This window comes from Micromonospora sp. NPDC048842 (assembly GCF_040649935.1).
GTDB classification, from domain to species: Bacteria; Actinomycetota; Actinomycetes; order Mycobacteriales; family Micromonosporaceae; genus Micromonospora; species Micromonospora hortensis.
Map to the genome: position 1 here is coordinate 1 of NZ_JBEZGK010000018.1, position 55,267 is coordinate 55,267.

A 55,267-nucleotide genomic window follows, 5' to 3' on the forward strand; every position below is an offset into this window, starting at 1 on the left:
CTACCAGGCCAACCTGCAGCGGTTCGCCGATCTCGGTGTTGATGTGCAGATCACCGAGCTGGACGTGATGACCGGTGGCAACCAGGCCAACATCTACGGCGCGGTCACCCGCGCCTGCATGAACGTCTCGCGCTGCACCGGCATCACCGTGTGGGGCGTACGGGACTGCGACTCGTGGCGTGGCTCCGACAACGCTCTGTTGTTCGACTGCAACGGCAACAAGAAGGCCGCGTACACGAACGTCCTGAACGCCCTCAACGCCGGCCCCGCCATCCCGACGGACCCGCCGACCGACCCGCCGACGGATCCCCCGACCGACCCGCCGACGGATCCCCCGACGGACCCGCCGACGGTTGGTTGTTCGGCATCGGTGTCACTGAACTCGTGGACCGGTGGATTCGTGGCCTCCGTGAAGGTGACCGCCGGCTCCGCCGGCACGAGCGGGTGGAACGTCGGCTTCACGCTCCCGAGTGGTGCCAGCGTCACAAACACCTGGAGCGCGACGGCCAGTGGCTCCACCGGCACTGTGCGGTTCGCCAACGTGAACTACAACGGTCGGCTCGGCGCGGGGCAGGTCACCGAGTTCGGCTTCCAGGGCACCGGCAGCGCCTCCGGCGTGACGCCCACCTGCACCGCCTCCTGATCACCCGATGACCGACTGAACGACGAACGTCGGCCGGTGCGGAGGACCCGTCGTGGTCCTCCGCACCGGCCGACGTCATGTCGCGCCGTGCCTGTCGATCAGGAGTACGGGAGCCGCAGCACCGACTGGTTGCCGATGCCCACCGTTGTCGGGTTGTTGCCGATCGCCGACCAGACCTCCACCCGGACCGTGCCGTTGCTCAGCGCTCCCAGCGTGCCGGTGGCCGAGGACAGGCCGGCGCTCTGGGTGTAGTGCTCGTAGCCGGTGACCGGGTCGGTGGCGAAGTAGCGCAGCGTCTCCACCCGGTCCCAACTGCCGTTGCCGGTGAGGTCGTAGGAGATCCGCACCTGCACGCCGTTGCCGACCGCCGTCCCGGCGTCCACGAACAGGTCGAACGCCGTCTGCCCGCCGGCGTAGGCGAGATTGAGGCCGGTCGCCGTGAAGACCTGGGCGTTGGTGGGCGTACCGTCGTGGTTGCCGTTCGCCGCCGTGACAGTCGTCGTGGCCGCGCTACCGGCGGCGCCCAACCCGCCCCCGGGCAGCAGGTACCGCGTCGGGGTGCTCGGGGTCGTCGGCGGGTCGGTCGTCGGCGGGGGGTCCGTCGGCGTGGTCGGGGGGACTCCGCCGGCCGCGTTGCCACCACTCCAGGTGTACGCCCCGGTGGTGGCCGTCTTGCCGGCTCCCACGGTGAGCGTGGTGCCGTTGGAGAACGTCACGGTGATCGGCGTCGCCGTCGGGTTCGACGCCACGTAGGTGCGGGCCCCGTTGCGCGAGAAGACCGCCGACAGTGGATGGTTGCCGGTCACCGTCGTGTCGACGTTACCGAGGGCGGCGAGGTTGCGGATCCAGTGGAACGTGTGCGCCCGGCTCTCGCCCTCCTCCGGGGTGTAGCCCGGGTTGGCGCGGAGGTTCGCCAGCGCCGCGTCGGGGTCGCCGAGGGCCTGGAACTGCCAGAGGATGTCCTGCCACACCGTCGGTTGTCCGCCGTTGTTGCGGACGAGTTCGGCGTAGTTCGTCCGCACGTACGCCGGGTTGTTGCCCAGGTAGAGGTGACCGCCGGTGACCGGCAGCAGGTTGATGCCCTGGATCATCTCCGGCTCGCCGCTGAACCAGGTGGCGTACGCGCCGCCGTCACCCCAGACCATGCCGACCGTCGAGTGCCCGAAGGCGGCGGGGAAGTTCTGGTCGCTGACGTCGAACCAGTACTCCTGGATGGCGGCGGCCTGGGTGGTGTAAAGGAAGACACCGGCGTCACGGATGGCGGTGTTACCGGTCGTCTGCCCCCACTGGATGAGGGCGCTCGCGAAGTTCATCCCCTCCGACGAGGACTCCTGGTTGTTGCCGGAGCCGAAGGAGCCGTGCCCGGACGCCCAGTCGTGCCCGGCGTAGATGTCGAAGTCCCGCAGGTACGGGAACTGGCTGTCGCCGCGGCGGTAGTTGTTGGCGTCGCGGATCAGCAGGTCGACCATGCCGCCGTAGCGGCTGGTGGCCGCCCAGGCCGGGTCGAACTTCGCCAGCGTCGCCGCGGCGGCGATGTAGTAGCCGTAGTGGAAGTGGTGGTCGTTGAGCTCCTGGTCCGACCCGTACGACGCCGGGTAGCCGATGAGCGTGCCCCAGTTGTTGTCGTAGTAGAAGACCCGGCTGGTCTTGCCGCTGGACGCGGTGAACCAGTCGGTGAGCGTGCTGCGGATGGCGTTCAGCGCGCTGTCGCGGGTCGTGGTGTCGTTGACCTGGTCGGCGATCTCGGCGATCCGCGCGGCCCGGCCGAGCCCCTTGCCGGTCCAGTAGGTGTCGTTGCCGCGTTGGTCCATCGGGTTGGCGCGGGTGGCGGCCAGGTGCCCGGTGAGCGTCGACAGGTCACCACCGCTGCCGTCGCCGACCGCAGGCAGCTCCGGCAGGATGCCCTGGAACTTCATCGCGGTGCGGAACTGGTTGACTCCCGTGAGCACCTTCATCCGGCCGCGCGCCGACGGGTAGGTCGGCGTGATCGCCGTGGACCCGCTCAGCGACTTCCACTGGTGCGGGTAGAGGCTGACCACTGTCTGCGTGGCGGTGCCCTCCCGGGCGGTGGTGGTGAACGCGTACGTGGTGGTCAGGCCGCTGGTCGCGGGGTTGTAGGCGTACGAGACCTGGGTGCCGGTCACGTGGGCGTGCGCGTACTGACCGTAGGTCGCGGCCAGCGCGGCGCGCTCCGTCGCGCTGGAGGTGGGCGGCAGCAGGGCGACCGAGAAGTAGCCGCGGCCGGCCAGGGTGGACGAGATCCGGCCGGACGCGACGGTCCAGCTGGCGCCGCTGGGCGCGAACCCGACGTAGTCGTGGCCGTTCACCCGGAAGCCGATGGTGGCGCCGCTGTTGGACCAGACGTCGGGGGTGCCGGCGGTGCTGATCTGCGCGTTCCCGCCGGTGGTCTGGAAGTACGCGAAGGGCAGACCGTGGCCGATGGTCGCGCGCATGGTGCGCGTGCCGTCGCTCCAGTGCGGGCTGACCGTCCAGTCCGTCCAGCCGTCGACCTTCACCAGGGGTGCGGCGAGCCCGGCCACACCGACCCGGATGTCCTGCACGTACGGGTAGTGGAACTCACCGACACCGGTGGCGGTGCCGCTGATGGCGGGCGTGGAGTTGGCGGAGAAGCCGAGCCCGTCGCCGAAGGTGTCGTACGAGATCGGGTGGGCGTGCAGTGGCTCACTGAACGAGCAGTCGGTGCGCTTCCACAGCAGCGAGGACCACCAGTCGTTGGTGGGGATCGGCCCGGCGGGCGCGTTGGCGGTGGCGAACTGCCGGGGGTTGCTGGACATCGCGCCGCAGCCACTGGGGAGCGGGCCGACCGGGGTGGTGGTGTAGCTGCCGGCGCCGACGGGTGCGGCTTCGGCCGCGCGGGTGACGGGGATGGCGAGGCCGCCGACGACCAGGGCCAGCGCTGTGGCGGCGGCCAGGGCCCATCGGCGGTGGGGGACGGGAGGTTTCATCGTGCCTCCATCGCGCGCCGGGTGCGGCCCTTGCCGGGTCCAGCGCTTTGCGTCTGAATTGGGGGGAAGGTCAGGTGAGAGAGCGCTCTCTCGGCCACGGTAGTGGAGTACCGAGATCCCCGTCAATGTGTCCAACCCGTTGCGTGCTGATGTCGCTATTTGCCGGCACCCGCACGGTCGCCCAGCGGTTCGCCTTCACTGTCGTTCGACAGCGCGTCCGGCACGCGCATCCGCCACGCGTCGGTCACCAGCTCGGTCAACCGGTCCAGGTCGACCGCCGCCAGACGCAGCAACACCAGAGGCAGGCCGTCGTAACCGGGCGCGGTGAAGAAGACCTCGGGTTCCCCGAGCAGGAGAGCCTGCTTCTCGGCCTCGTCGCCGACGAACAGCACCGCGATGTCGAGCCGGATCACCCGAGGCTTGCCCGGTGTCCGCTCGGGATAGGACCAGACGAAGCCCTTGTCGGCCACCCGGAAGTCGAAGCCGTCACTGGCGATCTCCACAGTGTGCGGCAGGGCCAGCGCCACTCGGCGTACGTCGTCCGCGTCAGCCACCGAACCGCCTCGCACCCCGCACCATCCGCATGGGCTGAGATTACGCGGTGGACAGCTCGATGGCCGTGGCGCCGACGATCGCCCGTTCGCCGTTCTCCTGGACATAGCCGACCACGCTGGCGCTCCGCGGATCGAGACCAGGCGGTGTCGCCAGCTCCACCTGCCCGCGCTCGGCGTCCAGGCTCACCGACCTGAAGGCGCGTACGACGTTGTCCTGCCGCAGCGTCCGCCCGGCGTTCTCCCCCCGGGCGATGTCGCTGGTCAGCTCCCGTTCCACGACCGCCACGTGCAACACCGCGCGCTCCGGCGGCTGTTCGGTCCGGTAGTCCACCATCACCCGGTCATTGCCCAGGTTGGCGATGGAGAGCGCCAGTGGTGTGGCGGCGGTCGAGGCCACGGCGGACATGATCGCGGCGGCCGCGCGGCGGCGATCGGAACCGACGAACTCGACGGTGCCGTTGACGACCATCTGCGGCGTGTACAGACCACGGGTGCCGAGCGCGCGGGCGTAGGCCTCCTGCCGCGCGGTGTACGCCGCGTCCGCGAACTGGTCGGGCCAGCCCAGGTCGTCCCAGTAGTCGACGTGGAACCCGAGGGCGAAGACGTTCTGGCCCCGGTCCCGGGCGTCGCGCTCGATCTCGCTCAGCAACTCCTCAGCGGGAGGGCAACTGTTGCAGCCCTGGGACGTGAACATCTCGACGACGGCGAAGCCGCCGTCCGTCGATGGATTCGTCATGGTGGCGTGTCTCCTCCCACGGTCTGCCCGGCGGTGTCGCGTTCCCGGTGCCCGGCCGCGTTGCGTTTCCCGTTTCGGCCGAGACAATGCGCGTGGGGTCGCGAGCCCTGCCGGTCCGCAGCGAGCGCCGCCGGGTCGGGTGGTTGGATGGTCGGGTGCAGTTCACAGTGACAGACGCGCCGGCGCGGGAGCGTTTCGAGGCGCGCGACGAGGCGGGCGCGGTCGTCGGGTTCGTCACCTATCAGCTCACCGGCTCGATCATCGCCTACACCCACACCGAGGTCGATCCGGCGTACGAGGGCAAGGGCGTCGGGTCGACGCTGGCGCGGGCCGTGCTGGACGACGCCCGGGGCAAGGGCCGGACCGTCGTGCCGATCTGCCCGTTCATCGCCGACTGGCTGGTCAAGCACCCGGAGTACGAGAGCATCGTGGTCCGGTCCACCCGCAAGATCAAATAGCCGCGCTCCCGGCCGGCTGGTGTCAGGCGTCCGGTAGGAGCTTGGCGGCGAGGGTGCGGGCCGTGGCGGTCAGGGTGTCGATGTCCAGCCCCGTCCGCCCCATGAACACCAGGCCCTGCTGTGCGGCGAGCAGCGCGCGCGCCGTCTCGACCGGGTCGACGTCGCGCGGCAGGTCGCCCTCGTCCTGGGCCCGCCCGACGCTCTCGGTGACCAGGGCGGTCGTCGCCTCGTAGGTGCGCCGCGCCTCGGCGAGGACGTCGGGGTCGCTGGTGGCGAGTTCGTACGTGCTGTTGGCCATCAGGCAGCCGCGCCGGGCGGCAGCACCGCCCGGGTCGTTCACCGGCGCCATGACGAACGCGCGCAGCGCGTCCAGGGCGCGGGGAGCGGCGCTGAGCATCTCGCGCAGGTAGCCGCCGCTGGTGTCGGTGTATTCCCGCAGCGCCCGCAGGAACAGTCGGTGTTTGTCGCCGAAGGCGCCGTAGAGGCTGCCCTTGCCCAGCCCGCTGACGCGCACCAGGTCCTCCAGTGAGGTGGCCGCGTAGCCGGCGTCCCAGAACTGGTCTCGGACGGCGCGGATCACCTGCTCCTCGTCGAACTGCCGTGGCCTGGCCATCCGACCAGCGTAGCAATTATTGACCATGTGGTCCACCATGCGGGCGGTGGACCGATCCGCGTGCATCACCGGCGCCGTGCTTGACTCCAACGGCGGACACACCGCCCGAGCCCCGCCCTCCGCAGCCCTGTCGGGAGACCACAACGATGACAGCCTCCACCTTCCGTGCTCTGCACCACGACCGCGCCGCCGGCGACCCGCTCGTCCTGCCCGGCCCCTGGGACGCGGCCAGCGCCCGGGTGCTGGCCGACGCCGGTTACCCGGCGCTCGCGACCCCGAGCGCGGGTGTCGCCGCCTCGCTCGGCTACGAGGACGGCGCGACCCCGCCGGACGAGATGTTCGCGGCGATCGCGCGTATCGTCCGCGCCGTGTCCGTTCCGGTGTCGGCCGACGTCGAGGGCGGTTACGGCCTCGCCCCCCGCGAGCTGGTCGGACGGCTGTTGGAGGCCGGTGCCGTCGGCTGCAACCTGGAGGACTCGGAGCGGAACGCCACCCTCAAGGACCCCCGGCGGCACGCCGACTGGCTGGCCGAGGTGCGCGCGGAGGCGGGCGACGCGCTCGTCATCAACGCGCGCGTCGACACCTTCCTTGTCGGAACGGGTGACCCGGCCGACGCGGTGGAACGCGCCCGCCTCTACGTGGCCGCCGGCGCCGACTGCGTCTACCCGATCCTGGCGCCGCCGCAGGTGCTCCCGCAGCTGCGGGCGGGCATCTCCGGACCGATCAACATGGCCGCCGGACCGGACCGGGAGTCAGTGGCCGAGCTGGGCCGGCAGGGTGCCACACGCATCACCTTCGGTCCAGGAATGCAGCGGTACGCGATGGCGTCGATCGGCGACCTGGCGGCCGAGCTGCGCGCCTGAGGGCGGGGCCGATCACCGGTGATCGACCCGGCTTCCTGAAAGTCGGGGTGTTCCAGTCGGGCGGTTGGCGCGGTTTCCTGAAAGCCGAGTGGATCTTCGTGGCGGACGTGGTCGCTCTGTGGCTGACCGAACGTGGCGCTAGACGACGGGAAGTTCGCCGCCGTCGACCGTCAGGCTTACTCCGGTGACCCACTGAGCCCGGTCCGACACGAGGTAGGCGACGGCTTCGGCGATGTCGCGCGGGTCCCCGGGACGACCCAGAGGGATGCCCGCTGTGGTGGCGGCGAGCGCGACGTTCATCGCGTCGGCGAAGTTCTGCGGATCGCGTCGGCACCCGGGGTGAGGACGTTGCCGGGAATGATCGTGGCGACCCGGATTCCGGCGGGCGCGAGCTCGGAAGCGAGCGCTTTGCCGTAGGTGTTGAGGGCGGCCTTGGCGGCCCTGTAATGAGCCAGTGGCGGCGCCGGCGTGAGGGCCGCTCCCGATGAGATGTTGACGATCGCGCCGCCCGCTCCGGCCTCGCGCAGCGCCGGCAGCAGCGCGTTGTTGACCCGCACGGCGGACAGATAGTTGAGGTCGAGGGCGTCGATCCATTCCTCATCGGGGATGGACGCCACACCCCCGAGGTGAGCGCGTGCCGCCGCCGCGTTGTTGACCACGATGTCGACGCCGCCGAGTTCGTCGAGCGCTGCCGCGGCGAATGCCTGCACACCTGCGAGCGTGCCGATGTCGCCCCGAATGAAGGTGGCGGCCTTCGGCGTCTCGTCGGAGGGGTTACGCGCCGTGGTGACCGAGGTGTTCGGCGGGCTGATCGTCACCATGCAGCGCGGACTCGAGTCGACCACCCGGGCGGTGGGCGTCGGAAATTTCGGCAGCTACGGCCGAGCCCCCGGCGAACCGTCGCGATGGACGGCTGCCGGGGGCTCGAATGCAGGCGGTCAGACCTGGTTGCCGCTCGGCAGCACCGCGGCCATCTCGTCGCCGGCGCCGGCGAGCACGCGTGCCTGCTGCGGCCAACTGGCCAGCCCAGGTGCGGCGCGCAGGCCGGCGGCCCGGATCAGGTCGCGCAGCGCCGGCTCGTCCAACTCGCCGAGCTGGCCGTACGTGCGCACGCCCGCGTCCTGCAACGCGGCCGCCATCTTCGGCCCGATCCCCTGGATCCGGCGGAAGTCGTCGGCCGGGCCCGTCGGGTCGGCGTCGACGCCGTTGATCGTCGTGTCGGCGGCCGAACGAACCGGAGGGGTCGCGGCGGCGGTCGGGCGGACCGGAGGCCCGGCCACCGCCGACCGCTCGTCGACCGCAGCGGCCACCGCAGGCTCGGAGTTCACCGAGTCGGCCTGCACCGGCTCGACGTTCACGGAATCGGCCTGCACCGGCGCGGCATCGGACGGTCCTGCGGTCGCCAACGCCTCTGCCGGCGTGGCGTCGACCGCCGTGGCCTTTGTCTCCACGTCGTCGGCCGAGCCGACGGAGGCCGGCACATCGTCGGCCGGCGTCGAGTCGATCGGCGTGGTGTCGACGGGCGCGGTCTCGACCGGCGCGTCGTCGGCGGGGGTGGTGTCGGCCGGGGTGGCCGCTACCGGCGCAGCGTCGATCGCCGCATCGTCGGCCGGCGTCGTGTCCAGCGGTGCCGCGTCGGCCGGCGGGAGATCATCCGCGGGCTGGCGGGGGGCGACCACGGCCGCCGGGGCGGGCTGGTCGTCGACAGTGACCGGCTCGGGGGTCGAGTCCACGCCCGGCTCCTGCCGCAGCTCAGCGGCGTCGGACTGCTCGGTGGCCGGCACCGGCGGCGGGTTCTCGGTCAGCGCCATGTCCGCCGGGTCGACGGCGCTCGGGGCGTCCGCCGGCACGGGCACCGGGGTGGGACCGTCCGGTTCGGTCAGCGCGGCGGGCGCGCTGACCGTGTCGACCGGCACCGGCTCGTCGGCGACCGCGGTGGGTGCCGGGTCGACGGCGGCCGCGGGCCGGGCCTCGTCGGTGGTGGCAGCCGGCGTGGGCGTGGTGATCACGGCCAGGCCGGCGACGGGGTCACCATCCACAATCGAATTGCCCTGTACGCCCCGTCGGCCGCGCAGCAGCCACCCGGCGGCCAAGCCCAGCAACAGTGCCAGTACCACTATCAGCGAGTGTCCGAAAGACCACGCCACGGCGAACCTCCCTCTCAGGTCGTTGGAAAAGTCACGAGAAAAACTCGCCGCAGCTTCGCACACGCGTATTGCCGACGACAGGCAGGATCGGCCGTCAGCGTTGCGGGTGGGACAGCCACCTCAGCCGGTGCCTGCCGGGTGACACAGCGTCGCCCGATCACCCGAAAAACCCGACCCGACGAGACCGGGTCGGGCATGGAGCGGGCAAGGCATGGATTGGTCGGGCAGAGCTCTCCGGAACGATGAGACCCGGGCCCGGCGCTGGACGCCGAGCCCGGGTCGGGCGATGCGGGGTTCAGTCCCGGTCGCCCTCGTAGGTGTGGAAGTCGTCGACGAATCGGCGACGGAGCCGTGGCACCCGGCTGGTCACTCCGAAGTAGCCGCGCGCGCCGAGCAGCGCGAGCCGACCCACCACCGGCCGGTACATCCGGTCGTCGCCGCTGGTGCCGCTGCGGTTCAGCGATTCGGCGACCCGGGCGAAGCCGTACGGCGCCATCACGGCCTCGTAGTCGGCGACCGCCTGGAGCAGCGTCTTTTCGCCGGCGGTGGCGCGGCTGAGCTGCGCGCAGAGCAGGCGGGCGTCGCGCAGCGCGGTGTTCGCGCCCACGCCCCGACCCGGGGTCATGGTGTGGATGGCGTCGCCGAGCATGGTGACGGTGCTGCTCTTCCAGGGCGGCACCGGCTCGGACGTGGACACTTTGATCGGTAGGGCGCTGGCCGGGTCCGCGTGGGCGAGCAGTTCCCGTAGGTGCGGGTGCCAGTTCGCGGTGAGGTCGAGGGCGACCTGCACCAGGTCCTCACCGCGGCGTTCCATGATGTCGGTCGGGAACCGGTCGGCCGCACTCCAGATGATCAGGTTGATGTTGTCGGTGGTGGTGTCGTGGGCCAGGCCGGGCCAGTCCCGGAGCACTGCGGCGTCGGGCTCGCTGACGCCCGGCTTGATCGCGCGTTCGGCGTCCCACTTGAACTCCATGACGTGCAGCACGCCCATCATGCCGCCGACGCCGAAGATCAGCGAGATGCCCTGCTGGACCCGCTCCGGAATGAGACCGCTGGTGTGCGGGGTCAGCGGGATCCGGGTGGCGATGTTGATCGTCCCGGCGTCGCGGGTGACGGCGTGCGGCAGGTACTGGCGGCGTACGGCGGAATGGGTGCCGTCGGCCGCCACCAGCAGGTCGCCGGTGGCGCTGGTGCCGTCGGCGAAGTGGGCGGTGACAGTGCCGTCGTCGCGCTGCTCGTACCGGGTGAAGGTCTTGTCGAAGTGCACCACGTCCTCCAGGCCGGTCAGCAGCACCTGGCGCAGCACCATCCGGGCCACCGAGTGTTCGGTGCGTACCGGGTCGGCGCTCGGCCGCAGCGCGAACGACGCGGTCTGACGGAGCCCCTGGGTGACGACGTTGAAGTAGTGCGGCGGCCGGGCGCAGGTGGCCAGGAAGGTGGCGAACAGCTCCGGAGGCAGACACTCCCGCAGCGCCCTGCTACCGGTGGGGCCGATGCCGACCCGGTAGCCGAGCAGCCCCTCGGTGCGGTCGCGGTGCCGCTCGTAGACGGCGACGCTGATCCCGGCCCGGCGCAGGCCGTGCGCCAGGCACAGCCCGCCCGTGCCCGCGCCGATGATCAGGACGTGCGGCGGCGCGGCGGACATGTCAGCCGGCCGGGTGCGCGGCGGGCGCCTCGGTGACGGCCGGGCGTGGCGCGGGTGCGTCGGTGCCGGCCGGGCGGGCCGTGGGCGCCTCGACGGCGTCCCACCGGTAGAAGCAGCCGGCGATCGCGTCCCGGGGGGAACGCCAGGTCGGCAGGTACGGCGACGTGTGCGCGGAGAGCCGCTCGTTGACCTGTCGGAAGAGCGGGTGGTTGCGGGCCGCCGCGAGCGCGTCCGGGTCGACGTCGTCCGAGGTCTCCAGCAGGTGTACGCACAGGTCGTGCAGGCAGTACAGGGATCGGTGCATGACGCCGGTCAGGCCGGGCAGGTCGGTGGCGTCGGACTCGGCGAAGATCTGCGCGACCCGCCCCTCCGCTCCCGGGATGATCCGGCTGACGATCAGTAGACGACTCATGGGACCCCTTCCGCCGGTGGCCTGTCCGACCCCGCGGGGGCCGGTGCCACGTGCTCTGTGCGCCCACCGTGCCGCAGGGCCTGTCACATCACCGTCACGTACGCCGACCGGGCGGTGACGGGCGTCGCCGTCACGTACGCCGAACGGCGGGCGACGGGCGGTCGGTGAGGGCCTCGCGGCTGGCCTGGCGGATCGGGGCGAGGGTGTCGTCGAGCAGGGCGCTCATGGCGGGGCTCGGCTCCAACCGCAGTTCCCGGCGCAACAGGTCGCGGTAGACGTAGAAGGCGTGCACGGCTTCGAAGGCGTTGCCCTCGGCCAGGTGTATGCGGACGACCAGCCGGTGTGGTGTCTCGCGTAACGGCTCGGCGGCCATCGCCTCCAACGCGGCTTCGAGGGCCTCGCCGTGCCGTCCCGCGGCCAGGTGGTGCCCCGCCACCTGTTCCAGCATGTGCAGGCGGAGTTGGCGCAGGCGTTCCCGGTCCAGCAGCACCCAGTCGTCGTACCAGCCGGGCAGGAGGTCGTGCCGCCCGGCGGCGAGCGCCCCGGCGGCGGTGCGTGGGTCGTCGCCGTCCCGGACCCGGGCCGCGGTGCCGACCAGGTCGTCCACGTCGAGCCGAACCGCCGGGCCGAGGCGTACGGTGTCGCTGGCCACTGTCATCGGGCAGCAAGGGTCCTGTCGCAGCCGCCACAGGGCGGTACGCAGGGAGGACAGCGCCCGTTCCTCTGACGCGTCGGGCCATAGCAGCCCGGCGAGCTGGCTGCGGGTGGCGCCGGGGCGGAGCCCGATCAGCGCGATCACCCGTTGCAGGCCGCGTGGCACCACCACCGGCACCGCCTCGCGGAGGAGTCGAAAACCTCCGAGCAGGTGCAGTGAGACGCCCTCCTCGGGCGGGTCTCCGGCGGTCGGCACGGACGGATCAGCGGCCACGGCGGCACCCCCTGCGGAACGCTCGTCCCGACTGTCTGCTGTGTCCCGGATCGGTTGCCCTCGACGCCACTGTCGACCCCGCCGATCGCGGCGTGGCCGGGCGCGGCCCCGCCCGCCGAGGCCGCCGGGCTGACCACGCTGAAGATTATCAATAATGGTCACGTTGCGTCAACGCCAGCGTGGACCTTCTATTAGCGACAGTCAACCCGAGATCGGTTCTGAACTGCATAAACATTAGTGCGTGGAACGCGCCGGGCACATAGCTGATGCACAGGTTGCGTCAACGCAGCGTCACCACCGCCCGTCGCTGGCCGACCCGGCACGGTGACGCCGCCGTGACGAGGATCGGCGCATCGTGTCGGCAGTCGTCCAGCGCGTCCGGGGGCCACCCGTCGCCGGCCGGACGCTGTGGGGGGAGGCCCAGTATGGACCGATCGCTGATCGTCGCGAAGGTCGATCCGACCGCCGAGGAGCGGGTCGCCGAGATCTTCGCCGAGTCGGACGCTACGGAGCTGCCGCGCCTGGTCGGTGTCCGACACCGCTCGCTGTACCGACTGCACGACCTCTACGTGCACCTTCTCGAGACCGCGCAGCCGGCGGAGGGCGCTGTGGAGGCCGCTCGTGACCACCCCGAGTTCATCCGGGTCAGCGACCGCCTACGCCCGTACGTGTCGCCGTACCTGTCGACCTGGCGCTCGCCGCGCGACGCCATGGCGCGGTGCTTCTACCGATTCGACGCCCCGGACGCCGGGCGGCGGTCGTGACGGCCACCGCGCCGCGCGAAGAGCAGCTCTGGTCCCGCTGCGCCGGCTGCGCCAGCCTGCTGTACCGCAAACGGCTGCGCCGCAACCTCGACGTCTGCCCGGAGTGCGGCGAACATGCCCGACTCGGCGCGCCGGAACGCCTGCGCCAACTGGTCGACCCGGGTTCCCTGCGCCTGCTGCCCGACCGGCTGCCGGAGGCGGACCCGCTCGACTTCGTCGACGTGCTGCCGTACCCACACCGGCTCACCGGCGCACGGGCCAGCACCGGTCTTGCCGAGGGGGTCGTCTGCGCCACGGCCACCATCGGTGGGCACCCGGTGGCCCTGGCGGTGATGGACTTCCGTTTCCTCGGTGGCAGCCTGGGCTGCGCGGTGGGCGAGCTGATCACCCGGGCGGCCGAACGGGCGCTGGACGACCGCACGCCGCTCGTCCTGATCACCGCCTCCGGCGGGGCGCGGATGCAGGAGGGCGCGCTGTCGTTGATGCAGATGGCGACCGTCAGTCAGGCCATCGCCGCGTTGCGCGAGGCGGGGTTGCTCACCGTGAGCGTCCTCACCGACCCGACCTACGGCGGGGTGGCCGCCTCGTTCGCCACCAACACCGATCTGGTGCTCGCCGAGAGTGGCGCGCGGATGGGCTTCGCCGGCCCCCGGGTGATCCGCCAGATCACCGGGCGGGCCCTGCCGGAGGGCTTCCAGACCGCCGACTTCCTGCTCCGACACGGGCAGGTCGACATGGTGGTGCAACGGCGGTCGCTGCGCGGACGGCTGACGGCGCTGCTCGCCGCGACCCGCGCCGGCCGTCCGGCGCGTCCGCCCGTACCCCGGCAGGAGCCGGCCTCGCACCGCGAGCGCCTCGCCGACGACGGCGCGGTCCTGGCGCGGCCGACGGACGCGGCGGCCGAGGGAGACGCCGGTACCCCGGCGATACGCGACGCGTGGGACACCGTCCGGATGGCGCGGCATCCGGGGCGACCCACCACACTGGACTACCTGGACTCGGTCTTCGACGGGTTCGTGGAGCTGCACGGCGATCGGCTCGGCGCGGACTGCCCGGCCATCGTGGGTGGGGTGGCCCGGTTGGCCGGCCGGTACGTCATGGTCATCGGTCACCAGAAGGGCCACACCACCGCCGAGTTGGTCGCCCGCAACTTCGGCATGGCCAGCCCGGCCGGGCACCGTAAGGCGCTGCGGCTCATGCGCCTCGCGGCCCGCCTCGGCCTGCCAGTGGTCACCCTGGTGGACACCCCCGGCGCCGACCCGGGGGTGAGCGCCGAGGAGCAGGGCCAGGCGGCGGCCATCGCCGAGAACATCCTCACCCTCACCGTGCTGCCCACCCCAGTGCTCGCGGTGATCACCGGCGAGGGCGGCAGCGGCGGCGCGTTGGCGCTGGCGGTGGCCGACCGGGTGCTGATGCTGGAGAACGCCGTCTACTCGGTGATCAGCCCCGAGGGGTGTGCGGCGATCCTCTGGCCAGACCGGTCCGCGGCCCCGCAGGCGGCTCGCGCGTTGCGACTGACAGCGCCCGACCTGCGCCGGCTCGGGGTGGTCGACGAGGTCGTGTCGGAGCCGTCGAGTGCCGCGCACGACGACCCGGCGGACACCGCCCACCGCCTACGTGCGGCCCTGCTGGCCAACCTCCTGCCGCTGCTGGACGTGCCACCGGCCATGCTGGTCCGCCTGCGCCGGCAACGCTTCCGACGGTTCGGCGCGAACCGCGTCGGCGCCCGGGCGGGCCTGCGATGACCGCCGGCGACCGGGCGCTGTCGACAGTCGACGCGTCCGACGACGTGGGGGTGGACGGCGAGGCGGCGCTGGCCGGACTGCGCCGCCAGGCGCAACACCTGATCGCCGAGCTGGCCGGGCCGGTGCGCCGGATCCGGCTGCGCAGCGGGGCGGCGGTGCTGGAGGTCGAGTGGCACCCCGAGGACGCGACCCGACCGGACGTACCAAAGCCCCGGGCCGAGGCGGCACCGGCGGCCGAGCCGGCGTCCGGCACACCACCTGCGGTCCGGCCGCCGGTGCCCGGGCGGGCCGCGGTGCGGGCACCGATCGTCGGCACCTTCTACCGGGCGCCGGAGCCCGGCGCGCGGCCGTTCGTCGCGGTGGGCGACCTGGTCCGCCCCGGCCAGCCGGTGGCCATCGTCGAGGCGATGAAGCTGATGAACGAGGTGACCGCCGACCGGGCCGGCCGGGTGGCCGCGATCCTCGTCGAGGACGGCCAGCCAGTCGAATACGACCAGCCGCTCGTCGAACTGGACCCGGCATGACGGCGCGGGGTGGTTGACCATGTTCGAGACCGTGCTGATCGCCAACCGGGGCGAGATCGCGCTGCGGGTGCTGCGTGCCTGCAAGGAGCTCGGCGTGCGAACGGCGGTGGTCTACTCCGCCGCCGACGCCGACTCGGCGGCGGTCCGCCTCGCCGACCAGGCCGTCCGGATCGGACCGGCGTCGAGTCGGCGCAGCTACCTCAACGCCGCCGCCATCGTGGAGGCGGCCCGGCAGGTGGGGGCGCAGGCCGTGCACCCCGGCTACGGCTTCCTCTCCGAGGACGCCGACTTCGCCGAGATCTGCGCCGACAACGGGCTGACGTTCATCGGCCCGCCACCGGCGGTGATGGCCGCACTGGCCGACAAGTCCTCGGCCCGGGCACTGATGAGCCGCGCCGGCCTGCCGCTGTCGCCGGGCAGTGTCGCGCCGGTGCCGACCGCCGCAGCGGCGGCCGAGGTGGCCGACACCGTCGGCTACCCGGTGATCGTGAAGGCCGCCGCCGGGGGCGGGGGCCGGGGGATGACAGTGGTGCACACACCGGGCGAGCTGCGCCGTGCGTACACCCGGACCCGGGCCGCCGCGCAGGCCGCCTTCGGCGACGACCGGGTGTACGTCGAGCGCTACCTCACCGAGGCGCGGCACGTCGAGGTGCAGGTGCTCTGCGACGCCCACGGCAACGGGGTGCACCTGGGCACCCGGGACTGCTCGGTGCAGCGCCGGCACCAGAAACTCGTCGAGGAAGCGCCCGCCCCGGCGCTGGCCGCCGCCGTTCTCGACACCATCGCCGAGACCGCCCTGCGGGGTGCGCTCCAGGTCGGCTTCGTCGGTGCCGGCACGCTGGAGTTCCTGGTCGACGCCGAGGAGAAGTTCCACTTCCTGGAGATCAACTGCCGGATCCAGGTCGAGCATCCGGTCACCGAGATGGTCACCGGCATCGACCTGGTGCACGAGCAACTCCACATCGCCGCCGGGGTACCGCTGCGGTGGCGGCAGGAGGAGATCCGCCTGCACGGCGTCGCTGTGGAGTGTCGGGTCAACACCGAGGACCCCGAGCGCGACTTCGCCCCCACCCCCGGCCGGTTGGTGCGATTCACCCCACCCGGCGGCCCGTTCACCAGGGTGGACACCCACGCCAGCGCCGGTTACCTGGTCGGCCCCTGGTACGACTCGCTGCTCGCCAAGGTGATCGTGTGGGCGCCCGACCGGGAGTTGGCCCTCAACCGGCTGGAACGTGCCCTGGACGAGTTCGACGTCGCCGGTCCTGGCGTGCACACCACCATCCCGTTCGTCCGGCGGGTCCTCGACGACGCCGCATTCCGCAAGGGCCGCTACACCACCGGCCTGGTCGACCGCCTGCTCGCCGCGCCCGCGCCGGGGCCGACGGTCACTCCCGCACCTCGCACCGCGCCCGCCGCAGATCCCGACGCAACCCACAGGAGGACCCGATGACCGTCACCCATGGTCGCCCGATGACCGCCGAGATCACCGACATCCTGGTGGCGCACTGCGGGCTGGACGCCGACGCCGCGGCCCGGGCGCCCGCCGCGTCGCTCGAGGAGCTGGGCATGGACTCGCTCGCCCTGCTGGAACTCTCGGCGGTCGTCGCCGACCGCTGGCAGGTGGCCATCCCCGAGCAGGCCGGACAGTTGAGCATCCCGGCGGTGGCCGACCTTGTCGCCCGCCGCGCCGACCCGCCCGGGCACACCGAGAACGGCGTGGTCATCGACGCGCCGCTGGGACTTGTCTGGGAGGTCACCAACGACGTGGCGAACTGGACCGAGCTGTTCACCGAGTACGCGGTGGTGGAGATCCTGCACCGCGAGGGGCACACGGTGCGGTTCCGCCTCACCATGTACCCCGACGAGAACGGGGTGTCCTGGAGCTGGGTCAGCGAGCGCACCGCCGACCCGGTGAGCAGGCAGGTCCGGGCGCACCGGGTGGAGACCGGGCCGTTCGAGTACATGCGCATCCACTGGCGCTACACCGAGGAGGCCGGTGGGACCCGGATGACCTGGACGCAGGACTTCGCCATGAAGCCGACCGCGCCGGTCGACAACGCCGCGATGACCGAGCGGATCAACACCAACAGCGTGATCCAACTCGCGGTGATCAAGGACCGGGTGGAGCGGATCGCCTGGCAGCGCGCCGACCAGGGCAGCCCGACCGCCAGCGACGCACCGACGGGAGCCGACGATGAGTGACCTGAGCACCCGCCCGATCGCCGCCCGGGACGTACCCGCCGACCGTCGGCGCGGCGGTGAGCTGCGGGTGCTGCTCGGCCCCCGCACCGTCGGCAGCACCTCAGGTTTTCTCGGGGTGGCCACGCTCGAACCGGGGGAGCGGATCGCCGAGCACTACCACCCGTACAGCGAGGAGTTCCTGTACCTGGTCCGGGGCGCGATCACCGTCGACCTGGACGACCAGCCGACGCTGCTGGCCGCCGGTGAGGGGCTGTTCGTACCGGTGAACGTGCGGCACCGGCTGCGCAACACCGGCGTCGAGCCGGCCGAGGTGGTCTTCCACCTGGGCCCGCTCGCCCCCCGGCCCGAACTGGGCCACGTCGACACCGAGCTTGTCGAACAGCGGGGCACGTCGTGAGCGCGAGGAGTGAGCCGGGTTTGCGAGCCCCGCAGTCGCGAACCGTCGGTGGCAGCGTGAGCGCGAGGAGTGAGCCGGGTTTGCGAGCCCCGCAGTCGCGAACAGAGGTGACGCGATGACCGGGCGCCGCACGGTGGTGACCGGGATCGGGGTGGTCGCCCCGGGCGGCGCCAGCCGGGACCGCTTCTGGAAGACCATCACCGAGGGGCGGACCGCCACCCGCCGGATCAGTTTCTTCGACCCGTCGGCGTTCCGGTCGCAGATCGCTGCGGAGTGCGACTTCGATCCGGTCGCGGCGGGGCTGAGCGAGGCCGAGCGACGCCGGGCCGACCGGTACGTGCAGTTCGCGCTGGCCTGTTCCGCCGAGGCGGTGGCCGACGCCCAGTTGGTGCTCACGGACGCGGAACGGGACCGGGCCGGGGTGGTGCTGGGCACGGCGGTGGGCGGCACGATGGCGTTGGAGCAGGAGTACGTCACGGTGAGCGAGCACGGTCGACGGTGGCTGGTGGACGGGACGCGCGGTGGCCCGTACCTCTATCAGGCGCTGGTGCCCAGCAGCCTCGCGGCGGACGTGGCCTGCCGGCACGGGCTGCACGGCCCGGCGCAGGTGGTCTCCACCGGCTGCACCTCCGGCATCGACGCGATCGGGTACGCCCATCAGATGATCGTGGACGGTGAGGCGGACGTGATGCTGGCCGGTGCGTCCGACTCGCCGATCTCGCCGGTCACTGTCGCCTCGTTCGACGCGATCAAGGCGACCAGCCCGGACAACGACGACCCGGCCCACGCCTCCCGCCCGTTCGACGCCGACCGGCACGGGTTCGTGCTGGCCGAGGGCGGGGCGGTGCTGGTGCTGGAGGAGGCCGGACACGCCCGGCGACGGGGAGCGCACATCTACTGCGAGGTGGCCGGGTACGCCAGCCGCAGCAACGGCTTCCACATGACCGGGTTGCGGCCGGACGGACTGGAGATGGGCCTCGCCGTCACCGACGCGCTACGGCAGGGCAGGATCCTGCCCGAGCAGGTCTCCTACATCAGCGCGCACGGCTCGGGCACCCGGCAGAACGACCGGCACGAGACTGCCGCGTTCAAGCGGGCGCTGGGTCAGGCCGCGTACCGGATACCGATCAGCTCGATCAAGTCGATGGTCGGGCACTCGCTCGGCGCGATCGGGTCGATCGAGATGGCCGCGTGTGCCCTCGCCATCGAGTTCGGTGTGGTGCCGCCCACGGCGAACTGGAGCACCCGGGACCCGGAGTGCGACCTGGACTACGTACCCAATGAGGCACGGGAGGTCCCGGTGGACGTGGCCCTGTCGGTGGGCAGCGGGTTCGGCGGTTTCCAGTCGGCGATGGTCTTCCGTCGGATGCTCGGCGCGGTGGCGGCGTGAGCGCCGCCTCGCACGGTGGCGGCACGACGGCCCGGGCGGTGGTGACCGGCATCGGGGTGGTCGCACCCAGCGGCATCGGCGCGGACGCGCACTGGCGCACGGTCCTCGCCGGCACCCGCCGGACCGGGCCGATCACATTGTTCGACCCGGCCGGCTATCCGACCCGCTTCGGTGGGGAGGTGCCCGGCTTCACCGCCGACTCCTACGCCGACAGTCGGCAGTTGGTGCAGACCGACAGGTGGACACACCTCGGCTTCGCCGCCACCCGGCTGGCGCTGGCCGACGCCGGCCTGCCCGACCGGGCCCCCGACCCGTACGGCTACGCGGTGACCCTGGCCAGCTCGTCCGGGGGCAACCTGTTCGGTCAGCGGGAACTGCAACGGCTGTGGGGCGGCACGTCGCGGACGGTCGGGGCGTACCAGTCGATCGCCTGGTTCTACGCGGCCAGCGTCGGGCAGCTCTCCATCCACCACCAGTTCAAGGGCCCGAGCGGGGTGCTGGTCGCGGAGTCGGCCGGTGGGCTGGACAGCCTGGCGCACGCCGCCCGCGCCGTACGCCGGGGCACCCCGGTCGTGATCGCCGGGGCGACCGAATGCCCGTTGAGCCCGTACGCGCTCGCCTGCCAGCTCCGCTCGGGGCTGCTCAGTGACGTCGCCGACCCGGAGCGGGCGTACCGGCCGTTCGACGCCGCGGCCAGCGGCTACCTGCCGGCCGAGGGCGGCGCGGTGTTCGTGGTGGAGGAGCTGGGGCACGCCCTGGCCCGGGGCGCCCGGGTCTACGGCGAGGTGAGCGGCTGGGGCTCCACCCACGACGCCGCGCACACCACGGCGGAGAGCAGCGGCGACCCAGCCCAGTACGCGAGGGCGATGCGGCTGGCCCTGGACCGCGCGGGCGTCGCCGCCGCCGGCATCGACGTGGTGCTGCCCGACGCTCTCGGCGTGCCCCGCTACGACCGCAGCGAGGCCGAGGCGCTGCGGGCCGTGTTCGCCGACCGGCAGCCCCCGGTGACCACGCAGAAACCGCTGACCGGTCGGGCGTACCAGGGCGGCTCGGCGTTGGACGTGGCCACCGCGCTGCTCGCCTTCGCTCACGACACGTTGCCCGCGTCGGCGGGACCGGACGAGGTGGCTGAGGGCTGCGAGTTGGACTTCCTGCGGGAGCACCGCCGACCGCGCAGCCGACTCGCCCTGATCTGCGCGCGGGGTTTCGACGGGTTCAACAGCGCGCTGGTCCTGCGTGGGGCCGCGCCGATGAGGGGAGAGGCGTCATGAGCGACGAACGGGCCCGGGTGGTCTTTCTGGTACGGGTGCCGCTGCCACGCACCGAGCAGTTCCTCGCCGCGTACGAACAGGTGCGGCACCTGGTCGCCGGCGGTGTCCCGGGGCACCTGGTCGACCAGGTGTGCCGGTCGTCGACCGACCCGGAGCAGTGGTTGATCACCAGTGAGTGGGCGAGCCTGGCCGACTTCGAAGACTGGGAACGCAGCCCGGAGCACCGGGAGTTGGTGCGCCCGATGCGGGAGTGCTTCACCGACGCCCGTTCGCTGCGCTTCCACATCCACGCCCAAACCCCAGCCTCAGCCCCAGCCTGACGCCCCCGCCCCCCGCCCCGCGCCGCCCTGCCCCCGCCCCCCGCCCCCGCGCCCGCGCCCGCGCCCGTCGATCATGGAGTTGTGGTGGGGGACAATTGCCCCTTGCCGTGACCATCCAGGCGCCACAAGTCCAAGATCGGCGGCTCTCTTTCCGACGACCGCAACTACGAGATCGGCGCGGTGGGACGGGGCTGCGCCGCGCGGGGTCGACATCGTCTCCGGAGCGCGTAGGGTCCTGGAGTCATGAAGGTGCTGATCTCGGTGGACCTGGAAGGCATCTCGGGGATCGTGCACTCCACCGAGACGAACCCGGATCGGTACGACTACGAGCGGGGCCGGGCGTTGATGACGGCCGAGGCGAACGCGGTGATCGCCGGGGTCCTCGATGCCGAACCCGACGCGGTGGTGTGGGTCGCCGACGCACACGGAACGTTTCGGAACATCCTGCCGGAGGACCTCGACCGGCGTGCTCACCTCGTGCGAGGCAAACCCCGCCCGCTGGGCATGCTCGCGGGGCTGGACGAGCAGACGGATGCCGTTCTGCTCATCGGCTATCACGCTCGGGCCGGTGCCGGGCCCGCCGTGCTGGCCCACACGATAAGTGACGCCGTTCTCGACGTACGGGTGGCCGGCCGATCGTTGGGTGAGATCGGCCTCAACGTCGCCATGGCGGGGCACCTGGACGCGCCAGTCGTCCTGCTCAGCGGAGACGACACCGCCTGCACGGAATTCAGTGAGCTGGTGCCCTCGGCTGTCACCGTCGCCGTCAAGCAGACCCTGGGGCAGGCCGCCGCGGTGGCCCTGCATCCTCAGGAGGCCCGGGAGCGGCTGCGCCATGCTGCCGCCGACGCGATCGCCCGGCGCGCCTCGATTCCCCCGGCGAAGATGGCCGGGCCGTTGGACGTCGAGGTTGACCTGTACGGCCCGTACATGGTCGACCTCGCCACTCTGGTGCCGGGCGTGACCCGCGTCGGCGGCGGTCGGACGGTCGCCTTCCACGCCGTCGACGTCGCCGAGGCGTACCGGCTGGTCCAGCTGCTGGTCCAGCTCGCCAGCATCAAACCCGGCTAGCGCCCGAGCGTCGTCCGGCTCGACCGGCGACCGCGACGCCATCGGCCGTCCGGCTGGCAGCGCGCGACGGTTGTACTAGGGGTCATGCCTCGGTGACGCTCTGCCAAGTCGCCCGCCCGATCCTGCCCGCCGAACGGGCTGTCGGCAATCCGGCTGGCCGCTGCTTTTGATCCATCCATTCGCATCTAGCAATGCCGCCGTCGGTGGTCGTATGGTTCCCCGCAGCACCCCGACAAGCGTACGTGATGGGCGGATTCGCCCTCTTTCATGCTGGGCGGTGAACGGCAGTGACGGCAGAAGATCCTACGGCGACCGACCCCGGCTGGGTGGACGAAGTCCTCTTCGCCGGCCACCCGACCGACGTTTGTCTCCGTCTGCCCGATCCCGTCGACAGGGCCACCCTGCACCGGCTGGTCACCGCCGCGCAGGACCGGTTGACCACCGCCGGACTGCGCCCCGGTGGCGCTGCGGCGCTGCGGCTGCCACCGTCGCTGGCGTACGTGGTGAACCTGCTCGCCACCTGGCGCGCCGGGGGGCAGGCGATCCTGCTCGACCACCGGCTCACCGACCACGAGGTGGACCGGGCGCTGGCCCGGTTGAGCCCGCAGGTCGTGGTCGCTCCGGTACGAACCGGTGGCGGCGCGCTGAAGATCTTCGTCGACGTCACCGAGGGCGTCACCCGGTACGCCGACCGCCCGGCGGTCAGCGGCCACGCCGTGATCCAGCTCAGCTCCGGCTCCACCGGCCCGTCCAAGGTGATCGGCCGCACCGCCGCCGACCTGGTCGCCGAGGTGCACCGCTACACCCTGATCGACGGGGTGGCGCTGCCCGGCGAGCGGATCATCCTGCTGCCCTCGATGGTGCACGTGCTCGGCCTGGTCGGTGGCCTGCTCTACGGGCTGCACGCAGGGGTCGAGCTGGTGCCGCCGGAGCGGCTCAGCGGCGATGCCGTGCTGGCCGCGATCAGCGCCGGCACCACACCGGCCACGGTGCTCGGTGTGCCATTCCACATCGGACTGCTCGCCTCCACCCGACCGACCGGGCCACTGCCACAGCTGCGGCGGATGACCACCGGGGGCGAGCTGGTGCCGGCCGCCGTCGCCCGGGCGTTCACCGACCGGTACGGGGTGCCGCTGGGCAACATGTACGGGATGACCGAGGTCGGGGTGATCGGCACCGACCTGTACGGGTCACACCGACCGTCGATCGCCCCCGTACCCGGGATCGAGGTCCGCGAGTCCGGCGGTGAGCTGTGGGTGTCCTGCCCGGCGTCGCCGTACGTCGGCCTGAGCGACCCGACCCGCTGGTCCGACGGCTGGCTGCACACCCGCGACGCCGGCACCGTCGATGAGGACTCCGGCCTGGTCACTGTGCGCGGTCGGCTCGACTCGCAGGTCTCCGTCGGCGGGATGAAGGTCGACCTGACCGAGGTGGAGGCCACCGTCGCCGAGCTGACCGGGGTTGCCGCCGCCGTGGTGGTCTGGGACGACGGCATCACCGCGTACGTCCAACCCGACGGACCGCTGTCCGAGGAGACGCTGGACGAGCTCCTCGCCGAACGGTTGGCCGGCTACAAACGGCCCCGGGCGTTGCGCCTGCTCGATCAGTTGCCTCGTACCACCACCGGCAAGCTGGTCCGCTCGACCGAGGTGCTGCGTTCGGCGGTCGCCCCGTGACCGGGCCGCTGCACCACCTCGACGTCGACCTGCGCGCTCGCCCGCGCGGCGACCGCCAGGACGACGCCCCCGCCGAGCCGCGGGTGACCGACCCGCAGGGGCTCGGCGCCGGGCACCGGCCGCAACGGCAGCCCCGGCGGTGGCATCAACCGGCGCAGCCCGCCGCCGCGCAACCCCCGCCCGAGCGCCTTGCCGACCGCCTCCTTGGCGGTCCACAGCCGCAGGAAATCCACCGTCCGGTCGGCCTCTGGCCGATCGCCCAACCAGGCCAGCTCGGCGGGCGGGAACCAGCGGCGGGCCAGCGCGAGCGCCGGCAGCGGGCGGATCCGCTCCACGTCCACCCCGACCGCGTCGGCCCGACGGGCGGCGACCACCACCAGCCCGGCGGTGCGGCTGACGCTGACCGCCAGCTCGACCGACCCGGTCACCTCGTCGACCCGGACGACCGGCCGTCCCTCGCGGTCGTGCGTCAGCACCAGCTCGGTCTCCGGGCGACCGAGCAGCAGGGCACCAGCCCGCCGCACCAGCACAGCGGCCGGATCCGGCTGACCGCCGGCGTCCCGGTCGACCCACACGTAGACGGTGTCCCGACCGGACACCGTCAGCTGAGCCACGCAGAGAGGGTATCCATGAGAGCCGAGGTCCGCGCCTTCGTCGTCGAGCAGCTCGCCGACATGAACTACGACGTCGAGGGGCTCGACGACGACACCACGCTCGGCCCGTCCGGCGTCGACCTGGAGTCTCTCGCCCTGGCCGATCTGTCCGTCCGGGTCGAGGACCGGTACGGCCTGACGTTCGCCGACGACGAGTCGGAGCAGCTCGCCCTCATGACGGTCGGCGAGTTCACCACGATGGTCGCCAACCGCGTCACCGAGGCGACGAGCGACAAAGGCTGATGAGCGGTCAGCCCGATCTGGGGCGAGCTGACCTGATGACCATGCTCGCCGAACTCACCGCGAAACCGGCTGCCGAGGTGTCCGACCGGATCGGCTCGATGGAGCTCGCCTGGCTGGTGCACCTCGTCGAGCAGCGCTACGAACGCCGGCTCGACCTCACCGACGACGAACTGGCCGGCATCCGCACCGTCGACGACGCCCTGGCGGTGTTCCGGGCGTCGCTGACCGCCTCCGCAGATGGTTGAGCCGCGCGTCGCCCAGCTCACCGGTGTGCACGCGGTCAGCGCCCTTGGGCGGGGCGCCGACGCGCAGCTCGCCGGTGTGCTGGCCGGGGTACCGGCGTTCGGACCGGTGAGCCGATTCGACACCGCCGCCCGCCGGGTCACAGTGGCGGCCACACTGCCCGAGATCGCTACCCTCACCGACGAGCTGGCCGCCGGGATCGACGCGGCCTGTCGGGCGGCCGGCCTGGACCGCGCGCAGCGCGCCGGATGCGCCCTGCTGCTCGCCGTGCACGGCGGCCCGGCCCTCGGTACGGGCCCGGCCGCCGGTGCAGGCCCGACCCTCGGTACGACGCCGGCCGTGCTCGCCGGTCAGCTTGCCGCCCGATGTGGACTCTCGGGTCACACCCGGGTCTATACCAGCGCCTGTGTGTCGGCCAGTACGGCGGTGGCCGACGCCGCAGCCCGGATCGGCCGCGGTGATGTCGAGCGGGTGGTGGTCGCGGCCGGCTACCTGGTGGAACCGGACCAGTTCGCGCTCTTCGACGCCGGCCGCGCCCTCGCTGTCGACGGGGCGGTCCGCCCGTTCAGCGCCGGCCGCCGGGGGTTGCTGCTGGGTGACGGTGTGGCCGCTGTGGTGCTGGAGTCGAGCACCGTCCGACGACGCGGTGTCGATCCGGTGGCCTCGGTGGTCGGCTGGGGGCGGGCCGGCGACGCGTTCCATCCCTGCCAGCCGGAACCCGGTGGCACCGGGCTGGCCCGCGCGATCGGCGGCGCGCTGCGCCGGGCCGGGCTGCCACCGCAGTCCGTCGGCTACGTCAACGCCAACGCCACCGGCACCGCGCAGAGCGACGCCGCCGAGGCGGCCGCCCTGCGCCGGGCCCTCGGCGGGCATGCCCCCCGGGTCCCGGTGAGCTCGACGAAGTCGGTTCACGGGCACGCGCTGGAGGCGTCCGGGCTGCTCGAACTGGTGGTCACCGCACTGGCGCTGCGTCACGGCGAACTGCCGGTCAACGCCGGCTGGCTGGGACCCGACGACTCCTGCCCCCTGAACGTGGTCAAGGACCGTCCCCACAGGACGGAAGCCACCCACGCCCTGACCCTCAACGCCGCCTTCGGCGGCGCCAACACCGCTCTCCTGGTCGGCGTCGGATGACCGCCCCCCACTCCCCGCGATCGTGCACTTTCTGCCCCGACGAATCTGACCAAGCACCCATTCCGACGACCGAAACCGCAAGATCGGCGGGGGAGAGGGCTCGGGCCTTCTGGCCCGAAGGTGGGGATATCGGGGGCAGCGCGGCGGGGGTGCCGGGGTTCGTGCACTCGGACTTCGCGCCGGTGGTGGTGGCCGTCGCCGAGCGGTGTCTGCGGCGGGGGTACGGGTCGGCGGGAATGCCCGCCGGGGTGCGGACGGGAATCGTGCTGGTCACCGCCAGCGGTGATCTCGCCAGCGCCCAGCACGTACGGGCCACCGTCGAGGCCGGCGGACGGATCGGCCCGCTGTTCTTCTTCCAGTCCGTGCCCAACAGCGTCGCCGGGCACCTCGCGGCCCGCTGGGACCTGCGTGGCCCGGTGGTCTGCCTCAGCCCGACCGGCGACCCGTACACCGACGGTGTCGCCGAGGCCGACCTGCTGCGCGACGACGGCGACGCCGACGAGGTGTTGCTGATCCTGATCGAACAGGCACCCGACGGGCCCACCGAGGCGGTCGCGGTGCTGCTGGGGGGAGGAGCACGACCATGAGGACACGGGGACTGCGCGGCGCACTGGCCGCCGACACCGAGCTGGGTGCGGGCAACGTCCTGGCCCGGGTGCTGGCGCACGGCGCCGACCCGGACGGGCTCGGCCTGACCTTCGACACCGCCGTCGACGGGCACCCCGCCGAGACGCCGCTGACGCTGGGGCGGCTCGACGAGCGGGTCGCCGCCCGCGCCGCCTGGCTGCACGAACAGGGGGTACGCCCCCGCGACCCGGTCGCCGTCTGGGCCACCGCCGCCGCCGACATGGTGCTCAGTTACCTGGCGCTGGCCCGGCTCGGGGCGATCCCGGCGCTGATGAACGGCAAACTCCGCCCGGAGATCGCCGCCGAGTACATCCGTCGGCTGCGGGGCGTCGGTGTGCTGGCCGACGACGAGCACACCGCGCTGCTGGCCGGGCACGACCTGGGCGTACCAGTGCTCGGCACCCCCGCGCAGGCAGGCACGGGCGACCCGGCCACGGCCCCTGCGCACTACCGGCACCACCCGGACGACCCGATCGTGATCACCCACACCTCCGGGACGACCGGGGTGCCGAAGGCGGTGCTGCACTCGCACGCCAGCCTCTTCGCGGCCACCCGGCACCTGCTCACCATGCCGCAGGCGCAGGGCACCACCCGGATCCTCAACGCGCTGCCCGCACCGCACACCGCCACTGTGCTGATGGTCAACCAGGCGCTGGGCAACCGCGCGCAGATGTTCCTGCTCTCCGAGCAGGGCGGCGAGCGGGTGCTGGACGCCATCCAACGCTGGCGCCCCGACGGGGTGTTCGGTTTCTCGGTCACCTGGGCGGAGCTGGCCCGCTTCGACCTGTCCGGGTACGACCTGGACTCGGTGCGGCTGTGGTTCAACACCGGCGACGCCTCGCACGAGCCGCACATCCGCCGCCTGGTCGCTGTCGGTTGGCGCGACACCATCACCCGCGACGGGGTGGCGAAGGTGCCCGGCTCGGTCTTCATCGACGGGCTGGGTTCCAGCGAGATGGGGCACTCGATGTTCCACATCACCCACCGCGCCGACACCGACCGGTACGGCCGCTGCATCGGCCGCCCGTACCGGTTCGCCACAGTCGCGGTGCTCGACGCCGACGGCGAGCCGGTGCCGGTCGGCGAGGTGGGTTTCCTGGGCATCGACTCACCGTCGCTGTTCCGGGGTTACTGGAACGACTCGGTCACCACCTACCGCTTCCGCCAGCGCGGCTGGTACCTCACCGGTGACCTGGTCCGCGCCGACGCCGACGGCCGCTACTACCACCTGGACCGGGCGGTGGACTCGGTCGACGCCGGTGACGGGCGGCGCTTCTACACAGCGCTGTCCGAGGAGCGCATTCTCGCCGCCTGCCCGGACGTCACCGACTGCACAGTGGTGATCGTCGCCGAGGCCGGCGCGGTCGTCACCGACGTGCTGCTCGAGTTGGCCGCCGGCGCCGACGAGGCCGAGGACCGCACCGAGCGGGTCCGCGCCGCCCTCGGACCGGACGTCGGCGCCACACTGCGCAGGGTCGTGCCGGTGCGCTCCGCCGACATCCCGGTCACCGTGACCGGCAAGGTCCGCAAGGTGGTCCTGCGCGAGCGCTACCTCACCGAGGCCACGTCATGAGCGAGCGAAGCGGAGCGGCGGCGTGACCGCGTTGATCACGGGGATGGGTCTGTTCACACCGGTCGGGCGGGGCGTCGAGGAAACCTTCGACGCGCTGACCACGGGCCGGTCCGGGCTGACCCGCCCGCCCGAGGGGCACCCGGCGAGCACGTCGCTGGACGTGGCCGGCCTGCTGCCCGACATCGACCCACGCACAGTCGCGTCCGGGCCGGAAACCCGGGTGCTGGACCGGATCGTCGTCCTCGCCCTGCTCGCCGCCGCCGACGCTCTGACCGACGCCGGCATCGAGGTGGGCCGCGACGTCGACCCCGACCGGATCGGTGTGATCGTCGGTGGGGTCGGCGGAATGGCCACCCTTGAGTCGCAGGTGCTGGCGCGGGCGGCCCGGGGTCGGGCTGCGGTCAGCCCGTACCTGCTCACCGGGATCCTGCCGAACATGCCGGCGGCGCGGATCGCCATCGCGCACGGCATCCGGGGCTACAGCTCGTCGGTCGGCACGGCCTGCGCCTCCGGCGCCCAGGCGGTCGCCGACGGGGTGCGGCTCATCGCGACCGGAGAGGCCGACGTGGTGCTCTGCGGGGCCAGCGAGGCACCGCTCTTCCCGACCTTCGCCGACACCTTCGGCAACGCGCGGGCGTTGGCGCGCGCCGGCACCGACCCGGGCCGGGCGAGTCGGCCGTTCGACACCTCCCGCAGCGGGTTCGTGCTGTCCGAGGGTGCCGCGCTGCTGGTGCTCGAACGCGCCGAGCACGCCGCGGCGCGCGGCGTCGCCGGGTACGCCGAGGTGGCCGGCCACGGCGCGACGACTGACGCGTACCACCCGACCGCCCCGCGCCCGGACGGCGCCGGCGCGGCGGCGTGCATCCGCCGGGCGCTGCGCAGCGCCGGTGTGCCGGCGGCGGCGGTCGGCTACGTCAACGCGCACGGCACCGGCACGAAGCTCGGTGACGTCGCGGAGACCACCGCCCTGGCCGACGTCTTCGGCGTCGGCGGTGTGCCGGTCAGCTCCACCAAGGCCCTCACCGGTCACCTGCTCGGCGCGTCCGGGGTGCTGGAGGCGGCGGCCACCGCGTTGGCGCTCGGTCGGGGGCTGCTGCCGCCGACGTACCACCTCGACGATCCGGATCCGGCCTGCCCGGCGGACCACATCCGTGGCACGCCCCGCAAGGCCGACCTGGAGTACGCGGTCACCAACTCGTTCGGGTTCGGCGGCCAGAACGTGAGCCTGCTGCTGGCGCGCGTCGCCGAGCCGAGGGGGTGATCGAGGCGGCATCCCGGGCGGGGTGTGCCCGGACGGCAACGCAGGGGGAATCGGGTGGGAAGGGTTTCAGGGGACATGGACATCCGTGGTATCGACCACATCGAACTCTACGTGGGGGACGCCCGACAGGCGGCCTTCTACTTCAGCACCGCCGTCGGCTTCGAGATCTGCGGCCAGGGTGGTCCGGAGACCGGGCTGGCGGGGCAGCGCTCGCTGCTGCTCTGCCACGGCGACATCCGGTTGCTGCTCACCTCCGGGCTGAGCGCCGAGCATCCGGCGTCGCGGTACGTGCAACGCCACGGTGACGGCATCGGGGTCGTCGCCGTCGAGGTCGACGACGTGTCGGCCGCGTACGCCGAGCTGGTGGGTCGGGGCGCGACCGGGGTGACGCCGCCGACCACCCGCACCGGCGCGGACGCCGAGGTGGTGATCGCCGAGGTGGACGGCTTCGCCGACGTGCGGCACCGGCTGGTGCAGCGCCGGGGCGAGGGAGGCGAGTTCCTGCCCGGCGCCATCACCGCGGCGGCGTCCACGACGGACGGCCACCCGCCGGTGCTCGCCGAGATCGACCACCTGGCGGTCTGCGTGCCGCCCGGCCAGCTCGACGAGACGGTCCGGCACTTCGAGGCGCTGTTCGACTTCGCGCAGATCTTCGAGGAGCACATCGAGGTCGACGGGCAGGGGATGAACTCCAAGGTGGTGCAGAGCCCGTCCGGGCGGGTCACCGTGGTGCTGCTCGAACCGGACCGCACCCGGCGGCCCGGGCAGATCGACGCGTTCCTCGACCAGCACGCCGGTGGGGGAGTGCAGCACCTGGGGCTGCGCACCGACGACATCGTCGGCGCGGTCGAGGCGCTGGGCCGGCGTGGGGTGCGCTTCGCGGGCACCCCCGCCAGCTACTACGACGCCCTGGAGGCGCGGGTCGGTCGGATCGACGCCCCACTGCACCGGCTGCGTGAGCTGGGTGTGCTCGTCGACTCCGACCACGACGGCCAGCTGTTGCAGATCTTCGCCGAGTCGATGCACGTGCGTCGCACGCTCTTCCTGGAGCTGATCGAGCGGCGCGGCGCGCGGGGCTTCGGCAGCGGCAACATCAAGGCGCTCTACGAGGCCAAGGAGCGGGAACTGGCCGCCGTGGCGGCCACGCCACAGGGGGTGGGGGCGTGAGCGCGAGGAGTGAGCCGGGTTTGCGAGCCCCGCAGTCGCGAACCAAGGAGGCACAGTGACCGCAACGGAGTACGAGCCGACGTTGACCGCCGAGGAGCGGGCGCTGCTGCCGTCCGACGACGACGTGCGGCACTACGCCGAGCACGGCTGGTACCTGTCGGGAAAGGTGTTCACCGACGAGGAGGTGGACGCCCTCGCCGCCGCCACGCAGCGCTACTACGACGGGGAGCGGGACCGGCGGCTGCCGGTACGCCCACCGAAGCTGGCCTACTGGGAGCAGTCTTCGGGCCCGGTGCAGCGGCACAACGACTATGTCCACCACGAGCACGACGGGCTCGGCGCGATCCTGCGCAAGCCGCTGCTCGGCGCTGTCGCCGCCCGGCTCGCCCAGGCCGACGAGATCCGGGTCTTCCAGTCCACGCTGATCTACAAGCCGCCGATCTCCGGTGAGCCGAGCAACATCGTGCCCTGGCACTTCGACAAGCACTACTGGGCGTCCTCGTCGTCGGAGAAGATGCTCACCGCGTTCGTCCCCTTCCACGACTGCGGGGAGGAGATGGGCACCATCACGATGGTCGACGGTTCGCACCGGTGGAAGGAGATCGGCGCCGACGACACGGTGGTGCGGCACTTCGCCGACCGGGACCGCAGCCAGCTGGAGGAGATGCTGGCCGAGAACGCCGCGTACAACGGCGCGGAGATCCGCAAGATCCCGATGGTGATCCCCAAGGGACACGTGAGCTTCCACCACTGCCGCACCTACCACGGCAGCGGCCCCAACGTCAGCGGCCGTCCCCGACAGGCGATCTCGCTGCACCTGCAGGACGGCGACAACGCCTGGCGGGAGTATCCGCTCTCCGACGGCACGCTCGCCGCGTACAACCACGACGTGCTGGTCCGCCGCACCCACGACGGGCGGCCGGACTACGCGGACCCCGACTACTGCCCGGTCATCTGGCGCCACCGCGCCCAGCAGGGAGGCTGACATGTCACGGTACGACTGGGGTAGGACCCACCCGGGCATCGAGCGGTTGGAGCAGGCGGTGACCGACCGGCGCGACGCCGTGGTCAAGCACCCGCTCTACGCCAACCTCGACACCCACGAGGCGCTGGTCACCTTCATGCAGCACCACGTCTTCGCGGTCTGGGACTTCATGTCCCTGCTGAAGTCGCTGCAACGGCAACTGACCTGCGTCACAGTGCCGTGGATCCCGACCGGTCCGACCGGCAGCCGCCGCCTCATCAACGACATCGTCATGGTCGAGGAGAGCGACGAGCTGGGCGGCGGCTACATCAGCCACTTCGAGCTGTACGTGCAGGGCATGGCCGAGGCCGGCGCGGACACCACGGCGGTGAACGCGCTGGTCGACCTGCTGCGCGCTGGCCGACCGGTCACCGAGGCGCTCGCCGAGGCCGGGGTGCCGGCCGCGTCGGCGCGGTTCGCCGCGACCACCTGGCAGATCATCGAGTCCACCCCGGTGCACTGCCAGGCGGCGGCCTTCGCGTTCGGCCGGGAGGACCTGATCCCGGACATGTTCACCCAGGTCGTGTCGGTCAACGAGCACAGCAACCGGCTGCACACCTTCGTCGACTACCTGCACCGGCACATCGAGGTCGACGGCGAACAGCACACCCCGATGGCCATGCAGATGCTCGCAGACCTGTGCGGCGACGACGACAGCAAGTGGCAGGAGTGCGCCGACACTGTCAACACCGCCCTCGCCGCCCGGGCCCGGCTCTGGGACGACATCCTGGCCGCCATCAAGGGGCCCGCGTGACCGACGCCGACCCGGTCCTGCTCTACCGCACGGTCCGGCTGATCCGCCGGTTCGAGGAACGGGCGGTGGAGCTGGTCCACGGCGGGCAGATCGTCGGCGGCATCCACCCGTACCTCGGCCAGGAGGGGATCGCCGCCGGCGTCTGCGCCGCGTTGGACGCCGACGACGTGCTCGCCGGCACCCACCGCGGGCACGGGCACGTCCTGGCCCGTGGGGCCGACCCGGCCCGGATGCTCGCCGAGTTGTGCGGCCGGGTCACCGGCCTCAACGCCGGCCGGGGCGGCTCGATGCACGCCGCCGACCTGAGCATCGGCGTGCTCGGCGCCAACGCGATAGTCGGCGCCTCCGGGGCGATCATCACGGGTGCGGTCTGGGCCCACCGTCGCCGGGGCCGCGACACCGTAGGGGTGAGTTTCTTCGGCGACGGCGCTGTCAACGAGGGGATGCTGCTGGAGGCGTTCAACCTGGCCGCGCTCTGGCGGGTGCCGGTGCTGTTCGTCTGCGAGAACAACGGTTACGCCACCACCATGCCGGTCGCCGGCGCGGTGGCCGGCAGCATCGCCGGCCGGGCCGCCGCGTTCGACATCCCGGCCGTCCAGGTCGACGGTCAGGACCCCGAGACGGTACGCGTCGCCGCGTGCGCCGCCGTCGACCGGATGCGGGCCGGCGGCGGCCCCGAGCTGATCGAGGCCCGGACCTACCGCTTCGACGTGCACCACACCTTCGAACACGCGGTACGCCTCGACTACCGGCCACCCGACGAGGTGACCCGTGGTCGGGCCCGGGACCCGGTGCGCATCCAGGGGGAACGCCTTACCGACACCGACCGCGCCGCAGTGGACGCCGATGTCGAGGCGACCCTTGACGCGGCGGTGCGGTTCGCCCTGAGCAGCCCGGAACCCGACCCGGCCGACGCGATGACCTACCTGTACGCCAGCGGCCTGACCGCCCGCACCGGAGGTGGTTGAGGTGCCCCGACTGTCGTACCGCCGGGCGCTGACCCGGGCGCTCGGCGACGAGATGGCCCGCGACGAGGCGGTGTTCCTGCTCGGCGAGGACGTCCAGGTCGGGGCGTCGCTGGTGACCACCGGGCTGGCCAAGCGGTTCGGCACTGAACGGGTCCGTGACACCCCCCTGTCGGAGCAGGCGTTCACCAGCTTTGCCACCGGGGCGGCGCTGGCCGGGCTGCGGCCGGTGATCGAGTTCCAGATCCCGTCGCTGCTGTTCCTGGTCTTCGAGCAGATCGTCAACCACGCGCACAAGTTCCCGCTGATGACCGGCGGCCAGTGCAGTGTCCCCGTCACCTACCTGGTGCCCGGCTCCGGCTCGCGTACCGGGTGGGCCGGGCAGCACTCCGACCACCCGTACAGCCTCTTCGCCCACGTCGGCGTGGTCACAGTCGTGCCGGCCACCCCGGCCGACGCGTACGGGCTGCTGGTCACCGCGATCCGCCACGACGACCCGGTGGTGGTGTTCGCGCCGGCCGGCGCGATGGACGTGCGTGACGACGTCGACGACCTGGCGCCGGTGCCGCTGGGCCGGGGCCGGATCCACCGCTTCGGCGACGACGTGACTGTGGTCGCGATCGGGCACCTGGTGCACGACGCGCTCGCCGTCGCCGAGGAGCTGGCCGATCAGGTCTCGGTGGAGGTCTTCGACCCGCGCACCCTGTACCCGCTGGACATCGACGGTCTCACCGAGTCGGTGGCCCGCACCGGACGCCTCGTGGTGCTCGACGACGGCAACCGTGCCTGCGGAATGGCCGCCGAGATCATCGCGAGCGTGGTGGAGCGGGTCCGGCTGCTCGCCCCACCGCGCCGGGTCACCCGCCCGGACGGGGCGGTGCTGCCGTTCGCCCCGGCCCTGGACCGGGCCGTCCAGCCCGGCCGGGACCAGCTCGCCACCGCCATCCACCTGACAATGAAGGACGGATCATGATCGACCCGAACTATCCGTGGCCAGCGGCCGACCGGGCCTGGACCGACCTTCCGGAGCCGGCACGTCGGGCCATGGTGGCCAGTGGGGCGGCGGCCTGGGAGCAGGTCTTCCACGGCCGGGCCACCTACAACAAGCAGTGGCGGTTGGCCCGACCCCCGGTGCTCACCGCCGACGCCTGGCGGGAACTCAACGAGGTCTGCGACCGGCTCGCGCAGCTCATCCTCGACGCCTGCCGGCGGCGCGCCGGCACCGCCGGTGAGCTGCGCCGGCTGCTCGGCGTACCGGCGGGGGAGACCCGGCTGCTGGACGAGGCCGAGCCGCTGACCGAGGCGCTGCTGGCCGCGTACCGCCCGGACGTGATCTTCTCCGCCGGGGTGCCGAAGTTCGTCGAGTACAACATCGACAGCAGCCTCGGCGGCGGGTTCGACGCCGACACCGTCATCCAGCGGTACGAGGGCCTCTATCGGGAGCACGGCATCCTCGACGGCCTGCCGGTGCGGGCCGCGCCGTCGCTGTTGGACCAGCGGTTCGTGGCGATCCGTGAGGAGCTGCGCCTGCCCGACGGCGCCCGGGTGGCGCTGCTGATGGACTTCGACGGCGACTATCCGGGCCTCGACGACCCGCAGACGTTCATCCGGATCCTCGACCCCCTCGCCGTACGGGCCCGCGACTTCGGCATCGATCTGGTCATCGCCCCGGTCGCCACCGCCGCAGTGGACGCCGACAACCGCCTGGTCGTCGACGGCGCGCCGGTCGACGCGCTGTTCCGGTTGTTCGTGCCCAACCGGGTCACCCCGACCGCCGGCCTGGACGCGGTGACCGTGGCCCTCGCCGCCGGCACCCTACCGATGTTCGTGTCGGCGGCGGCCTGGCTGCTGGGCAACAAGACCACGTTCGCCTGGCTGTGGGAGGACGTGGACGGGCTGCCCGCCGACGACCAGACACTGATCCGCCGGCACGTGCCGTACACGGTGCCGTTGACCGCGGCGGTGCTCGACCGGGCCATCGCCGAGCAGGCCACGCTGGTGGCGAAGCCGGCCGACGGTTCGGCCGGGCACGGTGTCCTGCTCGGCCCGGAGCTGAGCGCGGCCGACTGGGCCGACGGTGTGCGCGCCGCCGTCGACCAGGGCGGCGCCATCCTCCAGGAGTACCTGCCGACGGACCGGGTGTCGATGGACTTCGTCCAGATCGAGACCGGTGAGACGGTCACCGCCGACGTCCCGTACTCCCTGGCCCCGTACCTGTTCGGTCGGCACGCCTCCGGCGGCCTGGCGAGGGTCGGCTACCCCGGCTGCGATGGCATCCTCAACCTGGCCCACGGCGTCCTCCTCACCGGAATCCTCCTGACCGACTAGACCCCGGCCCCACGCGGTGATCAAGAGGTTTCGGTCAACGGAGGCCAGCTTCCTGACGCAAACCTCTTGATCACCGAGGCGAGGGGTGGTGAGGCGACGGGTGGTGGAGCCGGGGGGAGAGGGTGCGGAGGGTTTGGGCTGTCGCTATGGCGTCGCTGCGGGCGCTGCCGTGGCGGCCGTCGGTGCTGTAGAGGGTGGGGTCGGCCGTCAGGGGATGGTCGGTCAGGTGCACGTGGATCGTGTTCAGGCGCTCGGCGAGGGTGGCCGTGTGGGCGGACAGGCGGCGCATGCGCTCGCCCAGACCGGGCCGGAGGTGCTCGGGCACCGCTGGGCTGTGCGAGACGTCGAACATGCCCACTGTGATCACGTCGGCGCCCACGTCGCGCAGCGCGATGATCATCGCGGTCAGCTCGACGTCCACCGCCTCCGCGTCGTACGCCGGGTGAAAGGCGTCGTTGCCGCCGCAGACGACCAGCGCGAGGTCCGGTGCGAAGGCCAGCGCCGGGGCGAGCTGGGTGGCCCGCACCTGGTGCGCGCGCAGCCCGCGTCGACCCAGATTCTGGTACGCCAGCTCGGGGCACACGGCCGTCAGCTCGGCGGCGACCCGGTCGACCCACTGCACGTCCGGGTAGCCCGGTGTCGGCTCACACATGCCCTCCACGACGCTGTCGCCGAGCGCCACGAATCGCCGCCACTGGTGCCCGTGCAGCAGTTCGGTGGCCTCCCCGGGGCCCAGACAGTGGGGGTCCGTCGATTCGGTGAGCGTCGATGGCATTCCGGCACGCTAGCCGACCGCCGGGCTGCCGGGCCAGGCTCAGCCGGTCAGGCTGACCTCGGCCAGGTAGACACAGGTCTGCCCCTCGTGCGACGAGTAGTAGCTCACCCACAGCAGGTCGTCGTGCCAGACCAGGCCGGGGTAGCTGGTGTCACCACCGGACGGCAACGCGACCAGCTCGGTCAGCTCCCCCCGGCCCGGGTCGACGACGCAGATCGCGGTGCGGACCTCGCCGTCGTGCAGGCGCACCCCGGCCAGCAGCAGCCCGTCGGGCAGTCGGAGCAGCGTCGGCCCGCCCACCTGGACACCCAGATCCGTCCAGGCCCAGTCCCGGTACGGCGGCATGGCCCTGCCGAGCTGCGCGCTCGCGGTGCCCGCGTCCCGCCGTAGCAGGCAGAGGGCGGTGCCGTCCGGGGTGAAGACCAGACCGGACTCGTTGGGGTACCCGTCCTCGAACAGCGTCGGCACCCACTGCCGCAGGTCCACACCGTCGGTGCTGCGGTAGAGCCGGGCGAACCTCGGCTCCCGGGTGGCGTAGCCGACGCCGTACATCGCGTCGTCGTGCCAGGCCGCCCGCCACACCCAGACGCCCGGCTCACCCACCGGGGTCGGATCGCCCCAGGTGTGCCCGTCGGTGGAGAGCCAGGTCACCGTCTGGAACGCCTTGATGGCGGCACCGGTGGCGGCCGCTGCGAGCAGTTGCAGCCGCCCGTCGGGTCGCGTCACGAAGCGCGGATCACGCAGGTCGGTGCCGGCCTGCGCGATGACCGTCGCGGAGGTCCAGGACCGGCCGTCGGTCGACGTCAGTACCCGGATCACGCCGTCGTCACTGAGGTGGGTGCGGGCCTCCCGGAAGGCGCAGAACCAGCTTCCGGCGTACCGGACGAGGTCGGTGAACGCGCTGTGCGGCGCGCTGTCGCCGATCCGACGTACGGCGGTGACTTCGCCGGTGCCATGCGCAACCCGTTCCGGATCACCATCGAACCGCAGACCAACGGCGGCGGGTGGGTGACGACGTCATACGCGGCGGCCTCCAGGTGTGATGACGACGGTCGACGCTAGCCAGCCCCCGCCGACGCCCGGGCGACCAGCAACCGAACGTCCGACGAACAACGCACGGGCACTGTCGGATTGGCGTCGTGGACGACGCGGCGTCGGCGAGCTGGGGTGGGCTGCTGGCACCCAGCGCCCACGATGGGTGGTGGGCCGACGGCAGAACCCATCGGCGAGGGGAGTGACGATGCTCGGTTCGTTCCTGCAGGCCCTCGCGACGAAACTGGTCGAGGAGATCCTCAAGCTACTCGTTCAGTGGCTGGCGCCGAAGGCACTGCGGTCGGTGCCGCACCGCGCCTCGCCGAACTGCCCACGCTGCGGCGGGTACGGTGTCCGCCGCTGGGCGCCCGGCGGCATGTGGATGTTCCTGCCGTCGATGCTGGCCTTCGCCTGGGGCTTCGGTTTCACACTGCTCGGTGTGCCGGTGGTCGTGCTCACTGTGGTCGCCGTGCTGGTGTCCGACGGCGTCGGTGGAGTGCCGACGGCGCTGCTCGCGCCGCTCGGCCTGCTCGTCCCCGCCGCGCTGATGATCGCTGGCGCGTTCGGCCTGGCGTACTACCACAGCTACCCACCGAAGTGGTGCGCCCGCTGCCACGGTCGGTGGCCACGCCGAGACCGGGACGAATACCTCCGGGCATCGGCCCCGGTGGTGACCTGCGGCTGCGGTCAGCGGCTCCGAGTGCCCCGAACGGCAGCCGGGACGCGACTCCGCTGCCCGCGCTGCCGTACCGAACACGCCACCCCGGCTGCCGCCGGGCGCTGACGGGCCGGGGCCTCCACAGGTTCAGCGCGCCACACTGTGCTCGGCGAGAAGTTCGCCGAGCACCCGCCCGGCCCACTCGGCCTTGGCCGGGTCCCCATTGTCCACTGTGATCAGGGCCTTCCACAGGGCCCAGCCTCGTCCTCGGGCCCAGGTGGCGTCGTCGAGACCGAGCGCGGCGCGGAAGGCGGCCCGGCTGGGGCCGTGTAGCAGGGTCCAGGCGATCACGGTGTCGCAGGCGGGGTCGCCCACGCCGGAGCAGCCGAAGTCGATGACCGCGGCGAGCCGGCCGCCGCGCACCAGCAGGTTGCCGTCCGCGACGTCGCCGTGGAACCAGACCGCAGGCCCGGTCCAGGTGGCGTCGAGGGCGGCCTGCCAGATGCCGGTGACGACGTCGACGGGCACCCGGTCGCGATGCGTCTCGATCGCCGCCCGGGTCTCGGCGTCGTAGGTGGACAGCGGACCGCCCCGCCAGGCGCTGTGCGGGCCGGCCGCCGGGCCGTCGGTGGCGTCCACGCCGCGCAGGGCGCGCAGGAAGGCGGCGAGGTCGGTGGCGAACCGGGACAGGTCGTCGATCCGCTCAGCGTGGGCGGTCCGCCCGTCGATCCACCGGTAGACCGACCACGGGTACGGGTATCCCGCCCCGGGCCGTCCGTGACCGAGTGGGGTCGGCACCTCGACCGGCAGCTGCGGCCCGAGCACCGGCAGCCAGCGCTGCTCCTTGGCGACCTGGAGGGCGTACCCGGCGCCGCTGGGCAGCCGCACGCTCATCTCCTCACCCAGGTGGAACGTGCGGTTGTCCCAACCGTCGACAGCGACGGGGCGGATCGGCAGATCCGCCCACCGGGGAAACTGCGCGGCCACCAGCCGGCGGACCACTGCCACGTCGATCCGGTCGGCCACGGGATCGTCGGTCACGGGGTCGCCCGGCGGCGGCTGCGCGTTCATCGGTCCGAGCCTGCGGCAGCCGCGCCGGGCCCGCAACGGGTTTACCGGGTGGCGAGCGGGCTGGGCCGCGCCGGTGCCTCCGGGCCGGACGTCCTGGTCAGCAGCGGGTACGCGGTGACCACCAGGCACGCCGCCGCCATGGTCAGCAGGGCCGGGGTGAGACCGAGGGCGTCCACCGACCAGCCGCCGAGCAGCGCGCCGACCGGCAACCCGACGAACGCCAGCGAACCGGCGATGCCGATCACCCGGGTCTGCAACTCCGGCGGCACCCGCTCGTAGAGCGCCACCCCGAGCAGCGGGTTGACCGCCGCGATGCCGATTCCGGACAGGAACGTCACCACGAGCACCACAGGCAGTTCGTCGCTGATCGCCAGTGCCACCAGCCGGGGTGTGCCGGCGATCAGCGCGCCGACCAGGAACGTCAGCCGCCGGGGCAGCCGAGGCCCGAGCGCTGTGAACACCAGGTTGCCCAGCAACGCGCCCGCCGAGAACGCGGCCAGCACGAGGCCGAGACCGCTCGGGCCGGGCAGCTCCCGGGCGACCCAGACCGGGATGTAGACGGCCACGCTGGCGTTGGCCACCATGTTCAGCGCCGAGATGACGGCGAGCATGCCGAGCAGCGGCCGGTCCCGGGCGAGGTAGCTGAAGCCACCCCGCAGGGCGCGCAGGTAACTTTCCGGCTGCGCGGGTTGCGCCGGAACGGCCGGCGGGCGGACCAGGACGCCGATGAGCAGCGCACAGACGCCGAAGCTGGCCGCGTCGATGAGGATCGCCTCGGTCACTCCGAAGACGGCGATCAGCAGGCCGCCCACTGCGGCGCCGAACAGTGTCACCACCCGGCTGAGCCCGTCGTACGCGGAGGTCAGCCGGATCAGCGGCACTCCGGCGGCCTCCGCGACCGGGCGGAACATCACGTGCTTCACCCGGTCGCCGATGCCCCGCAGCGCGCCGGCCACCGCGACGAGCGCCACCAGCGGGACGAACCCCAACCAGGGGGTCAGCGCCACGACGACCATCACCACCGCGCTGCCCGCGTCGCAGAGGATCGAGGTACGGCGCAGGCCGATCCGGTCCGCCCAGGGCGTGCCCAACGCGCTGGACAGCAGGTATGGCAGGGTCTCGGCGAACGCCACAAGGCCCATCTTGGTGGGGCTGCCGGTGGTGACCAGCACCAGCCACGGAATGGTCACCACCGAGATGCGGGTGCCCAGGTTGGAGATCAGGTCGGCGCTGACCAGGACGACCAGTTGTCGGCGGGGGGTCACGCCCCGACCGCCGCCGCCCGACGGGCCGCGTACCGTGCGCGCAGCGCCCGCTTGTCCACCTTCATGGACCGGTTCACCGGCAACCGGTCGACGAACTCCACAGCGGCCGGCGCCCACATCTCGTTCAGCTCGGCGGTCACCAGGTCGATCAGCTCCGCCCCGGCGACCGTCGCGCCCGGGGCGAGCACCACGTACGCGTACGGCACCTCGCCGGCCGTCTCGTCCGGTACGCCGATCACGGCGGCGGCCCGTACCCGCGGGTGCCCGGCCAGCACGTCCTCGATGGGGCGGCAGAAGATCGGCCAGCTCCGTCGTTGCGTGAGGATCGCGTCGTCTGCCCGGTCGACCAGGTAGAGGTAGCCGTCGTCGTCGAGGTGACCGATGTCGCGGGTCCGCACCCAGCCGTCCACGAGCGTCTGCGCTGTCAGCTCCGGCTGGCCGTGGTAGCCGGCGAAGCTCAGCCGGGTGTGCACCCACACCACGCCGTCGCGGCCGGTCGGCAGCACGGTGCCGTCGTCGCCGCGGATCTCGATGCGCACGTCACCGTAGGGCCGCCCGCAGGAGCCCAACCGCTCCGGGTGCTCCGGATCGTCGGTCAACCCGGGTAGCGCGGTGATCACGACGGCCTCGCTGAGGCCGTACACGATGCGCAGCACCGGGCCGAACCGCGCGATGGCCTGGCGCAGCCGGGCGGGCGCGGCGGGCCCGGCGCCCACGTTGAACATGAACATGGCGGAGAAGTCCGCGCCGACCAGCGCCGGGTGGTCCAGCACCTCGTAGAGCATCGGCGGGGTGACGAAGGTCGAGTTGATCCGCTCCCGTCGCACGGTGTCCACGAAGGCCACCGGGTCCCAGTCGTCGCGCAGGAACAGCACCCCGCCGGTGAACAGGTTGAAAAGTGAGGTGATCTGCCCGCTGGCCAGCCACATCGGCGAGTGCGACAGGTGCCGCAGCAACGGGAAACCGGCGGCGCGGAAGTCGGCGGCCAGGGTGAGGATCTGGGCGTAGAAGCTCTCCCGGTGGTGCACCAGCTTCGGGCTGCCGGTGGTGCCGCTGGTCTGCAGGAACGACTCGGGCGCCGGCACTGACGCCGGCAGCTCCGCCACGTCGGTGTCGGCGGTGAGGTCGGGGCCGGCGCCGCCCGCGCCCAGACAGCAGACCGGTGTGCCGGGCAGCGCGGCGGCCAGCTCCGGGCCCAGACTGGCCCGGTCCCGGGCGTCGTAGACCAGGGCGTCCGGGCGGGCCAACCGGATGAACTCGTCGACCTCCCGGCGCGCGGTCACCGGGGCGACCCACATCGTCCGGCAGCCGAGCAGATGCAGGGCGAGTTGCAGCAGGGGACCCTCCACCGCGTTCGCGACGGTCACCAGCACCGCCGACCCGGGACGTACGCCGTGCCGGGTCAACGTCGTTGCCATCGCCCGGACCCGCGCGGCGGCCTCGGTGTAGGTGAGTCGCCGATCGGCGCCGACCACCGCCTCCCGGTCGCCGAATTCGGCGAAGAGGTCCAACACCCTGTGCACGTAGGTAGTGGTGTGCCCGGGTCCGTCAGTCATCCGGCAGCCCCCATCCGAGAAAGCGGCGGTCCCCGGGCAGCTCCCGGTGACGACGCGACGGTGGCGCGCATGGGCGACCGCACCGCCGCCGCCTGGAAGCCTAGGCGGGAAACGGCTGGTCGGAACCGTGCCGACGGGCGGTCCGAGCGGCCCGCCGGACATTTGATCGCGTCGATCAGGTTGATTGACGCCCGTCAGCGGCGGCGGCTAGGTTTCTGGACCATCGTCCAGGCGGGCGCCGTCAGCGGACGGCCCTGGGCTGCCACACGATGGAGGTTCCATGGCAACGGCAACCCCGAAGAGATGGCCTGTCATCGCCGCCGCGGCCGCGCTGTTGGTCGCCGGCGCACCCGCCGTCGTCGCCAGCGCCGGTCCGTCCGGCACCGCCGCCAGCCGACCCGAGCGCGCCGAGTGGGCGGGCAGCTGGGCCACCGCTGTCACCCGGGGCAACTCGGTCGGGTTGACAAACACCGGCCTCAACGACCAGAGCGTCCGGATGATCGTGCACGTCTCCGTGGGCGGCCCGGCGCTGCGGGTCCGCCTGAGCAACCTCTACGGCGAGCAGGCCGTCACTGTCGGTCGCGCCACAGTGGCCCGGCCGAACACCGCGACCCCCGACGACCTCTCCGACATCGAACCCGCGTCGGTACGCCCGCTGAGCTTCACCGGTGCCGCCACGGCGACCATGAACCGGGGCGCGGAACTGCTCAGCGACCCGTTGGCCTTCCCGGTCCCGGACGACAGCGACCTGGTGGTCACTGTGCACTTCCCGACGCCGACCGGCCCGACCACGTTCCACGGGCAGTCCCAGCAGGCCAACTTCATCGGCGCCGGGGATCTGACCGGGGCGGCCGAGGGCACCGGGTTCACCACCCGTCCCACCTGCTGCTGGTTCTTCCTCTCCGGCGTCGACGTGCAGCGCAAGGGCAGTCCCGGCGCGCTGGTAGTGCTCAGCGACTCCATCGGCGACGGCAACGGCAGCACCGTCAACGCCAACCGGCGCTGGCCCGACCTGCTCTCCGACCGGCTGCTCGCCGACCGGCCGGACAAGCGCACCCCGGGTGTGCTCAACCTGAGCCTGGCCGGAAACCGCCTCAACCACGAGGGCACCGAGCCGGGCGACGGCAACTACCCGGGCTACTACCAGCTCGGCCCGAACGCGGCGGCCCGCCTCAACGAGGACGTGTTCGGCCAGACCGGGGTGCGTACCGTCGTCACCCACCTGGGCATCAACGACATCTGGATGTCGAACGACTCACCCGAGGCGATCATCGGCACGCTGCGGCAGATCAACCAGCAGCTCCAGCAGCGCGGGCTGACCAGCCTGGTGGCCACGCTGACGCCGTACGAGGGGCACGGCGCGCCGGGCGTGTGGACGCCGCAGAAGGAGGCCACCCGCCAGGCGGTGAACGCGTACCTGCGCGGCAGTCGGGAGTTCGACGGGCTGCTCGACTTCGACCGGGTGCTGCGCGACCCGGCACGGCCCAGCCAGCTCCTGCCCGCGTACGACTCGGGGGACCACATCCACCCGAACGACGCCGGCAACCAGGCACTGGCAAACGCCGTGCCGCTGCGGCTGCTCGACCTGTGACCTGGGCCGGGGGCGGCGGGTGATCCCCGCCGCCCCCGGTCACCGACATCGGCGGGGGAGGAGTTGGCAGTGGACGTGGACGGGATACTCACCGGCCTGTACAGCGAGGACGGCAGACAGGACCCGTACCCGTGGTACGCGGACCTGCACCGGCTCGGCCCGATCAGCGCGGTGCCGGCGCGCGCCGAGCATCGGACGGTCGCCGCCGTCGCTGTCGGCTACGACCTCGTCGACGGGTTGCTGCGCGATCCGGAGTGGACGAAACAGCCACCGCCGGGCTGGGAGGAGCAGGAGATCCTGCGGACCTTCCAGACCTCGATGATGTTCGTCAACCCACCCGATCACACCCGGATGCGGCACGTCTTCTCCCGCACCTTCACGCCGCGGCGGCTCGGCGCGCTGGAACCGGTGATCCTGCGGGTGGTCGACGAGTTGCTGGACCGGATTGCGGACGCCGGGGAGGGCGCCGTCGACTTCGTGGCCGACTTCGCGTACCCGCTTCCGGCGCTGGTGATGGCCGAGTTCATCGGCATCCCGGCCGCCGAGTTGCAGTGGTACCGCGAGCGGGTGGAGTGTATCGACGAGTTCCTGGACGTGGCGGGGAAGACCCCGCAGCGGCTGGCCGCGGCCAATACCGCCGCGCGGGAGTTGCGGGCCTTCTACCGGGAGCTGCTCGGGCACCGCCGCCGGGTGCCCGGGGACGACCTGCTCGGCGCGTTGGTCGAGGCGCTCGACTCCGGGGAGGTGGAGCTGACCGAGGAGGAGCTGGTCAGCAACCTGATCGTGCTGTTCAACGCCAGCTTCGTCACCACTGTCTACATGTTCAGCAATGGGCTGCCGTTGCTGCTGGCCCACCCGGAGACCGTCGCGGCGCTGCCCACCGACGCCACGCTGGCGCAGGGCTGCGTCGACGAGGTGCTGCGGATGGCGAGCCCCGTGCACTTCCTGGCCCGCGCCGCGCCGGCCGACACCGTGCTGCACGGCGTGCCGGTCGCCACTGACGACAACGTGCTGATCATGATCGGGGCGGCCAACCGGGACCCGGCCCGCTTCCCGGCCCCGGACACCTTCGACCCGACCCGTTCCGGCCCTCCGTCGCTGGCCTTCGGCGTGGGCCCGCACTTCTGCCTCGGCGCTGCGGTGTCGCGGTTGGAGGGCCGCCTCGCGCTGCCCCGGCTGTTCGCCCGATTCCCCGCGCTGACGGTCACCGAGACGCCGACGTACAGCGGCAGCCTGTTTCTGCGCGGCATCGACACGTTGCTGGTCAGCACCGGTGGATAGGAGCGACATGGCAGTGCACCCGGAGGTGGCGGCCTACCGGGCGGCCCGTGCCGCGGCCGGCACCCCGCCGCTGTACGCACAGACACTCTCCGAGGCGCGCGCCGCGGACCTGGCCGCGATCCGCGCCGGCAGCGGCGCGGTCGAGCCGGTGACCGAGGTACGCGACGAGCTGATCCCCGGGCCCGGCGGTGAGCTGCGGCTGCGGGTGTACCGGCCGACCGGTTCGGGTCCGCTGCCCACAGTGCTGTACTTCTTCGGCGGCGGCTGGACGCTCGGCAGCATCGACACCGCCGACGGCATCTGCCGGCGACTGGCCAACGCCGTGCCCTGTCAGGTGATCACCGTCAATTACCGCCTCGCCCCGGAGCACCCCTTCCCGGCGGCGGTGCACGACTGCCACGCCGCCACTTCGTGGATCGCCCGGCACGCCGACGAGTGGGGAGTGGACCCGACCCGGCTGGCGGTGGGCGGGGACAGCGCCGGCGGGAACCTGGCCGCCGCGGTCACAGTGCTCAGCCGTGGCGACGGGCCGCCGCTCGCCGCGCAGCTGCTGGTCTACCCCAACACCGACCAGAGCGGCGAACCGGCCGGGGACGACGACCCGATGTTGTTCAACCGCCGTTCGGTCGCCTGGTACCGGACGCACTACCTGGCCGACCCGGCGCACGCCAAGGATCCGCTGGCCTCGCCGCTGCTCGCCGACGACCTGTCCGGGTTGCCGCCGGCGCTGGTGATCACCGCCGAACTGGATCCCCTGTGCGCCGAGGGACAGCGGTACGCCGAGCGGCTGCGCGACGCCGGTGTGTCCACCCGGTTGGCGCACTACCCGGGCATGATCCACGGCTTCTTCGCCATGCCGGGCACCTTCACGGACGGGCGGCGCGCGCAGGAGAGTGCTGCGGCCTTCCTCCGCGAGCGCTTCGGGCTGCCGGCCCGGCCGGGCGGGGTGGATTGTCCGGCCGAGCCGGATGCCGCGACGGGCCCGGGGTCGGGCGATGGCTGAGCGGGCGTTGGCTGACCTGCCGGCCGTGGCGCTCGCCGACTACGCCGAGCGTGCCCGGGCCGTGCTGCCGCCGGACGTGTGGGACTACCTGGCCGGCGGCAGCGCGTCGGAGGTGACCCTCGCCGCGAACCGTCGCGCGTTGGACAGGGTCGCGGTGCTGCCCCGGGTGCTGCGCGGGGTGGACACCGTCGACCTCGGCACCCACCTGCTCGGTCGTCGGTACGCCATGCCGGTCGGTGTGGCGCCGATGGCGTACCAGCGGTTGGTGCACCCGGACGGAGAGCTGGGTCTGGCGGCGGCCGCCGGTGCGGCCGGGATCCCGTACCTGGCCAGCACGCTGGGCAGCACCCCCATCGAACAGATCACCGGGACGGGCGCGGACGTCTGGTTCCAGCTCTACTGGTTGCGCGACCGGGCGCTCGTCCGCGACCTGCTGGACCGGGTCGTCGCGGCCAAGTGCCGGGCGCTGGTGGTCACAGTGGACGTCCCGGTGCTCGGCAGACGTCCCCGGGACCTGCGCAACGCGTTCCGGCTGCCGGCCGAGGTGGTCGCCGCGAACCTCCCCGACGGTCGCGACGCGTTGGCGCACTCCGGTGCCCCAGGGGTGTCCGCGATCGCCGCGCACACCGCCGCGTCGTTCGCGCCGGCGCTGCGCTGGGCGGACCTGGCGTGGCTGCGCGAGCAGGTCGACCTGCCGCTGGTGGTCAAAGGGCTGCTGGACCCGCGCGACGCGACCGAGGCGGTACGGGTCGGCGCGGACGCGGTGGTCGTCTCCAACCACGGTGGGCGGCAACTGGACGGCTCACCGGCGAGCGTCACCATGCTGCCGGAGGTCGTCGACGCGGTCGGGGACGACTGCCAGGTGCTGCTGGACAGCGGCATCCGGTGCGGCACCGACGTGCTGCGGGCGCTGGCGTTGGGCGCGGCCGGGGTGCTGGTCGGCCGGCCGCTGCTCTGGGCCCTCGCAGCCGGCGGCGAAGCGGCCGCCCGGGACGCGTTGGCGCTGCTCGTCGCCGAGTTGACCGACGCGCTCACCCTGGCCGGCTGCGCCGACGTGGTGGCGGCCGGCGAGCTGCGCACCCTCGGGCTGGGCTGAGGGATGAGCGCGGACGAACCGGTCGACCTTACCGTCGCCGACCTGCACCCCGCGCTGGGTGATTCGGCGCTGACCTCGATGAACTTCCTCAACGAGGTGTCCGAGCGCTACCCGGCGGCGGTGTCCCTCGCGGCCGGCCGCCCGTACGAGGAGTTCTTCGACCTCGCGGCGGTGCACCGGCACCTGGACACCTTCCACAGGCACCTCGTCGACGACCTGGGGCACCGACCCGAGCAGGCCCGGCGGCTGCTGCTCCAGTACGGCCGTACCAAGGGCATCGTGCACCACCTGATCGCCCGCAACCTCGCGGTCGACGAGGGGATCACCGTCGACCCGGAGGACGTGGTGGTGACCGTCGGCTGCCAGGAGGCCATGTTCCTGGTGCTGCGGGCGTTGCGGGCCGGGCCGACCGATGTGCTGCTCGCGGTAGCCCCGACCTACGTCGGGCTGACCGGTGCGGCCCGACTGGTGGACCTGCCGGTGTGGCCGGTCGCCGGTGGGTCGGCCGGCGTCGACCTCGCCGACCTGGCCGCCCAGGTGCACCGGGCCCGGGCGGCGGGGCTGCGGCCGCGCGCCTGCTACCTGATGCCGGACTTCGCCAACCCCTCCGGGGTCAGCATCGACACCGCCCACCGGCAACGGTTGCTGGACCTGGCCGCGCGGGAGGACCTGCTGCTGCTGGAGGACAACCCGTACGGCCTGTTCCACAGCGACGACGGGCCGCGCCCGCCCACCCTCAAGGCGTTGGACACCGGCCGGCGGGTCGTCTACCTCGGCTCGTTCGCCAAGACCGTGCTCCCCGGCGCGCGGGTGGGGTATGTCGTCGCCGACCAGCGGGTTGCCGGCCCGGACGGGCGGGTCGGCCCGCTCGCCGACCAACTCGCCATGATCAAGAGCATGGTCACTGTGAACACGTCGCCGATCGCGCAGGCGGTGATCGGCGGCCGGCTGCTGGAGCACGGATGCAGCCTGGTGGCAGCGAACACCCGGGAGCGATCCGCGTACACCCGGAATCTGCGTCACCTGGTGGCCGGCCTCACCCGGCGCTTCCCCGATCAGCCGGACCAGCCGGACCGGCCCGCGGTGCGGTGGACGGTGCCGGCCGGCGGGTTCTTCGTGGTGGTGACAGTGCCGTTCCCGGTCGACGACGCGCTGCTGGACCGCTCGGGGCGCGACTACGGGGTGCTGTGGACGCCAATGGCGCACTTCTACGACGACACCGCGCCGGTCCACGCGTTGCGGTTGTCGGTCAGCGCTGTCACACCGGAGCAGATCGACGTCGGGCTGGATCGCCTCGCGGCGCTGATCACCGACGAGGTGACTCGCCGGGCGGGTTGACACACCGCGTTCATCGGATGGCAATGCGCGACGACCCGCGTGCCGTCGTCCTGGTTGGACGGTCATAATAAGCCGCATGGTTGCCTGGGAGTACGCCCTGCTCGTCCGTCGCTATCAGGGACAGGGCCGCAATTTTCACGTCTCGTTCGTCTGGTACGCGCCGGACGGGTCACGTAAGGACATCACCGCCTACGGCGACACCGCCATCGCGCACCTCAACCGCGCCGGCCGGGAGGGGTGGGAGTTGGTCTCCGCCGCCGAGGACGTCAACAACGTCCAGGGCAGCACCGAGGTCCACCGCTACCACCTGAAGCGCCCGATGGCCTGAAGGCCGCCGGCCTGCGGCGGCCCCGCCGCCCGCACCCGCCCGCTCTCGTCGATCATGGAGTTGTGGTGGTGGACGAAAGTCGTGCATCAGCCCGTATCGGGCACCACAACTCCATGATCGACGCGGTCGAGGGCTAGCTAGCTGAGGTCGATGCCGGGGTAGAGGGGGTACGTGGCCAGCAGGTCGGTGGCCTGGCGGGCGACCTTGTCGGCCAGGCCGGCGTCCAGCGTGTACTTCGCCTTCGACGGGGTGCCGTCGGCGTTGGCGCCAGCGGTGGTCTGGGTCAGCACGGTGTGGATCAGCTCGGCGTTCTGGTCCATCTCGGCGGTGCCCAGGCCCCGGGTGGTCAGCGCCGGGGTGCCGATCCGGATGCCGGACGTGTACCAGGCGCCGTTCGGGTCCTGCGGGACCGAGTTGCGGTTGGTGACGATGCCCGAGTCGAGGAGGGCCTGCTCGGCCTGCCGGCCGGTGAGCCCATAGCCGGACACGTCGATCAGCACCAGGTGGTTGTCGGTGCCGCCGGTGACCAGCGTCGCGCCCCGACGCAGCAGCCCCTCGGCGAGCGCCTGCGCGTTGTCGACGATCCGCTGGGCGTAGTCGGCGAAGTCGGGCCGGCGGGCCTCGGCGAGCGCGACCGCCTTGGCGGCCATCACGTGCGGCAGTGGACCGCCGAGCACCATCGGGCAGCCCCGGTCGACCTGATCGGCCAGCTCCGGCTGGCAGAGCACCATGCCGCCGCGCGGGCCGCGCAACGACTTGTGCGTGGTGGTCGTGACGATGTGCGCGTGCGGCACCGGGTCGAAGTCGCCGGTGAACACCTTGCCGGCCACCAGGCCGGCGAAGTGCGCCATGTCGACCATGAAGGTGGCGCCGACCGAGTCGGCGATCTCGCGCAGGATCCGGAAGTTCACCTTCCGGGGGTACGCCGAGTAGCCACCCACCAGGATCAGCGGCTTGAACTCGCGGGCGGCCTCGGCCACCCGGTCATAGTCGATCAGGCCGGTCGTCGGGTCGGTGCCGTAGCTGCGCTGGTCGAACATCTTGCCGGAGATGTTCGGCCGGAAACCGTGGGTGAGGTGCCCGCCGGCGTCCAGCGACATGCCGAGCATCCGCTGGTTGCCCAGTTCGCGGCGCAGCGCGAACCAGTCGGCCTCGGTGAGGTCGTTGACCTGCCGGACCTGGGCCTTCTTCAGGGCGGGGGACTCCACCCGGTCGGCCAGCACCGCCCAGAAGGCGACCAGGTTGGCGTCGATGCCCGAGTGCGGCTGCACGTACGCGTGCGCGGCGCCGAACAACTCCCGGGCGTGCTCGGCGGCGAGCGCCTCGACCGTGTCGACGTTCTGGCAGCCGGCGTAGAAGCGGCGGCCGACGGTGCCCTCGGCGTACTTGTCGCTGAACCAGTTGCCCATGGCCAGCAGCGTCGCCGGGGAGGCGTAATTCTCGCTGGCGATCAGCTTGAGCGACTCCCGCTGGTCGGTCAGCTCGGCGCCGATGGCGTCGGCGACCCGCGGCTCGACAGCCCGGATCACCTCAAGGGCACTCCGGAATGCGGTGGATTCGGCGTTGCGGGACATGCGACCTCCAACAGACGTGCGGGAAGGCCCAGGCGCTCGGCAAACGTCCACGTGACGAGGCCGCTCCCCGATGGTTCTCCATCCCCACGCGCCAGTAACGGCCCGGGAGGATCCTACCGGGCCGGAACCGGCCGTTCGGGCCGCCCTCCGGGAGGCGGCCCCGCCGATGTGATTGGGCGATGCGTCGCGGGGCACACGGTAGGTGACCACCGCACCGTCGCGGGTGCGGCCAGGGTTCGCACAGAAGGAGTCGAGAACATGACCACACCCACCTCCAACCGGCCGCTCGCCCTGGTGACCGGCGCCTCCAGCGGGATCGGGTACGAGCTGGCGGCGCAGTTCGTCGAGCACGGCTTCGACCTGGTGATCGCGGCCGAGGACGACGGCATCGAGGCGGCCGCGCAGAAGCTGCGCCGCGACGGTGGCCCGCAGATCTGGTCGGTCCGCGTCGACCTGGCCCGCGAGCAGGGCGTGACGGAGTTGGTGGCCGCGGTCACCGCGACCGGACGGCCGCTGGACGCGCTGGCGCTCAACGCCGGTCGGGGCGCCGGTGGCGCCTTCGTCGGCGGCACCGACCTGGCTGACGAGTTGGAGATCGTCGACCTCAACGTGCGCTCGACGGTGCACCTGGCGAAGCGGCTGCTGCCCGGGATGGTCGAGCGGGGCGCGGGCCGGGTCCTCTTCACCTCGTCGATCGCCTCCACCATGCCGGGGCCGTTCCAGGCGGTCTACAACGCGTCGAAGTCGTTCGTGCAGTCCTTCGCCGAAGCTGTGCGCAACGAGCTGAAGGACACCGGTGTCACTGTGACCTCGCTGATGCCCGGGCCGACCGAGACGGAGTTCTTCGACCGGGCCGACATGGAGGACACCCGGGTGGGCGCGGGCAGGAAGGACGACCCGGCGAAGGTCGCCGAGCAGGGCTTCGAGGCGATGATGAGGGGTGATCAGACGATCACCGCGGGCTCGCTGATGAACAAGGTACAGACCGCCGCCGGCAAGATCATTCCGGACAAGCTCAAGTCGGAGCAGCACCGCCGGATGGCCGAGCCGGGATCGGGCAGCTGACCCGTGGCGCACGACGAAGGGCCCGGCATCGTGCCGGGCCCTTCGGTGTGAGCGGGTGCCTCAGGCCGTCACCGCGTCGAGCGCCTTCTTGATCGCCTTCGGCGCGGTGGGGGTACGCGGCGCGTCCGCGCGCAGCGCGATCATCTTCTCGCCGATCTCCTGAAGCTGCTTGCGGCCCAGCGCGTCGCGGACCTTGGGGAACCACTCCTGCTCTTCCTCCTCGACGTGGTGGGTGACGTTCTCGATCAGCACCGTCGTCTTGGCGTTGAACCGCTCGTCGTCGGCGCCCATGCTGGCCAGCTCGGCGCAGAGCACGTCGGCGACGTGGTGTTCCTCGTACGACTCCAGGATGTCGTCCTCCAGGTCGGGCAGCAGCCGGCGGACCTCCGGATACATCACCTCGTTCTCCAGGTAGGTGTGCACTGTCAGTGCCTCGAGGATCTGGTCCACCAGCTTCTGCCGCTGGCTCGCCGGCCCCTCCTCGGCGTCCTGGAAGGCCTTGAACAGGCGGCGCATTTCCTTGTGGTCCTCTTTGAGCAGGACGATGGCATCGGTCGACACCGGTATGACCTCCCGGTAAGAGTCTCGGCTGGTGGCGTTCCGGTACCCCGACGCCGAATGCGGAAACAGGTGAAACCGCCTCAGACCATCGCCAGGGTGCGGGGGATCTCGTCGAGCAACTCCCGAGCCAGAAAGCCGATCCGGCCGTAGCGGGGGATCAGCCGCTGGCCGCTCACCGAGTGCGCGAACGAGCCCCAGCAGGCCGCCTGCGCCGGGTCGGCACCCCGGGACAGCAGCCCCGCCAGCAACCCGGCGAGCACGTCCCCGCTGCCGGAGGTGCCCAGCCCGGCGTCGCCGCTCTCCTCCCGCCAACGCCGCCCGTCCGGGGCGGCCACGTGCCCGTACAGCGACACGACCGCCTCGTACCGCGCGGCCAACTCGCCGGCCTCGGCGTCCAGGTCGTCGCCCGGCTCCCGCCCGAGCAGGTGCCCGGCCTCCGTGACGTTGGGGGTGAGCACCACGGGTCGACCCGAGCCGACCAGCAGGTCCGGTGCGTGGCTGAGCGCACCGAGGGCGTACGCGTCGAGCACCAGCGACGTGTCCGGACGGGCCGCCTCCAGGACCAGGCTCAGCAGGCGGTTGGTCTCGTCGATCGCCTTCAGGCCGGGGCCGATCGCCACCACGTCGGCCTGCGCGACCAGGTCGCCGAGCTGGCCGTCCCGGTCTGCGGCCACCGCGCCGTCGGCGGTCTCCGGCAGACCGACCACCAGCGCCTCGGGCACCTGGATGCTCAGCGCGGCCGCAGTGGACTCGGCGGCGGCGAGCTGGAGCACCCCGGCACCGGCGCGCAACGCGGCCACCCCGGCGAGCAGCACCGCGCCGGGCGTGAAGCGGGAACCGCCGACCACCAGCACGGTGCCCCGGCTCTCCTTTCCGCCGACCGGCACCGGCAGCGCCCAGTCCCGCAACAACGCCGGGGTGATCACCTTCACCTCAGACCGGCTCGGCATGGATCTCGTCCTCCCTGGTCGGCTGGGCGCCCTGCTGACGCAGGTGCGCGACATCGTTGAAGGCGGTGAGGGCCAGGCGGTCGTCGCCGTCCGCGGACCACTCGGTGATCGAACAGTTGGCGATCACGTCCTGCCGGGTGAGCGCCATCAACTCGTCCTCGGTCAACCCCTCCAGCAGATAGCGAAGCAGGAAGACCAGCGCGTCGTGGCCGAAGAGCAGCACCCGGCAACCCTCGTGGTCGCGGCGCAGGTCGCCCAGCAGCGTCCGCAGCCGCAACGCCACGTCCGTCCAGGACTCCCCGCCCGGCGGCCGGTAGTAGAACTTGCCCAACCGCTCCCGGCGCTCGGCCTCGTCCGGGTATCGCCGCCGCACCCCGTGGCCGGTCAGGCCGTCGAGGATTCCCAGCTCCCGGTCGCGCAGCCGCTCGTCGCGGTGCACGGGGATGTCGGTCCCGGCCAGCGCCAGCCGCGAGGTCTGCACCGCGCGCAGGTACGGCGACACCACCGCCACATCCGGGCGCCTCGCGTCCGGCAGCTCGGCCAGCCAGCGGCCGGTCGCCCGAGCCTGCTCCTCGCCGGTCGGGGAGAGTGGCACGTCGGCGTCGCGGTGGGTGAGGTCGATCAGTTCCGCGCCCGACGCCTCGGCGTGCGTCGCCGCGACGTTCGCGGTGCTCTCGCCGTGCCGAACGATCCAGAGGGTTGCCAGTTCCGCCATGCGGCCCCCCTACCCGGGCGCCGCCGACGGTAACCGTGTCCGGTGATCCGCCATGCCGATGTCCGCTCGGTGGACGTCCGACGTGGGCGCAGGTCGTACCCTCGGGGCGTGGCCACGGCGGCGGAGGAGATCCAGGTGGGGGAGCGGCTGGTTCGCGTCTCCAGCCCCGACAAGCCGTACTTTCCCGAGCGCGGGCTGACCAAGCTGGACGTGGTCCACTACTTCCTGGCGGTGGGTGACGGCATCCTGCGGGCGCTGCGGGATCGGCCGACCATGCTCGAACGCTGGCCGCGCGGTGTCTTCGAAGGCGCCACGATCGCCACCCGGCAGACCAACCGGGGCGACGCGTTCTACCAGAAGCGGCTGCCTGCCGGCGCGCCCGAGTGGGTGCGGACGGCGCACATCACCTTCCCCAGTGGCCGTACCGCCGACGAGGTCGCGCCGAGCGAGTTGGCAGTGGTCATCTGGGCGGCCAACCTGGGCACCCTGCGGTTCCACCCGTGGCCGGTCACCGCCGCCGAGGTGGAGCGCCCCGACCAGCTGCGCATCGACCTGGACCCGATGCCCGGCGTCGGCTTCGAGCAGGTGGTGCCGGTGGCGCACGAGGTGCGGGCGTTCCTCGCCGAGCTGGGCATGACCGGCTACCCGAAGACCACCGGCGGTCGAGGGCTGCACGTCTACCTGTCGATCGAGCCGCGGTGGAGCTTCGGTGACTGCCGTCGGGCGGTGCTCGCGCTGGGCCGGGAGATGCAGCGCCGGCTGCCGGACCTGGTCACCACCACCTGGTGGCGCGAGCAACGGGACCGTCCGGTCTTCGTCGACTACAACCAGATGGCCCGGGACCACACGGTGACCTCGGCGTACTCGATCCGGCCTACACCGGCCGCGCTGGTCTCCGCGCCGCTGGACTGGTCGGAGCTGGACCAGGTCCGTCCGGAGGACTTCGACGTGCTCAGCATGCCGGCCCGGTTCGCCGAGCGCGGCGACCCGCACGCCGGCCTGGACGGTGACCGGCACTCGCTGGAACCGCTGCTGGAGCTGGCCGACCGCGACGGGCTGGAGGCCCCGCCGGAGCGCTGAGCCCGGCGCTCACGCCCAGGGGCTGCCGGCCCCGTCGAACTCCTCGAAGACCAGCCAGGTACGGGTGGACAGCACCCCGGGAATGCCCTGCACCCGGCCCAGCACCACGTCGCGCAGCGCGGCGTTGTCCGGGGCGCGCGCCAGCGCGAGCACGTCGTGGTCACCGCCGAGCAGCGCGGCGTGCTCGATGTAGCGCACCCGGGCCAGCTCGGCCGACACCTCCCGCCAGGTGTTCTGCTCGATGGTCAGGGCGATGTACGCCGAGGTGCCCAGCCCGGCAGCCTCGGGCGCCACCTGGGCCCGGAACCCGGTGATCACCCCGTCGCGGAGCAAGCGCTCCACCCGCGCGTACGCGTTGGTGCGGGAGATGTGGATCCGTTCGGCGAGGGTGCGCACCGACGTCCGACCGTCGCGGACCAGCTCGTCGAGGATCCGCCGATCAACCTCGTCCAGGGCTCGGACCGATCGTCCCGATCCCGCGCCCCGGCTCGCTTCGTCGGCGGTCTCCTGGCTCACTGCTGGGCCCTCCGCATGCCAACCGTCCCGCCTTCCGTGTCGATCTTGAGTCAATCATCCACAAGCGGAAGCATAGGCTCACCACACGTCCCAGGAGGTTCCGCCGTGACGACCACTCCCCAGGCGGTCCGCAGGGCATCCCCGCGCGCCCGTCGAACGGTCACCCCGCCCGACCCGGCGCGCTCGTTGCTACCGGACGCCGAGCCGGTCCGCCTGCTCGCCGAGAACGGCACGCCGCTGCCCGCCCGCGCCGACTACCCCGAACCACCAGCCGAGGTGCTGCGCGAGCTGTACCGCCGGATGGTGCTCGGCCGCCGCTTCGACACCCAGGCGACCGCACTGACCAAGCAGGGCCGGCTCGCCGTCTACCCCTCCTCGCGGGGCCAGGAGGCGTGCCAGGTCGGCGCGGTCCTCGCGGTCCGCGACGCCGACTGGGTCTTCCCCACGTACCGCGAGTCGATGGCGCTGGTTGCCCGAGGCATCGACCCGGTCGAGGTGCTCACCCTGCTGCGCGG

At 72.4% G+C, this 55,267-nt stretch carries 56 protein-coding genes, 1 pseudogene and 1 riboswitch (1 of these 58 cut by a window edge); of the genes and pseudogenes, 36 read left to right on the forward strand and 21 right to left on the reverse strand.

Features of this window, described 5'->3' with window-relative positions; all coding sequences use genetic code 11:
* The coding region (locus tag AB0C19_RS23175) for an endo-1,4-beta-xylanase (RefSeq protein WP_357188526.1) at positions 1–643 on the forward strand (643 nt) is incomplete at its 5' end.
* Positions 644–741: 98 nt separating this feature from the next.
* Here AB0C19_RS23175 and AB0C19_RS23180 read toward each other — a convergent pair.
* The 3 genes from AB0C19_RS23180 to AB0C19_RS23190 all read right to left on the reverse strand — a co-directional run bounded on the left by AB0C19_RS23180 (position 742) and on the right by AB0C19_RS23190 (position 4,899).
* On the reverse strand, positions 742–3,609 hold the full coding sequence (locus tag AB0C19_RS23180) for a glycosyl hydrolase (protein ID WP_357188528.1): 2,868 nt from the start codon (positions 3,607–3,609) through the stop codon (positions 742–744).
* A 155-nt stretch (positions 3,610–3,764) separates the two neighbouring features.
* A complete protein-coding gene (locus tag AB0C19_RS23185) occupies positions 3,765–4,163 on the reverse strand; it encodes a hypothetical protein (protein ID WP_357188530.1) in 399 nt (132 codons plus the stop codon).
* Between the two features lie 40 nt (positions 4,164–4,203).
* Positions 4,204–4,899: a DUF1223 domain-containing protein gene (locus tag AB0C19_RS23190; protein ID WP_357188532.1), complete on the reverse strand. Its 696-nt coding sequence runs from the start codon at positions 4,897–4,899 to the stop codon at positions 4,204–4,206.
* A gap of 92 nt (positions 4,900–4,991) precedes the next feature.
* Between AB0C19_RS23190 and AB0C19_RS23195 the strand changes: the two genes are divergently transcribed.
* Positions 4,992–5,357: a GNAT family N-acetyltransferase gene (locus AB0C19_RS23195; RefSeq protein ID WP_357188534.1), complete on the forward strand. Its 366-nt coding sequence runs from the start codon at positions 4,992–4,994 to the stop codon at positions 5,355–5,357.
* 22 nt (positions 5,358–5,379) lie between these two features.
* Here the strand turns inward: AB0C19_RS23195 and AB0C19_RS23200 are convergent, their stop codons facing one another.
* The gene (locus tag AB0C19_RS23200) at positions 5,380–5,970 is read right to left on the reverse strand and encodes a TetR/AcrR family transcriptional regulator (protein WP_357188536.1); all 591 of its coding nucleotides are present in this window, start codon (positions 5,968–5,970) and stop codon (positions 5,380–5,382) included.
* Between the two features lie 146 nt (positions 5,971–6,116).
* On the opposite strand from AB0C19_RS23200, the gene AB0C19_RS23205 reads away from it, so the two are divergent.
* A complete protein-coding gene (locus AB0C19_RS23205) occupies positions 6,117–6,833 on the forward strand; it encodes an isocitrate lyase/phosphoenolpyruvate mutase family protein (RefSeq protein ID WP_357188538.1) in 717 nt (238 codons plus the stop codon).
* A 138-nt stretch (positions 6,834–6,971) separates the two neighbouring features.
* On the opposite strand, the gene AB0C19_RS23210 is transcribed toward AB0C19_RS23205, so the two are convergent.
* The 6 genes and pseudogenes from AB0C19_RS23210 to AB0C19_RS23235 form a co-directional block, all read right to left on the reverse strand.
* A complete protein-coding gene (locus AB0C19_RS23210) occupies positions 6,972–7,133 on the reverse strand; it encodes an SDR family oxidoreductase (RefSeq protein ID WP_357188540.1) in 162 nt (53 codons plus the stop codon).
* A complete protein-coding gene (locus AB0C19_RS23215) occupies positions 7,130–7,654 on the reverse strand; it encodes an SDR family NAD(P)-dependent oxidoreductase (protein ID WP_357188542.1) in 525 nt (174 codons plus the stop codon). The genes AB0C19_RS23210 and AB0C19_RS23215 overlap by 4 nt, the downstream gene beginning before the upstream one ends.
* Positions 7,655–7,771: 117 nt before the next feature.
* A pseudogene (locus tag AB0C19_RS23220) lies at positions 7,772–8,152 on the reverse strand (hypothetical protein); the annotation flags it as partial.
* Between the two features lie 1,123 nt (positions 8,153–9,275).
* The gene (locus tag AB0C19_RS23225; RefSeq protein WP_266302602.1) at positions 9,276–10,625 is read right to left on the reverse strand and encodes an NAD(P)/FAD-dependent oxidoreductase; all 1,350 of its coding nucleotides are present in this window, start codon (positions 10,623–10,625) and stop codon (positions 9,276–9,278) included.
* 1 nt (position 10,626) lies between these two features.
* A complete protein-coding gene (locus AB0C19_RS23230) occupies positions 10,627–11,037 on the reverse strand; it encodes a TcmI family type II polyketide cyclase (protein WP_266302601.1) in 411 nt (136 codons plus the stop codon).
* A 130-nt stretch (positions 11,038–11,167) separates the two neighbouring features.
* The gene (locus tag AB0C19_RS23235; protein WP_238685783.1) at positions 11,168–11,965 is read right to left on the reverse strand and encodes a BTAD domain-containing putative transcriptional regulator; all 798 of its coding nucleotides are present in this window, start codon (positions 11,963–11,965) and stop codon (positions 11,168–11,170) included.
* Between the two features lie 425 nt (positions 11,966–12,390).
* Here AB0C19_RS23235 and AB0C19_RS23240 point away from each other — a divergent pair, with 425 nt between their 5' ends.
* The 11 genes from AB0C19_RS23240 to AB0C19_RS23290 all read left to right on the forward strand — a co-directional run bounded on the left by AB0C19_RS23240 (position 12,391) and on the right by AB0C19_RS23290 (position 23,325).
* On the forward strand, positions 12,391–12,729 hold the full coding sequence (locus AB0C19_RS23240; RefSeq protein WP_238685782.1) for a TcmI family type II polyketide cyclase: 339 nt from the start codon (positions 12,391–12,393) through the stop codon (positions 12,727–12,729).
* Positions 12,726–14,474, forward strand: a complete 1,749-nt coding sequence (locus AB0C19_RS23245) for an acetyl-CoA carboxylase carboxyltransferase subunit alpha (RefSeq protein WP_357188545.1) — start codon at positions 12,726–12,728, stop codon at positions 14,472–14,474. Before AB0C19_RS23240 ends, AB0C19_RS23245 begins: the two co-directional genes overlap by 4 nt.
* On the forward strand, positions 14,471–14,998 hold the full coding sequence (gene accB / locus AB0C19_RS23250) for an acetyl-CoA carboxylase biotin carboxyl carrier protein (RefSeq protein ID WP_357188548.1): 528 nt from the start codon (positions 14,471–14,473) through the stop codon (positions 14,996–14,998). Before AB0C19_RS23245 ends, accB begins: the two co-directional genes overlap by 4 nt.
* 19 nt (positions 14,999–15,017) lie before the next feature.
* Entirely contained in the window at positions 15,018–16,448 is a 1,431-nt protein-coding gene (locus AB0C19_RS23255) for an acetyl-CoA carboxylase biotin carboxylase subunit (RefSeq protein WP_357188550.1), read from the forward strand.
* The gene (locus AB0C19_RS23260; protein ID WP_357188552.1) at positions 16,445–17,200 is read left to right on the forward strand and encodes an SRPBCC family protein; all 756 of its coding nucleotides are present in this window, start codon (positions 16,445–16,447) and stop codon (positions 17,198–17,200) included. Before AB0C19_RS23255 ends, AB0C19_RS23260 begins: the two co-directional genes overlap by 4 nt.
* Complete coding sequence (locus tag AB0C19_RS23265) at positions 17,193–17,597, forward strand: cupin domain-containing protein (RefSeq protein WP_196922953.1); 405 nt, start codon at positions 17,193–17,195, stop codon at positions 17,595–17,597. The genes AB0C19_RS23260 and AB0C19_RS23265 overlap by 8 nt, the downstream gene beginning before the upstream one ends.
* 115 nt (positions 17,598–17,712) lie before the next feature.
* On the forward strand, positions 17,713–18,987 hold the full coding sequence (locus AB0C19_RS23270) for a beta-ketoacyl-[acyl-carrier-protein] synthase family protein (protein ID WP_357188554.1): 1,275 nt from the start codon (positions 17,713–17,715) through the stop codon (positions 18,985–18,987).
* The gene (locus tag AB0C19_RS23275; protein WP_357188556.1) at positions 18,984–20,258 is read left to right on the forward strand and encodes a beta-ketoacyl synthase N-terminal-like domain-containing protein; all 1,275 of its coding nucleotides are present in this window, start codon (positions 18,984–18,986) and stop codon (positions 20,256–20,258) included. The genes AB0C19_RS23270 and AB0C19_RS23275 overlap by 4 nt, the downstream gene beginning before the upstream one ends.
* Complete coding sequence (locus AB0C19_RS23280) at positions 20,255–20,578, forward strand: antibiotic biosynthesis monooxygenase family protein (protein ID WP_357188558.1); 324 nt, start codon at positions 20,255–20,257, stop codon at positions 20,576–20,578. The genes AB0C19_RS23275 and AB0C19_RS23280 overlap by 4 nt, the downstream gene beginning before the upstream one ends.
* Positions 20,579–20,821: 243 nt before the next feature.
* Positions 20,822–21,649, forward strand: a complete 828-nt coding sequence (locus AB0C19_RS23285) for a M55 family metallopeptidase (protein ID WP_357188560.1) — start codon at positions 20,822–20,824, stop codon at positions 21,647–21,649.
* Positions 21,650–21,936: 287 nt separating this feature from the next.
* Positions 21,937–23,325: a class I adenylate-forming enzyme family protein gene (locus AB0C19_RS23290; protein ID WP_357188562.1), complete on the forward strand. Its 1,389-nt coding sequence runs from the start codon at positions 21,937–21,939 to the stop codon at positions 23,323–23,325.
* On the opposite strand, the gene AB0C19_RS23295 is transcribed toward AB0C19_RS23290, so the two are convergent.
* On the reverse strand, positions 23,253–23,939 hold the full coding sequence (locus tag AB0C19_RS23295) for a 4'-phosphopantetheinyl transferase superfamily protein (protein WP_357188564.1): 687 nt from the start codon (positions 23,937–23,939) through the stop codon (positions 23,253–23,255). The two genes, AB0C19_RS23290 and AB0C19_RS23295, sit on opposite strands and share 73 nt — an antisense overlap.
* Positions 23,940–23,954: 15 nt before the next feature.
* Between AB0C19_RS23295 and AB0C19_RS23300 the strand changes: the two genes are divergently transcribed.
* The 12 genes from AB0C19_RS23300 to AB0C19_RS23355 all read left to right on the forward strand — a co-directional run bounded on the left by AB0C19_RS23300 (position 23,955) and on the right by AB0C19_RS23355 (position 35,297).
* Positions 23,955–24,221: an acyl carrier protein gene (locus tag AB0C19_RS23300; RefSeq protein ID WP_203119726.1), complete on the forward strand. Its 267-nt coding sequence runs from the start codon at positions 23,955–23,957 to the stop codon at positions 24,219–24,221.
* A complete protein-coding gene (locus AB0C19_RS23305; protein ID WP_357188567.1) occupies positions 24,221–24,466 on the forward strand; it encodes an acyl carrier protein in 246 nt (81 codons plus the stop codon). Before AB0C19_RS23300 ends, AB0C19_RS23305 begins: the two co-directional genes overlap by 1 nt.
* Complete coding sequence (locus AB0C19_RS23310) at positions 24,459–25,598, forward strand: beta-ketoacyl synthase N-terminal-like domain-containing protein (RefSeq protein WP_357188569.1); 1,140 nt, start codon at positions 24,459–24,461, stop codon at positions 25,596–25,598. Before AB0C19_RS23305 ends, AB0C19_RS23310 begins: the two co-directional genes overlap by 8 nt.
* A gap of 59 nt (positions 25,599–25,657) precedes the next feature.
* Positions 25,658–26,185 carry a beta-ketoacyl synthase chain length factor gene (locus tag AB0C19_RS23315; RefSeq protein WP_357188737.1) on the forward strand — a complete coding sequence of 176 codons (528 nt, stop codon included), beginning with the start codon at positions 25,658–25,660 and terminating at the stop codon, positions 26,183–26,185.
* Positions 26,182–27,798, forward strand: a complete 1,617-nt coding sequence (locus AB0C19_RS23320) for a class I adenylate-forming enzyme family protein (RefSeq protein WP_357188571.1) — start codon at positions 26,182–26,184, stop codon at positions 27,796–27,798. Before AB0C19_RS23315 ends, AB0C19_RS23320 begins: the two co-directional genes overlap by 4 nt.
* Before the next feature lie 22 nt (positions 27,799–27,820).
* Positions 27,821–29,059 carry a beta-ketoacyl-[acyl-carrier-protein] synthase family protein gene (locus AB0C19_RS23325; RefSeq protein ID WP_357188573.1) on the forward strand — a complete coding sequence of 413 codons (1,239 nt, stop codon included), beginning with the start codon at positions 27,821–27,823 and terminating at the stop codon, positions 29,057–29,059.
* A 75-nt stretch (positions 29,060–29,134) separates the two neighbouring features.
* Positions 29,135–30,226, forward strand: coding sequence for a 4-hydroxyphenylpyruvate dioxygenase (gene hppD, locus AB0C19_RS23330; RefSeq protein ID WP_357188575.1), 1,092 nt, complete (start codon positions 29,135–29,137; stop codon positions 30,224–30,226).
* A gap of 55 nt (positions 30,227–30,281) precedes the next feature.
* On the forward strand, positions 30,282–31,211 hold the full coding sequence (locus AB0C19_RS23335; protein WP_357188577.1) for a phytanoyl-CoA dioxygenase family protein: 930 nt from the start codon (positions 30,282–30,284) through the stop codon (positions 31,209–31,211).
* Position 31,212: 1 nt separating this feature from the next.
* The gene (locus AB0C19_RS23340; RefSeq protein ID WP_357188579.1) at positions 31,213–32,004 is read left to right on the forward strand and encodes a DUF3050 domain-containing protein; all 792 of its coding nucleotides are present in this window, start codon (positions 31,213–31,215) and stop codon (positions 32,002–32,004) included.
* Positions 32,001–32,972 carry a thiamine pyrophosphate-dependent dehydrogenase E1 component subunit alpha gene (locus tag AB0C19_RS23345; RefSeq protein ID WP_357188582.1) on the forward strand — a complete coding sequence of 324 codons (972 nt, stop codon included), beginning with the start codon at positions 32,001–32,003 and terminating at the stop codon, positions 32,970–32,972. Before AB0C19_RS23340 ends, AB0C19_RS23345 begins: the two co-directional genes overlap by 4 nt.
* Position 32,973: 1 nt before the next feature.
* On the forward strand, positions 32,974–33,942 hold the full coding sequence (locus AB0C19_RS23350) for a transketolase C-terminal domain-containing protein (RefSeq protein WP_357188584.1): 969 nt from the start codon (positions 32,974–32,976) through the stop codon (positions 33,940–33,942).
* Positions 33,939–35,297 (forward strand): hypothetical protein, encoded by a 1,359-nt coding sequence (locus AB0C19_RS23355; protein ID WP_357188586.1) that lies wholly within the window; start codon positions 33,939–33,941, stop codon positions 35,295–35,297. The genes AB0C19_RS23350 and AB0C19_RS23355 overlap by 4 nt, the downstream gene beginning before the upstream one ends.
* A gap of 70 nt (positions 35,298–35,367) precedes the next feature.
* Here AB0C19_RS23355 and AB0C19_RS23360 read toward each other — a convergent pair whose 3' ends face one another.
* Together AB0C19_RS23360 and AB0C19_RS23365 are read right to left on the reverse strand one after the other, a co-directional pair.
* The gene (locus AB0C19_RS23360) at positions 35,368–36,072 is read right to left on the reverse strand and encodes an SGNH/GDSL hydrolase family protein (RefSeq protein WP_357188588.1); all 705 of its coding nucleotides are present in this window, start codon (positions 36,070–36,072) and stop codon (positions 35,368–35,370) included.
* Between the two features lie 39 nt (positions 36,073–36,111).
* A complete protein-coding gene (locus tag AB0C19_RS23365) occupies positions 36,112–36,891 on the reverse strand; it encodes an exo-alpha-sialidase (protein ID WP_357188591.1) in 780 nt (259 codons plus the stop codon).
* A gap of 421 nt (positions 36,892–37,312) precedes the next feature.
* Here AB0C19_RS23365 and AB0C19_RS23370 point away from each other — a divergent pair, with 421 nt between their 5' ends.
* Positions 37,313–37,888 carry a hypothetical protein gene (locus tag AB0C19_RS23370; protein ID WP_357188593.1) on the forward strand — a complete coding sequence of 192 codons (576 nt, stop codon included), beginning with the start codon at positions 37,313–37,315 and terminating at the stop codon, positions 37,886–37,888.
* A 21-nt stretch (positions 37,889–37,909) separates the two neighbouring features.
* Here the strand turns inward: AB0C19_RS23370 and AB0C19_RS23375 are convergent, their stop codons facing one another.
* From AB0C19_RS23375 to AB0C19_RS23385, 3 genes are read right to left on the reverse strand one after another with little or no spacing between them, the layout of a single operon-like run.
* A complete protein-coding gene (locus AB0C19_RS23375; RefSeq protein ID WP_357188595.1) occupies positions 37,910–38,833 on the reverse strand; it encodes an aminoglycoside phosphotransferase family protein in 924 nt (307 codons plus the stop codon).
* Between the two features lie 41 nt (positions 38,834–38,874).
* On the reverse strand, positions 38,875–40,098 hold the full coding sequence (locus AB0C19_RS23380) for an MFS transporter (RefSeq protein ID WP_357188597.1): 1,224 nt from the start codon (positions 40,096–40,098) through the stop codon (positions 38,875–38,877).
* Positions 40,095–41,654, reverse strand: a complete 1,560-nt coding sequence (locus AB0C19_RS23385) for an AMP-binding protein (RefSeq protein ID WP_357188599.1) — start codon at positions 41,652–41,654, stop codon at positions 40,095–40,097. Before AB0C19_RS23385 ends, AB0C19_RS23380 begins: the two co-directional genes overlap by 4 nt.
* Before the next feature lie 313 nt (positions 41,655–41,967).
* Between AB0C19_RS23385 and AB0C19_RS23390 the strand changes: the two genes are divergently transcribed.
* The 6 genes from AB0C19_RS23390 to AB0C19_RS23415 all read left to right on the forward strand — a co-directional run bounded on the left by AB0C19_RS23390 (position 41,968) and on the right by AB0C19_RS23415 (position 48,291).
* The gene (locus AB0C19_RS23390) at positions 41,968–43,245 is read left to right on the forward strand and encodes an SGNH/GDSL hydrolase family protein (RefSeq protein WP_357188738.1); all 1,278 of its coding nucleotides are present in this window, start codon (positions 41,968–41,970) and stop codon (positions 43,243–43,245) included.
* Between the two features lie 69 nt (positions 43,246–43,314).
* Positions 43,315–44,526, forward strand: a complete 1,212-nt coding sequence (locus tag AB0C19_RS23395; RefSeq protein ID WP_357188601.1) for a cytochrome P450 — start codon at positions 43,315–43,317, stop codon at positions 44,524–44,526.
* 7 nt (positions 44,527–44,533) lie between these two features.
* On the forward strand, positions 44,534–45,529 hold the full coding sequence (locus AB0C19_RS23400; protein ID WP_357188603.1) for an alpha/beta hydrolase: 996 nt from the start codon (positions 44,534–44,536) through the stop codon (positions 45,527–45,529).
* Positions 45,522–46,625, forward strand: coding sequence for an alpha-hydroxy acid oxidase (locus AB0C19_RS23405; protein ID WP_357188605.1), 1,104 nt, complete (start codon positions 45,522–45,524; stop codon positions 46,623–46,625). The genes AB0C19_RS23400 and AB0C19_RS23405 overlap by 8 nt, the downstream gene beginning before the upstream one ends.
* Before the next feature lie 3 nt (positions 46,626–46,628).
* The gene (locus AB0C19_RS23410) at positions 46,629–47,963 is read left to right on the forward strand and encodes a PLP-dependent aminotransferase family protein (RefSeq protein ID WP_357188608.1); all 1,335 of its coding nucleotides are present in this window, start codon (positions 46,629–46,631) and stop codon (positions 47,961–47,963) included.
* A 67-nt stretch (positions 47,964–48,030) separates the two neighbouring features.
* A complete protein-coding gene (locus AB0C19_RS23415; protein WP_091397680.1) occupies positions 48,031–48,291 on the forward strand; it encodes a hypothetical protein in 261 nt (86 codons plus the stop codon).
* A 137-nt stretch (positions 48,292–48,428) separates the two neighbouring features.
* Here AB0C19_RS23415 and AB0C19_RS23420 read toward each other — a convergent pair whose 3' ends face one another.
* Positions 48,429–49,865 carry a glycine hydroxymethyltransferase gene (locus AB0C19_RS23420; RefSeq protein ID WP_357188610.1) on the reverse strand — a complete coding sequence of 479 codons (1,437 nt, stop codon included), beginning with the start codon at positions 49,863–49,865 and terminating at the stop codon, positions 48,429–48,431.
* Positions 49,866–49,884: 19 nt separating this feature from the next.
* A riboswitch (ZMP/ZTP riboswitch) is annotated at positions 49,885–49,974 on the reverse strand.
* Between the two features lie 149 nt (positions 49,975–50,123).
* Here AB0C19_RS23420 and AB0C19_RS23425 point away from each other — a divergent pair.
* On the forward strand, positions 50,124–50,930 hold the full coding sequence (locus AB0C19_RS23425; protein WP_357188612.1) for an SDR family NAD(P)-dependent oxidoreductase: 807 nt from the start codon (positions 50,124–50,126) through the stop codon (positions 50,928–50,930).
* Positions 50,931–50,990: 60 nt separating this feature from the next.
* Here AB0C19_RS23425 and AB0C19_RS23430 read toward each other — a convergent pair whose 3' ends face one another.
* The 3 genes from AB0C19_RS23430 to AB0C19_RS23440 form a co-directional block, all read right to left on the reverse strand.
* Complete coding sequence (locus AB0C19_RS23430; RefSeq protein ID WP_357188614.1) at positions 50,991–51,491, reverse strand: hemerythrin domain-containing protein; 501 nt, start codon at positions 51,489–51,491, stop codon at positions 50,991–50,993.
* 80 nt (positions 51,492–51,571) lie between these two features.
* Positions 51,572–52,441 (reverse strand): NAD(P)H-hydrate dehydratase, encoded by an 870-nt coding sequence (locus tag AB0C19_RS23435; protein WP_357188616.1) that lies wholly within the window; start codon positions 52,439–52,441, stop codon positions 51,572–51,574.
* Complete coding sequence (locus AB0C19_RS23440; RefSeq protein WP_357188618.1) at positions 52,425–53,156, reverse strand: histidine phosphatase family protein; 732 nt, start codon at positions 53,154–53,156, stop codon at positions 52,425–52,427. Before AB0C19_RS23440 ends, AB0C19_RS23435 begins: the two co-directional genes overlap by 17 nt.
* 108 nt (positions 53,157–53,264) lie before the next feature.
* On the opposite strand from AB0C19_RS23440, the gene AB0C19_RS23445 reads away from it, so the two are divergent.
* Positions 53,265–54,236, forward strand: a complete 972-nt coding sequence (locus AB0C19_RS23445; protein WP_357188620.1) for a DNA primase small subunit domain-containing protein — start codon at positions 53,265–53,267, stop codon at positions 54,234–54,236.
* 9 nt (positions 54,237–54,245) lie between these two features.
* Here AB0C19_RS23445 and AB0C19_RS23450 read toward each other — a convergent pair whose 3' ends face one another.
* The gene (locus AB0C19_RS23450; protein ID WP_357188622.1) at positions 54,246–54,752 is read right to left on the reverse strand and encodes an Lrp/AsnC family transcriptional regulator; all 507 of its coding nucleotides are present in this window, start codon (positions 54,750–54,752) and stop codon (positions 54,246–54,248) included.
* Between the two features lie 72 nt (positions 54,753–54,824).
* Between AB0C19_RS23450 and pdhA the strand changes: the two genes are divergently transcribed.
* On the forward strand, positions 54,825–55,267 hold the 5' portion of the coding sequence (gene pdhA / locus AB0C19_RS23455) for a pyruvate dehydrogenase (acetyl-transferring) E1 component subunit alpha (RefSeq protein ID WP_357188740.1). The gene runs 757 nt beyond the window's last position; only the first 443 of its 1,200 coding nucleotides appear in the window; its start codon is at positions 54,825–54,827; the stop codon falls past the right edge of the window.

Excerpts from the sequence above, each read along its gene's own strand:
- AB0C19_RS23255 (WP_357188550.1), top strand. The coding sequence starts at position 15,018 with ATGTTCGAGACCGTGCTGATCGCCAACCGGGGCGAGATCGCGCTGCGG.
- accB (WP_357188548.1), top strand. The coding sequence starts at position 14,471 with ATGACCGCCGGCGACCGGGCGCTGTCGACAGTCGACGCGTCCGACGAC.
- AB0C19_RS23375 (WP_357188595.1), bottom strand. The coding sequence starts at position 38,833 with ATGAACGCGCAGCCGCCGCCGGGCGACCCCGTGACCGACGATCCCGTG.
- AB0C19_RS23435 (WP_357188616.1), bottom strand. The coding sequence starts at position 52,441 with ATGCCGAGCCGGTCTGAGGTGAAGGTGATCACCCCGGCGTTGTTGCGG.
- AB0C19_RS23280 (WP_357188558.1), top strand. The coding sequence starts at position 20,255 with ATGAGCGACGAACGGGCCCGGGTGGTCTTTCTGGTACGGGTGCCGCTG.
- AB0C19_RS23340 (WP_357188579.1), top strand. The coding sequence starts at position 31,213 with ATGTCACGGTACGACTGGGGTAGGACCCACCCGGGCATCGAGCGGTTG.
- AB0C19_RS23310 (WP_357188569.1), top strand. The coding sequence starts at position 24,459 with ATGGTTGAGCCGCGCGTCGCCCAGCTCACCGGTGTGCACGCGGTCAGC.
- AB0C19_RS23240 (WP_238685782.1), top strand. The coding sequence starts at position 12,391 with ATGGACCGATCGCTGATCGTCGCGAAGGTCGATCCGACCGCCGAGGAG.
- AB0C19_RS23210 (WP_357188540.1), bottom strand. The coding sequence starts at position 7,133 with ATGAACGTCGCGCTCGCCGCCACCACAGCGGGCATCCCTCTGGGTCGT.
- AB0C19_RS23180 (WP_357188528.1), bottom strand. The coding sequence starts at position 3,609 with ATGAAACCTCCCGTCCCCCACCGCCGATGGGCCCTGGCCGCCGCCACA.
- AB0C19_RS23370 (WP_357188593.1), top strand. The coding sequence starts at position 37,313 with ATGCTCGGTTCGTTCCTGCAGGCCCTCGCGACGAAACTGGTCGAGGAG.
- AB0C19_RS23230 (WP_266302601.1), bottom strand. The coding sequence starts at position 11,037 with ATGAGTCGTCTACTGATCGTCAGCCGGATCATCCCGGGAGCGGAGGGG.
- AB0C19_RS23385 (WP_357188599.1), bottom strand. The coding sequence starts at position 41,654 with ATGACTGACGGACCCGGGCACACCACTACCTACGTGCACAGGGTGTTG.
- AB0C19_RS23360 (WP_357188588.1), bottom strand. The coding sequence starts at position 36,072 with ATGCCATCGACGCTCACCGAATCGACGGACCCCCACTGTCTGGGCCCC.
- AB0C19_RS23420 (WP_357188610.1), bottom strand. The coding sequence starts at position 49,865 with ATGTCCCGCAACGCCGAATCCACCGCATTCCGGAGTGCCCTTGAGGTG.
- AB0C19_RS23285 (WP_357188560.1), top strand. The coding sequence starts at position 20,822 with ATGAAGGTGCTGATCTCGGTGGACCTGGAAGGCATCTCGGGGATCGTG.
- AB0C19_RS23300 (WP_203119726.1), top strand. The coding sequence starts at position 23,955 with ATGAGAGCCGAGGTCCGCGCCTTCGTCGTCGAGCAGCTCGCCGACATG.
- hppD (WP_357188575.1), top strand. The coding sequence starts at position 29,135 with ATGGACATCCGTGGTATCGACCACATCGAACTCTACGTGGGGGACGCC.
- AB0C19_RS23265 (WP_196922953.1), top strand. The coding sequence starts at position 17,193 with ATGAGTGACCTGAGCACCCGCCCGATCGCCGCCCGGGACGTACCCGCC.
- AB0C19_RS23355 (WP_357188586.1), top strand. The coding sequence starts at position 33,939 with ATGATCGACCCGAACTATCCGTGGCCAGCGGCCGACCGGGCCTGGACC.
- AB0C19_RS23305 (WP_357188567.1), top strand. The coding sequence starts at position 24,221 with ATGAGCGGTCAGCCCGATCTGGGGCGAGCTGACCTGATGACCATGCTC.
- AB0C19_RS23260 (WP_357188552.1), top strand. The coding sequence starts at position 16,445 with ATGACCGTCACCCATGGTCGCCCGATGACCGCCGAGATCACCGACATC.
- AB0C19_RS23200 (WP_357188536.1), bottom strand. The coding sequence starts at position 5,970 with ATGGCCAGGCCACGGCAGTTCGACGAGGAGCAGGTGATCCGCGCCGTC.
- AB0C19_RS23270 (WP_357188554.1), top strand. The coding sequence starts at position 17,713 with ATGACCGGGCGCCGCACGGTGGTGACCGGGATCGGGGTGGTCGCCCCG.
- AB0C19_RS23205 (WP_357188538.1), top strand. The coding sequence starts at position 6,117 with ATGACAGCCTCCACCTTCCGTGCTCTGCACCACGACCGCGCCGCCGGC.
- AB0C19_RS23320 (WP_357188571.1), top strand. The coding sequence starts at position 26,182 with ATGAGGACACGGGGACTGCGCGGCGCACTGGCCGCCGACACCGAGCTG.
- AB0C19_RS23400 (WP_357188603.1), top strand. The coding sequence starts at position 44,534 with ATGGCAGTGCACCCGGAGGTGGCGGCCTACCGGGCGGCCCGTGCCGCG.
- AB0C19_RS23225 (WP_266302602.1), bottom strand. The coding sequence starts at position 10,625 with ATGTCCGCCGCGCCGCCGCACGTCCTGATCATCGGCGCGGGCACGGGC.
- AB0C19_RS23410 (WP_357188608.1), top strand. The coding sequence starts at position 46,629 with ATGAGCGCGGACGAACCGGTCGACCTTACCGTCGCCGACCTGCACCCC.
- AB0C19_RS23440 (WP_357188618.1), bottom strand. The coding sequence starts at position 53,156 with ATGGCGGAACTGGCAACCCTCTGGATCGTTCGGCACGGCGAGAGCACC.
- AB0C19_RS23425 (WP_357188612.1), top strand. The coding sequence starts at position 50,124 with ATGACCACACCCACCTCCAACCGGCCGCTCGCCCTGGTGACCGGCGCC.
- AB0C19_RS23190 (WP_357188532.1), bottom strand. The coding sequence starts at position 4,899 with ATGACGAATCCATCGACGGACGGCGGCTTCGCCGTCGTCGAGATGTTC.
- AB0C19_RS23405 (WP_357188605.1), top strand. The coding sequence starts at position 45,522 with ATGGCTGAGCGGGCGTTGGCTGACCTGCCGGCCGTGGCGCTCGCCGAC.
- AB0C19_RS23215 (WP_357188542.1), bottom strand. The coding sequence starts at position 7,654 with ATGGTGACGATCAGCCCGCCGAACACCTCGGTCACCACGGCGCGTAAC.